This is a genomic window from Rhodanobacter sp. C03 (genome assembly GCF_002001175.1).
Taxonomy (GTDB): domain Bacteria; phylum Pseudomonadota; class Gammaproteobacteria; order Xanthomonadales; family Rhodanobacteraceae; genus Rhodanobacter.
Genome location: NZ_MUNT01000010.1, coordinates 169231 through 218089 on the forward strand (window position 1 = coordinate 169231; position 48859 = coordinate 218089).

General features: G+C 64.1%; 52 protein-coding genes and 1 pseudogene (1 of these 53 cut by a window edge). 25 read left to right on the forward strand and 28 right to left on the reverse strand.

Annotated features, from left to right (window positions below; translation table 11 throughout):
* Together B0E48_RS14395 and B0E48_RS14400 are read left to right on the forward strand one after the other, a co-directional pair.
* Window positions 1–1592, forward strand: the 3' portion of a protein-coding gene (locus tag B0E48_RS14395; protein WP_077518836.1) for a Gldg family protein. Its footprint begins 328 nt before the window's first position; 1592 of the gene's 1920 nt are visible here — the last part of the coding sequence; its start codon lies off the left edge, out of view; its stop codon occupies window positions 1590–1592.
* Between the two features lie 116 nt (window positions 1593–1708).
* Window positions 1709–2587 carry a cytochrome c oxidase assembly protein gene (locus B0E48_RS14400; RefSeq protein WP_077518837.1) on the forward strand — a complete coding sequence of 293 codons (879 nt, stop codon included), beginning with the start codon at window positions 1709–1711 and terminating at the stop codon, window positions 2585–2587.
* Window positions 2588–2605: 18 nt separating this feature from the next.
* Here B0E48_RS14400 and B0E48_RS14405 read toward each other — a convergent pair whose 3' ends face one another.
* On the reverse strand, window positions 2606–3058 hold the full coding sequence (locus B0E48_RS14405) for a copper chaperone PCu(A)C (RefSeq protein ID WP_077518838.1): 453 nt from the start codon (window positions 3056–3058) through the stop codon (window positions 2606–2608).
* A complete protein-coding gene (locus tag B0E48_RS14410) occupies window positions 3055–3672 on the reverse strand; it encodes an SCO family protein (RefSeq protein WP_077518839.1) in 618 nt (205 codons plus the stop codon). Before B0E48_RS14410 ends, B0E48_RS14405 begins: the two co-directional genes overlap by 4 nt.
* Before the next feature lie 82 nt (window positions 3673–3754).
* On the opposite strand from B0E48_RS14410, the gene B0E48_RS14415 reads away from it, so the two are divergent.
* Window positions 3755–4132, forward strand: coding sequence for a DUF423 domain-containing protein (locus B0E48_RS14415; RefSeq protein WP_077518903.1), 378 nt, complete (start codon window positions 3755–3757; stop codon window positions 4130–4132).
* 51 nt (window positions 4133–4183) lie between these two features.
* A complete protein-coding gene (locus B0E48_RS14420) occupies window positions 4184–4546 on the forward strand; it encodes a hypothetical protein (protein WP_077518840.1) in 363 nt (120 codons plus the stop codon).
* Between the two features lie 27 nt (window positions 4547–4573).
* On the opposite strand, the gene B0E48_RS14425 is transcribed toward B0E48_RS14420, so the two are convergent.
* The 4 genes from B0E48_RS14425 to B0E48_RS14440 form a co-directional block, all read right to left on the reverse strand.
* A complete protein-coding gene (locus tag B0E48_RS14425; RefSeq protein WP_168170369.1) occupies window positions 4574–4963 on the reverse strand; it encodes a DUF3887 domain-containing protein in 390 nt (129 codons plus the stop codon).
* A gap of 25 nt (window positions 4964–4988) precedes the next feature.
* On the reverse strand, window positions 4989–5183 hold the full coding sequence (locus tag B0E48_RS14430; RefSeq protein ID WP_077518842.1) for a DUF4177 domain-containing protein: 195 nt from the start codon (window positions 5181–5183) through the stop codon (window positions 4989–4991).
* A gap of 20 nt (window positions 5184–5203) precedes the next feature.
* Window positions 5204–5395 (reverse strand): Arc family DNA binding domain-containing protein, encoded by a 192-nt coding sequence (locus tag B0E48_RS14435; RefSeq protein WP_077518843.1) that lies wholly within the window; start codon window positions 5393–5395, stop codon window positions 5204–5206.
* An 88-nt stretch (window positions 5396–5483) separates the two neighbouring features.
* Complete coding sequence (locus tag B0E48_RS14440; RefSeq protein WP_077518844.1) at window positions 5484–6353, reverse strand: SPFH domain-containing protein; 870 nt, start codon at window positions 6351–6353, stop codon at window positions 5484–5486.
* Between the two features lie 160 nt (window positions 6354–6513).
* On the opposite strand from B0E48_RS14440, the gene purT reads away from it, so the two are divergent.
* The 3 genes from purT to B0E48_RS14455 are packed head-to-tail and all read left to right on the forward strand — an operon-like array spanning window position 6514 to window position 9843.
* The gene (gene purT / locus B0E48_RS14445; RefSeq protein ID WP_077518904.1) at window positions 6514–7695 is read left to right on the forward strand and encodes a formate-dependent phosphoribosylglycinamide formyltransferase; all 1182 of its coding nucleotides are present in this window, start codon (window positions 6514–6516) and stop codon (window positions 7693–7695) included.
* A 57-nt stretch (window positions 7696–7752) separates the two neighbouring features.
* Window positions 7753–9276 carry an FMN-binding glutamate synthase family protein gene (locus B0E48_RS14450; RefSeq protein ID WP_077518845.1) on the forward strand — a complete coding sequence of 508 codons (1524 nt, stop codon included), beginning with the start codon at window positions 7753–7755 and terminating at the stop codon, window positions 9274–9276.
* 3 nt (window positions 9277–9279) lie between these two features.
* The gene (locus tag B0E48_RS14455) at window positions 9280–9843 is read left to right on the forward strand and encodes a hypothetical protein (RefSeq protein ID WP_217318065.1); all 564 of its coding nucleotides are present in this window, start codon (window positions 9280–9282) and stop codon (window positions 9841–9843) included.
* Between the two features lie 62 nt (window positions 9844–9905).
* On the opposite strand, the gene B0E48_RS14460 is transcribed toward B0E48_RS14455, so the two are convergent.
* The 4 genes from B0E48_RS14460 to B0E48_RS14475 all read right to left on the reverse strand — a co-directional run bounded on the left by B0E48_RS14460 (window position 9906) and on the right by B0E48_RS14475 (window position 12674).
* Window positions 9906–10613: an arginyltransferase gene (locus B0E48_RS14460; protein ID WP_077518847.1), complete on the reverse strand. Its 708-nt coding sequence runs from the start codon at window positions 10611–10613 to the stop codon at window positions 9906–9908.
* 53 nt (window positions 10614–10666) lie between these two features.
* Entirely contained in the window at window positions 10667–11059 is a 393-nt protein-coding gene (locus tag B0E48_RS14465; RefSeq protein WP_077518848.1) for a hypothetical protein, read from the reverse strand.
* Window positions 11060–11118: 59 nt separating this feature from the next.
* Window positions 11119–11985, reverse strand: coding sequence for an acyl-CoA thioesterase II (locus B0E48_RS14470; RefSeq protein WP_077518849.1), 867 nt, complete (start codon window positions 11983–11985; stop codon window positions 11119–11121).
* A 77-nt stretch (window positions 11986–12062) separates the two neighbouring features.
* The gene (locus B0E48_RS14475; protein ID WP_077518850.1) at window positions 12063–12674 is read right to left on the reverse strand and encodes an N-acetylmuramoyl-L-alanine amidase; all 612 of its coding nucleotides are present in this window, start codon (window positions 12672–12674) and stop codon (window positions 12063–12065) included.
* Window positions 12675–12764: 90 nt separating this feature from the next.
* On the opposite strand from B0E48_RS14475, the gene B0E48_RS14480 reads away from it, so the two are divergent.
* The 5 genes from B0E48_RS14480 (at window position 12765) to egtD (ending at window position 18416) form a co-directional block, all read left to right on the forward strand.
* Complete coding sequence (locus tag B0E48_RS14480) at window positions 12765–13292, forward strand: alpha/beta hydrolase (RefSeq protein WP_077518905.1); 528 nt, start codon at window positions 12765–12767, stop codon at window positions 13290–13292.
* Window positions 13289–15475, forward strand: coding sequence for a bifunctional 23S rRNA (guanine(2069)-N(7))-methyltransferase RlmK/23S rRNA (guanine(2445)-N(2))-methyltransferase RlmL (rlmKL, locus tag B0E48_RS14485; protein WP_077518851.1), 2187 nt, complete (start codon window positions 13289–13291; stop codon window positions 15473–15475). Before B0E48_RS14480 ends, rlmKL begins: the two co-directional genes overlap by 4 nt.
* Window positions 15476–15539: 64 nt before the next feature.
* Window positions 15540–15950 (forward strand): hypothetical protein, encoded by a 411-nt coding sequence (locus tag B0E48_RS14490; protein ID WP_077518852.1) that lies wholly within the window; start codon window positions 15540–15542, stop codon window positions 15948–15950.
* A 256-nt stretch (window positions 15951–16206) separates the two neighbouring features.
* Window positions 16207–17430, forward strand: a complete 1224-nt coding sequence (egtB, locus tag B0E48_RS14495; RefSeq protein WP_254423982.1) for an ergothioneine biosynthesis protein EgtB — start codon at window positions 16207–16209, stop codon at window positions 17428–17430.
* Window positions 17427–18416: an L-histidine N(alpha)-methyltransferase gene (gene egtD, locus B0E48_RS14500; RefSeq protein ID WP_077518854.1), complete on the forward strand. Its 990-nt coding sequence runs from the start codon at window positions 17427–17429 to the stop codon at window positions 18414–18416. The genes egtB and egtD overlap by 4 nt, the downstream gene beginning before the upstream one ends.
* 124 nt (window positions 18417–18540) lie before the next feature.
* On the opposite strand, the gene B0E48_RS14505 is transcribed toward egtD, so the two are convergent.
* Window positions 18541–20046 (reverse strand): peptidase S10, encoded by a 1506-nt coding sequence (locus tag B0E48_RS14505; protein ID WP_077518855.1) that lies wholly within the window; start codon window positions 20044–20046, stop codon window positions 18541–18543.
* Between the two features lie 84 nt (window positions 20047–20130).
* On the reverse strand, window positions 20131–20574 hold the full coding sequence (trxC, locus tag B0E48_RS14510; protein WP_077518856.1) for a thioredoxin TrxC: 444 nt from the start codon (window positions 20572–20574) through the stop codon (window positions 20131–20133).
* Window positions 20575–20675: 101 nt separating this feature from the next.
* On the opposite strand from trxC, the gene B0E48_RS14515 reads away from it, so the two are divergent.
* Window positions 20676–21158: a hypothetical protein gene (locus B0E48_RS14515; protein ID WP_077518857.1), complete on the forward strand. Its 483-nt coding sequence runs from the start codon at window positions 20676–20678 to the stop codon at window positions 21156–21158.
* Between the two features lie 89 nt (window positions 21159–21247).
* Here B0E48_RS14515 and B0E48_RS14520 read toward each other — a convergent pair whose 3' ends face one another.
* The 6 genes from B0E48_RS14520 to B0E48_RS14545 all read right to left on the reverse strand — a co-directional run bounded on the left by B0E48_RS14520 (window position 21248) and on the right by B0E48_RS14545 (window position 27319).
* Window positions 21248–22075: an SH3 domain-containing protein gene (locus B0E48_RS14520; protein WP_077518858.1), complete on the reverse strand. Its 828-nt coding sequence runs from the start codon at window positions 22073–22075 to the stop codon at window positions 21248–21250.
* Between the two features lie 176 nt (window positions 22076–22251).
* On the reverse strand, window positions 22252–23331 hold the full coding sequence (locus B0E48_RS14525; protein WP_077518859.1) for an SRPBCC family protein: 1080 nt from the start codon (window positions 23329–23331) through the stop codon (window positions 22252–22254).
* Window positions 23332–23407: 76 nt separating this feature from the next.
* Complete coding sequence (locus tag B0E48_RS14530) at window positions 23408–23836, reverse strand: FKBP-type peptidyl-prolyl cis-trans isomerase (protein WP_343124611.1); 429 nt, start codon at window positions 23834–23836, stop codon at window positions 23408–23410.
* A 99-nt stretch (window positions 23837–23935) separates the two neighbouring features.
* Entirely contained in the window at window positions 23936–24766 is an 831-nt protein-coding gene (locus tag B0E48_RS14535; protein ID WP_168170370.1) for an SH3 domain-containing protein, read from the reverse strand.
* 121 nt (window positions 24767–24887) lie between these two features.
* Window positions 24888–25490, reverse strand: a complete 603-nt coding sequence (msrB, locus tag B0E48_RS14540) for a peptide-methionine (R)-S-oxide reductase MsrB (RefSeq protein WP_077518861.1) — start codon at window positions 25488–25490, stop codon at window positions 24888–24890.
* A 107-nt stretch (window positions 25491–25597) separates the two neighbouring features.
* Window positions 25598–27319, reverse strand: coding sequence for a cytochrome c biogenesis protein DipZ (locus B0E48_RS14545; protein WP_077518862.1), 1722 nt, complete (start codon window positions 27317–27319; stop codon window positions 25598–25600).
* 187 nt (window positions 27320–27506) lie between these two features.
* On the opposite strand from B0E48_RS14545, the gene B0E48_RS14550 reads away from it, so the two are divergent.
* Together B0E48_RS14550 and B0E48_RS14555 are read left to right on the forward strand one after the other, a co-directional pair.
* On the forward strand, window positions 27507–28112 hold the full coding sequence (locus B0E48_RS14550) for a sigma-70 family RNA polymerase sigma factor (protein ID WP_168170371.1): 606 nt from the start codon (window positions 27507–27509) through the stop codon (window positions 28110–28112).
* Between the two features lie 4 nt (window positions 28113–28116).
* Window positions 28117–28770: an NrsF family protein gene (locus tag B0E48_RS14555; protein WP_077518864.1), complete on the forward strand. Its 654-nt coding sequence runs from the start codon at window positions 28117–28119 to the stop codon at window positions 28768–28770.
* A 104-nt stretch (window positions 28771–28874) separates the two neighbouring features.
* Here B0E48_RS14555 and B0E48_RS14560 read toward each other — a convergent pair whose 3' ends face one another.
* On the reverse strand, window positions 28875–29357 hold the full coding sequence (locus tag B0E48_RS14560; RefSeq protein ID WP_077518865.1) for a YajQ family cyclic di-GMP-binding protein: 483 nt from the start codon (window positions 29355–29357) through the stop codon (window positions 28875–28877).
* Between the two features lie 134 nt (window positions 29358–29491).
* On the opposite strand from B0E48_RS14560, the gene B0E48_RS14565 reads away from it, so the two are divergent.
* Window positions 29492–30670 (forward strand): NAD(P)/FAD-dependent oxidoreductase, encoded by a 1179-nt coding sequence (locus tag B0E48_RS14565; RefSeq protein ID WP_077518866.1) that lies wholly within the window; start codon window positions 29492–29494, stop codon window positions 30668–30670.
* Between the two features lie 70 nt (window positions 30671–30740).
* A complete protein-coding gene (locus tag B0E48_RS14570) occupies window positions 30741–31625 on the forward strand; it encodes an NAD(P)-dependent oxidoreductase (protein WP_077518907.1) in 885 nt (294 codons plus the stop codon).
* Between the two features lie 27 nt (window positions 31626–31652).
* Here B0E48_RS14570 and B0E48_RS14575 read toward each other — a convergent pair whose 3' ends face one another.
* Window positions 31653–32540 (reverse strand): PhzF family phenazine biosynthesis protein, encoded by an 888-nt coding sequence (locus tag B0E48_RS14575; protein ID WP_077518867.1) that lies wholly within the window; start codon window positions 32538–32540, stop codon window positions 31653–31655.
* 135 nt (window positions 32541–32675) lie between these two features.
* Between B0E48_RS14575 and B0E48_RS14580 the strand changes: the two genes are divergently transcribed.
* From B0E48_RS14580 to B0E48_RS14595, 4 genes are all read left to right on the forward strand, one after another.
* Complete coding sequence (locus B0E48_RS14580; protein ID WP_077518868.1) at window positions 32676–33281, forward strand: rhomboid family intramembrane serine protease; 606 nt, start codon at window positions 32676–32678, stop codon at window positions 33279–33281.
* 142 nt (window positions 33282–33423) lie between these two features.
* Window positions 33424–34158, forward strand: a complete 735-nt coding sequence (locus B0E48_RS14585; protein WP_168170372.1) for a histone H1-like repetitive region-containing protein — start codon at window positions 33424–33426, stop codon at window positions 34156–34158.
* Between the two features lie 127 nt (window positions 34159–34285).
* A complete protein-coding gene (locus B0E48_RS18105; protein ID WP_254423980.1) occupies window positions 34286–34660 on the forward strand; it encodes a hypothetical protein in 375 nt (124 codons plus the stop codon).
* Window positions 34661–34769: 109 nt separating this feature from the next.
* Entirely contained in the window at window positions 34770–35801 is a 1032-nt protein-coding gene (locus tag B0E48_RS14595) for an aminopeptidase (protein ID WP_077518908.1), read from the forward strand.
* 97 nt (window positions 35802–35898) lie between these two features.
* On the opposite strand, the gene B0E48_RS14600 is transcribed toward B0E48_RS14595, so the two are convergent.
* Together B0E48_RS14600 and B0E48_RS14605 are read right to left on the reverse strand one after the other, a co-directional pair.
* Complete coding sequence (locus B0E48_RS14600) at window positions 35899–38250, reverse strand: protease pro-enzyme activation domain-containing protein (protein WP_077518870.1); 2352 nt, start codon at window positions 38248–38250, stop codon at window positions 35899–35901.
* Between the two features lie 165 nt (window positions 38251–38415).
* The gene (locus B0E48_RS14605) at window positions 38416–39225 is read right to left on the reverse strand and encodes a cytochrome c (RefSeq protein WP_077518871.1); all 810 of its coding nucleotides are present in this window, start codon (window positions 39223–39225) and stop codon (window positions 38416–38418) included.
* 374 nt (window positions 39226–39599) lie between these two features.
* On the opposite strand from B0E48_RS14605, the gene pncB reads away from it, so the two are divergent.
* A complete protein-coding gene (gene pncB / locus B0E48_RS14610; RefSeq protein WP_077518872.1) occupies window positions 39600–40784 on the forward strand; it encodes a nicotinate phosphoribosyltransferase in 1185 nt (394 codons plus the stop codon).
* 4 nt (window positions 40785–40788) lie between these two features.
* Here pncB and B0E48_RS14615 read toward each other — a convergent pair whose 3' ends face one another.
* The 3 genes from B0E48_RS14615 to B0E48_RS14625 all read right to left on the reverse strand — a co-directional run bounded on the left by B0E48_RS14615 (window position 40789) and on the right by B0E48_RS14625 (window position 43335).
* Window positions 40789–41586, reverse strand: coding sequence for a MetQ/NlpA family ABC transporter substrate-binding protein (locus B0E48_RS14615; RefSeq protein ID WP_077518873.1), 798 nt, complete (start codon window positions 41584–41586; stop codon window positions 40789–40791).
* 64 nt (window positions 41587–41650) lie between these two features.
* Entirely contained in the window at window positions 41651–42328 is a 678-nt protein-coding gene (locus B0E48_RS14620; protein WP_077518874.1) for a methionine ABC transporter permease, read from the reverse strand.
* Entirely contained in the window at window positions 42325–43335 is a 1011-nt protein-coding gene (locus B0E48_RS14625) for a methionine ABC transporter ATP-binding protein (protein WP_077518875.1), read from the reverse strand. The genes B0E48_RS14620 and B0E48_RS14625 overlap by 4 nt, the downstream gene beginning before the upstream one ends.
* A gap of 103 nt (window positions 43336–43438) precedes the next feature.
* Here B0E48_RS14625 and B0E48_RS14630 point away from each other — a divergent pair, with 103 nt between their 5' ends.
* The gene (locus B0E48_RS14630; protein ID WP_077518876.1) at window positions 43439–43924 is read left to right on the forward strand and encodes a glutathione peroxidase; all 486 of its coding nucleotides are present in this window, start codon (window positions 43439–43441) and stop codon (window positions 43922–43924) included.
* A 19-nt stretch (window positions 43925–43943) separates the two neighbouring features.
* Here B0E48_RS14630 and dacB read toward each other — a convergent pair whose 3' ends face one another.
* A complete protein-coding gene (dacB, locus tag B0E48_RS14635; RefSeq protein WP_077518877.1) occupies window positions 43944–45494 on the reverse strand; it encodes a D-alanyl-D-alanine carboxypeptidase/D-alanyl-D-alanine-endopeptidase in 1551 nt (516 codons plus the stop codon).
* Window positions 45495–45614: 120 nt separating this feature from the next.
* On the opposite strand from dacB, the gene B0E48_RS14640 reads away from it, so the two are divergent.
* A complete protein-coding gene (locus B0E48_RS14640) occupies window positions 45615–46097 on the forward strand; it encodes a peptidylprolyl isomerase (protein ID WP_077518878.1) in 483 nt (160 codons plus the stop codon).
* Entirely contained in the window at window positions 46042–47292 is a 1251-nt protein-coding gene (locus B0E48_RS14645) for an NAD(P)/FAD-dependent oxidoreductase (protein ID WP_139350304.1), read from the forward strand. The genes B0E48_RS14640 and B0E48_RS14645 overlap by 56 nt, the downstream gene beginning before the upstream one ends.
* A gap of 11 nt (window positions 47293–47303) precedes the next feature.
* On the opposite strand, the gene B0E48_RS14650 is transcribed toward B0E48_RS14645, so the two are convergent.
* The gene (locus B0E48_RS14650) at window positions 47304–48344 is read right to left on the reverse strand and encodes a phospholipase A (RefSeq protein WP_254423983.1); all 1041 of its coding nucleotides are present in this window, start codon (window positions 48342–48344) and stop codon (window positions 47304–47306) included.
* Window positions 48345–48548: 204 nt separating this feature from the next.
* A pseudogene (locus tag B0E48_RS17605) lies at window positions 48549–48859 on the reverse strand (hypothetical protein); the annotation flags it as partial.

Here is a 48859-nt window from a genome sequence, read left to right on the forward strand (position 1 = left end):
ATGGACGCATCCGCTTGCAGGTCATCGACCCGGTGCCGTATTCCGATGACGAAGCGAGCGCCCAAGGTAGCGGCCTGACCGCCGCCAATGGCGGCAGCAACGGCGAACGGGTGTTCTTCGGACTGGCCGGCGGGGCCATGGCGGTCACGGCCGATACCGACGCGGCAGAGGATCGTGCGCCGGAGAAGACGCTGGCGATTCCATTCTTCGACCCGGCGCGCGAGGCGTTTCTCGAATTCGACATCGCCAAACTGTTGTACGAACTGAACCAGACCAGCAGGCCGCCGATCGGCGTGATCAGTTCGCTGCCGGTCGCGGGCAATCCGGCGCTCGATCAGCCAGCGTGGACAGCCGTGCAGCAGCTCGATCAGCTGTTCGACGTGAAGCTGCTGGACGCGGCCACGCTGAAGCACGTCGACGACAGTATCAAGGTGCTGCTGCTGATCCATCCCAAGCAGCTGCCGCCCGATGCGCAGTATGCGATCGACCAGTACGTGCTGCATGGTGGCCATCTGGCGGTATTCGTCGATCCGGATGCGGAGCTCGACACCACACAGTACAGCGCCGACAGTGCGACCTTTCCCGACCACAGCTCGAACCTGCCGCGCTTGTTCGCCGCATGGGGTGTGTTGTATGACCCGGGCAAGGTGGTGCTGGACCGCTCCCGCGCGTTGCAGATCGAACTGGCCGGCAGCAGCCTCAATCATCCGGCGATGCTCGGTCTCGGTGCGCAGGAGCTCAATCGCGACGATGCGATCACCGCCAGCCTGCAGCGCATCAATGTGTCCAGCATCGGCCACTTCGATCTGGCTCCGGATGCGCATACGCGACTGCTTCCGCTGCTGCAGAGCAGCGCCGAGGCCGAGGTGGTACCGGTTCAGCGGGTGCTGGACGCGAGCAACGATCCTGCCGCACTGCTGCAGGGCTACCAGCCGGACAACGCCCACTATGTGCTGGCGGCGCGCTTGCGCGGCACGCTCAACAGCGCGTTTCCGGAGCGTGCCGGTCAGCCCGGATTCCTGGCCCATTCCGCGCCAAATGCCGAAGTGATCCTGGTCGCCGATACCGATCTGCTCAGCGACCGGCTGTGGGTGGAGCCGCAGACCATGCTCGGCCAGACGATGATGCAGGCGTTTGCCAACAACGGCGATTTCGTCACCAACCTGGTCGACAACCTCAGCGGCTCCTCGGCGCTGCTGTCGATACGCGGCCGTTCCACCTCGCAGCGCCCGTTCACCCGGGTGGATGCGCTGCGCAACGTGGCGGACCAGAAATTCCTGCAGAAGGAACACGAGCTGGAGCTGGAACTGGCCGAGACCCGACGCCGACTCGACGAGCTGCAGTCGTCCAGGGGCAATCACGGCAGCACCGTCACCGCCGAGCAGCGCCAGGAAATCGAACAGTTCCGTCAGCGCCAGCTGGCGATCAACAAGGAGCTGCGCGACGTGCAGCACCAGCTCAACGCCGAGATCGACGCGCTTGGCCTGCGCGTGAAGGTCATCAACATCGTGCTGGTGCCGGCACTGGTGGTGTTGCTCGGCCTGCTCTACGGCTGGCGGCGCAGCCGGCACAGCCGTCAGCGCACGCAGTGATGGCTGGCGCGTTACACGCCGAGCGGCAATCTGCCGCAACGCAGGCGGCGTGCGCGGCACTATGCTGACCGGTCGCAGAAGGATTTCGGATTGAATCGTGGCGCTGGTGCACTGACGTGATGGCAACCCTGTTGAAATGGGTGGTGCCGTGGGAGTTCTCGTGGGTGTTTCTCGCGATCTTCCTGTCGACCTGCGTGCTGTACCTGCGCGGCAGTCGCCGCCTGTCGGTGAGCTTCGGCCGCCAGCTGGCGTTCTGGATCGGCATGGCGATCATCTACCTGTCGCTGCAGACCTATCTGGACTACTACGCCGAGCATGAGTTCTTCATGCACCGCATCCAGCAGGTGCTGCTACATCACCTGACTCCGCTGCTGATCGTGGCCACCTATCCGGCTACGGTATTGCGCGCGGGCCTGCCGCTGGCGTGGCGTGTGCGCGTGCTGCGGCCACTGCAGCGCTCATGGCCGTGGCGACTGCTCAGCGCGGTGATCCTGAACCCGTTGGTGGCGACGCTGCTGTTCGTGGTGTTCGTGCTGATCTGGCTGATCCCGTCACTGCAGACGCTGGCGATGCTGGACTGGCGGATCTATCGCTTCATGAACTGGACGATGCTGATCAGCGGGTTCGCCTACTGGTCGCTGGTGCTCGATCACCGGCCGCATCCGCCGGGACGGATGACCGCCGGCCTGCGCGTGCTGTCGCCGGCAGTCACCATGACGCCGCAGATCCTTGCCGGCGCCATCGTCACGTTTTCCAAGACGGATCTCTATCCGATCTTCGAGATCTGCGGTCGCGCGTTCACCTTCAACGTGCTGACCGGGCAGCTGATCGGCGGCGTGATCACCTGGGTGCCGGCGGCCCTGATCGAGTCGATCGGCGGGCTGCTGGCGCTACGCCAGTGGTTGCGGCTGTCGCGCAATGGACGCTTGCCGCGTCGCCCATTGCGTCAACCGACGGTGCGCTCGTCCGCGACGACCACCCCGTCTGTGGAATGAAGTAAAGCTTGCGTGCTTTCAGTGATTCTCGTCCACGGCATTGGCCGGACGGGCGATGAAATCAGTGGCCAAGGTGCTGCCATCGGTGAACTCGAGCGTCAGCTTGACCGTGTCGCCCGGCTTCACCAGTGCGGATGCCTTCATCAGCATCAGGTGATAACCGGCCGGTGCCAGCAGCGCCGTGCCGTGGGCCGGCACTGGCAGCGCATCGACCATCGTCATCCGACTCATGCCGCCTTCGCTGGAACTGTGATGCAGCATCACCTCGGCGTATACCGTGCTGCTGGCACCGCTCAACGCGACTGGCTGGTCGCCGTCGTTCTGCAGCGTGACGTAGGCGCCGGCCGGCAGGTCGCCGGGCAGTACGCGGATCCAGGCGTGACTGGCGTGCACATGATCGGCGGCCGTGGCGTGGACGCCGCCGGCCAGCAACAGGCCGGCGAGCAGGAACGACAAGCGGCACGGCTTCATGGCGTGGCTCCGCTGCTGAGCAGCAGGTGCAGGTCGTGGACGATGTCATCCTGCGCGGCGGACGGGGTGGCCAGCACGCGTGCGTGGCCATCGCGGTCGAACAGATAGATCGCCGAGCTGTGGCTGACTTCGTAGCTGCCATCGGTGTTGCCCGGCTCGCGGGTGAACGCGGAGCGGTAGCGCTTGCTCAACGCCTCGATCGCGTGCGCATCGCCGGTGAGGCCGACCGCACGCGGGTCGAACGCATTGACGTAGGCATGCATCACCGCCGGCGTGTCGCGGCTCGGGTCGACGCTGACGAACAGGATGCGTGCGCCATCGGCCAGCGGCCCCAGTCGCTGCATCACCACGTGCAGGTGCGCCAGGGTCAACGGACAGACGTCCGGGCAATGGGTATAACCGAAATACAGCAGCACCACCTTGCCGCGATAGTCGGCGCCGGTGACCGCCTTGCCATGATCGTCGGTGAGCTTGAAATCCAGATCCGGCATGTGACCGGTAACATTGGTCAAGCGCAGCGGCAGCGGCTCGCTACGCTGGCAACCGCCCAGCAGCAGGCCGATGGCGAGCAGCAGCAAGAGCAGGGCGACACGCGGTAGATGGCGGGGCTTCATGCGAGAATCCGGAGTCTTCAACCGATCAAGCATACGACAGCGGCTGCGGTACCGGGCTCGGCTGCCAGAGAATTCACGCATGCTGCGACAACCTGTCAGTACCCGCGCCGGCTTGCTGATCGGAGTTGCCGGCGCCAGCGCGGTGTTGCTGGGTGCGTTTGGCGTGCACGCCCTGCGTGGTGTACTCGACGAGCACCACAGTGAGCTGTGGCGTACCGCGGTGAACTATCACGTCTGGCACGCACTGGCGCTGACCCTCGCCGTGGGGCTGGGGCGTGGCCGCAGCGGGCGTGTCGCGGTGACGGCCTTCGCGTTCGGCATCGTGCTGTTCAGCGGCAGCCTGTATGCGCTGGCGCTCGGCGCACCCCGCTGGACCGGCATCATCACCCCGTTCGGCGGCGTGGCCTTCATCAGCGGCTGGATCGCGCTGGGCCTGTCGTTGCGCACGCGCGAAGATTGAAGCCGGTACCTACGTCATTCGCCTGTCATGCCGCCGCATCAAGATGCGGGCATGAACCTCGCCACGATCCTGCGCACCCATCCATGGTTGCTCGCCACTGGCATGTTGGCGGGGTTGCTGCTGATCGTGCTGAACGGCTTCGGTCTGGTGCGGCCGCCGCCGGGTTCCGGTTCATTGATGCGCTGGCATGACGCCAATCACGACTGGCTGCTGGTCGCCGATGATCAGGCCAACCAGCTGACCGTCTACGACGCCACCGATGGGCGACCGCTGCAACGACTCGGTCCGAGCGCAGTGGGCGACGTCGCGGTACTGGCGCAGCGCGATGGCCGCCTGTTTGTGATCGACGATGACGGTACGCGGAATGAGCTCAAGTTGCCGCAACTGCAGACCGTCGCCGCCAACGTTCATTGAGATATCGCGGTCAGAGGCTCGTCGGTGTCATGGCGTCGCTGATTGCTGCGGCTTGATGTAGAAACCGCCGATCCTGCCGTCGGAATCACAGGACACCCGCGCATTGATCAGACGCTGGCCGTAGTGCAGTGGGGTGATCACCAGGGTGCGGCCGTCCCTCTGGCTGAGCTGGGGCTGTTCGCGCGCACCACGTGCGCCGAACTGTTGCGATAGGGCCGGCCATATCCTGGCTAGTCGATCGGCACCGAGGTCGGCTTTCATAGTGTCATCGAAGTCGGCAGCGGCACCGGCGTAGTCGCCCTTGTCCAGATGGTCGAGCAATCGGGTGGAGGTGGCCTGGCAGTCGGTGCCGGCGGCGTGTGTCACGCCGACAGTGAGGCCGAGTGCGAGGCAGGCAGCATAGGCAAGTTTCATCATGGTGCTTTTCCTTGGAGGAAGCTGCTCAGCGCGGGCGCTTGAAGTACAGCACGGTCGGTTGTCCCGGGCCGACGCAGAGGGCATTGACCAGTTCCCAGCCAAGCGCGCCCTCGCGGTTGAGTTCAGCGATGGCCTCGTCGTCGGTTGGCGTCACGATGAACTTGAGGCCACCGCCGCCGTGCTTCAGCGTCACGACCTTGTATTCCCATGTGGCAGTCATCGCATGCTCCCTGGATACCTTCAGTGGTTGTCGTCATCGGCCGACGGTGCGGCCTTGTCGGGTTTCAATCGGCCGTTCTTGCGCAGTGCCTCGCGCAGCACGTACTCGATCTGTGCGTTGACGCTGCGCAGCTCGTCGTCGGACCAGCGCTGCATCGCATCGAGTACGGCAGCGCTGATGCGCAGTGGGTAGGCTTTTTTCTCGGCGGCCATGCGTGCTCAGTGCTGCCGGCGATGCCGGGCGGCACTGGCGATGACGGCAATCGCGGTGATGATGAGAACGGTGGTCATGCGGTGCTCCTCAGCCGCTGTACAAGGTGCCGGTGTTCACCACCGGCTGGGTGCCGCGCTCGCCGCACAACACCACCAGCAGGTTGCTGACCATCGCCGCCTTGCGCTCTTCGTCGAGCTGTACCACGCCACGCTTGCTGAGTTGGTCCAGCGCCATCTCGACCATGCTCACGGCGCCTTCGACGATCCGGGTGCGCGCCGCGATGATGGCGCCGGCCTGCTGTCGCTGCAGCATCGCCTGGGCGATTTCCTGGGCGTAGGCGAGATGGCTGATGCGCGCTTCGACCACTTGTACGCCGGCCTTGCCGAGACGGGTCTGGATCTCGTCGCGCAGATGCGTATTGATCACGTCGCCGTGGCTGCGCAGCGACGGGATGCTGTCATCATGCGAATCGTACGGATAGCTCTGCGCCATCTGCCGTAGCGCCGATTCGCTCTGGATGTGCACATAGTTCTCGTAGTCGTCCACGCAGAACACCGCCTCGGCGGTATCCACCACCTGCCATACCACCACGGCGGCGATCTCGATCGGGTTGCCGTCGCTGTCGTTGACCTTCAGCTTGCTGCTCTCGAAGTTGCGCACACGCAGCGACAGGCGCTGCTTGGTATAGAACGGATTGGTCCAGCGCAGGCCCGCATCACGCACGGTGCCGGCGTACTTGCCGAACAGCTGCAGCACCTGGCCCTCATTCGGAGCGACCTGGAAGAAGCCCTTGAGCATGAAGGCCTCGATGAACATCGAGGCGACGGCGCCAATCACATGTCCTGCGGGCGCACCCGAGTCGGCCGTGAACAGCAGCGCGACGCCAATGCCGGCCAGCACGACGCATAGACCGATGACGGGGATGCCTGCGACGGAAAAGCCATTGCGTTCGTTCATGGTGTTGTCTCCACTGAGATAGACAAAGTAGATATCAAATAGATATCAGATACAAGTACCGATCTGGAACTGCCTGGCAGGCAACGGACAACCTGGCTTGGGCGGCCTGATCGGCATCAGGGCCGCATACAATGCCGCTTTGCCTGCGCCGGAGAACCCGATGAAGCCGTTTGGTACGCCACATTCCAATCACGCCCTGCGTGTCCTGCTGCTCGGTGCCGGCGAGCTGGGCAAGGAGGTGGCGATCGAACTGCAGCGTTACGCGGTCGAGGTGATCGCGGTGGATCGCTACGCCAACGCGCCGGCGATGCAGATCGCCCACCGCAGCCACGTGATCGACATGCTTGATGGCCAGGCGTTGCGTGCGGTGATCGAACTAGAAAAGCCCGACCTGGTGGTGCCCGAGATCGAGGCGATCCACACACCGACCCTGATCGAGCTGGAGAAGGAAGGACAGCGGGTGATCCCGACTGCCCGCGCGGCGTGGCTGACGATGGACCGCGAAGGCATCCGTCGACTCGCCGCGGAGGAACTGAAACTGCCGACCTCGCCGTACCGCTTCTGCGATAGCGAAGCGCAGTATCGCGAAGCGGCGGCCGCAATCGGTTATCCGTTCGTGATCAAGCCGGTGATGAGTTCATCCGGCAAGGGTCAAAGCGTGGTGCGTGGCGCAGATGAATTACAGCATGCGTGGGATTACGCGCAGTCTGGCGGCCGTGCCGGCAAGGGCCGAGTGATCGTCGAAGGCTTCGTCGATTTCGATTACGAGATCACCATGCTCACCGTGCGACATACGAATGGCGTCAGCTTCTGCGCGCCGATCGGTCATCGTCAGGAAGAGGGCGATTACCGCGAATCGTGGCAACCACAACCGATGAGTGAAGTGGCGCTGGCCGAAGCGCAGCGGCAGGCCACCGCGGTGACCGGCGCGCTCGGCGGCTGGGGTGTGTTCGGCGTGGAGTTCTTCATCAAGGGCGATGCGGTGATCTTCTCCGAGGTCAGTCCGCGCCCGCACGATACCGGCCTGGTTACGCTGATCTCGCAGGAACTGTCCGAGTTCGCGCTGCATGCGCGTGCGATCCTCGGCCTGCCGATTCCAGTGATCCATCAATACGGTCCGTCGGCCTCATGCGCGGTGCTGGTCGAAGGTGATGGCGCCGCACCACGCTACCACGGTGTCGGCGCGGCGCTGACCGAGCCGGATACGCAGCTGCGCATCTTCGGCAAACCGACCGTTAGTGGTCGCCGGCGCATGGCGGTGACGCTGGCGCGCGCCGAGTCGCTGGAGGCGGCGGTGGGCAAGGCGGTGCGTGCGGCGGGGCATTTGCGTATCGAGTTGTAAGCGTGGGTGATGCGCTACGCTTGATCGATACGGCAGCAGATTGAAAGAATGGCAGATATGGAATCGAGCGGATTTGCGCACTGGCTGGTCGTCGTGGTGGAACTCTGCACGGCTTTCGCATTGTTGCTGCTGGCACTGGCGGTGATGGTGGTACTGGTGACCTGGGTGGTCGATCGCAACCAGACCGGCAACGCGGTGCTGCGCAACTTCCCGGTGATCGGCCACTTCCGCTACTGGTTCCTGCATCTGGGCGAATTCTTCCGCCAGTACCTGTATTCCAGCGATCGCGAGGAGATGCCGTTCAATCGTGCCGAGCGTACCTGGGTCTACCGCGCCGCGAAGAATGTGGACAACACCAACGCGTTCGGCTCCAGCCGTGACCTGCGTGGCGAAGGCGTACCGTTCTTCGTCAACGCGCCGTTTCCGGATCTTGGCGTGGATCACGTCAAGCCGGTGCCCGTGACGATCGGTCCGTATGCGCGCGAGCCGTACAGCCATGCGCCGTTCTTCAACATCTCGGCGATGAGTTTCGGTGCGCTGTCGGCACCGGCGGTGCGCGCGCTGTCGCGCGGCGCGGCCAAGGCCGGGATCTGGATGGACACCGGCGAAGGCGGCCTGGCGCCGTATCACCTTGAAGGCGGCTGCGACATCGTGTTCGAGATCGGCACCGCCAAGTACGGCGTGCGCACGCCCGACGGCAAGCTCGACGACGACAAGCTGCTGGCGATCTGTGCGCACAAGCAGGTGAAGATGGTCAGCATCAAGCTGGGGCAGGGCGCCAAGCCCGGCATGGGTGGTCTGTTGCCCGGCGCCAAGGTGACCGCCGAGATCGCCGCGATCCGCGGTATCCCGGTCGGCGAAGATTCGCAGAGTCCGAACCGCCATCTCGACATCGGCAACGTGCCCGAACTGATGAACGCGATCCGGCACATCCGCGAACTCACCGGCAAGCCGGTCGGTTTCAAGGCGGTGCTCGGTGGGGTGGAATGGATCGGCGAACTGTGCGACGAGATCCATCGGCGCGGCGTCGAGAGCGCGCCGGATTTCATCATCGTCGACGGCTCCGAGGGCGGTACCGGCGCCGCGCCGCAAACGCTGATGGAAGGTGTCGGCCTGCCGTTGCGCGAGGCGTTGCCGGCGCTACTCGACATGCTGATCGTCAAGGGTCTGCGCGAGCGCATCAAGGTGATCTGTTCGGGCAAATGCATCACCGCCTACGACGTGGCATGGGCGCTGTCGATCGGCGCGGACTTCGTCAACTCCGCGCGCGGCTTCATGCTGGCACTGGGGTGCATCCAGTCACTGCAGTGCAACCGCAACACCTGCCCCACCGGCATCACCACGCAGGATCCGAAGCTGCAGCGTGGCCTGGTGGTGATGGACAAGAGCGAGCGTGTCTACCACTACGCCACGAACGTGATGAAGGAGGTCGGCATCATCGCGCACAGCTGCGGCGTCAGCGAGCCGCGCCAGCTCAATCGCGGGCATTGCCGCGTGGTGGGCGATGATGGGTTGTCGATTCCGCTGGAGAAGTTGTTTCCGTATCCGCAGGTGGCCAAGGTGACGGTTACGGCCAAGTGATAGGTGCTCAAAGCCATGTGCCACTTTGTTAGTGCTGTATTGCCTGCTGAGGCAGCTCACGCTGAGCTTGATGCCATCGCCCACAAATACGGCAGGCAGTTCAAGCCGCAGTTGAACGCAAGCATCAAGGAGCAGATCAACCTCGCCGAACGCTATTTCATGACCACTACTGCGCAGTGTGACTGCGGCACCCCGTTGGGAGCTCATCTCCGCGGCAGATCCTTACGCCGCGGCGATAGTATGGATCAAAGGAAGCGCCTTCGACTTAAAGGTTGGAGTGAAGCAAAGATCGATAGATCACTGCAGCAGAAGCAGGAACATCTCAGCCTGCACGAACAGGCGAATGCCACCGCCAATTCGGAAGCAATGGAGTCTTGGGTGGCCTTTATCTGTGAAGTACTGAATTCTGGAAAGACTTCTAGCGTTGCACTGCTTTTGCACATGTATGACGGATCAGTTGAAGATCACATTCAGCTGATGGGTCGAGAGATTGTGCACACACGCGATGTCAGTGCCGAAATTCTCGGCAATATGAAAGAAGATGTTCTGTATGAGTTCCAAGCGTAACTCGTAGGCTTGCTCGCAAACCAGATGCTGCAAGTGGCAGGTGCTGAGCATGGCAACCCGACCTACGCCATCGTCACCCAGCCATCGGCCGTACGAATCTGCAACGGCCTGAAGCGCCGCTTGTAATCCATCTTCGGATGGCCGTCGATCCAGAAGCCGAGATACAGCCACGGCACGCCACGGCGGCGGGCGAGTTCGACCTGTTGCAGGATCGCGTAGGTGCCGAGGCTGCGTGAAGTTTCGCCGGGATCGTAGAACGTATAGACGGCTGAAATGCCGTTGTGGCAAATGTCGGTGACTGCCACCGCGAGCAGGCGTTCGCCCTGGCGCAGTTCCATGAACAACGTGGGACTCCACGGCGCGGTGAGGAAGCGGCGGAAGTCGCTGGCTTCGGCATCGTCCATGCCGCCGCCGGGGTGGCGGCTTTGCAGATAGCGTTCGTACAGGCCGTGCCGTTCGCGGTTGTAACCGGGGATCGATTCGCTGACGACGAGGTCGGCATTGCGTTTCAGGCAGCGGCGTTGCGTGCGGTCCGGCGCGAAGTTCGCCACGTCGATGCGGCATGGCGTACAGGCGCGGCACTGCGGGCAGTGTGGAAAATACAGATGGCCGCCGGCACGGCGGAAGCCGCGTTCCAGCGCCGGTCCGTACAGCTGGTCAAGCTGGGGCGCGGCCGGGTCGATCACCAGGTTCTGCGCCGTACGCTCGGCGTAGTAGCCGCACGCATGGGGCAGCGTCTGGAACAGGCGGACTTGGTCGGTGCGGCGCATGTCCCGATTCTATGCCTGCCGCACGGCCCGGCACCATCGGGTGCTGGAACGTCTTAGACGACGTGGACGTAGCGTAGTACCACCATCGCAAACGCGGCCAGCACGAGCAGCAGCACGATGCGGCGCACACGGGCCACGGTGTGCTCGCGCCGTGCAATGGGCGAGGGATTGCGCGCATCAGCCAGCTCCTCGCCATGGCGGATCACCGGCTCGATACCGAGCTCGCGCAGCAGCGCACGCGCCTTGGTGTAGTCGTCGGCGCTGGTGATCCACACCTGCGCCCAGCTGTCACGGTTGTCCTGCCGCTGCGAGTAGCTGAAGCGTTGCCAGGTCGGGCGGTTGTAGTTGGATCGATTGGCCACGGAGGCCTCGATGCCGTGTTCGGCCATCAGGGCGACCACACGATCGATGTTTTCTTGGCGGGGGGAGGTATAGATCTGGCGCATGTGCGCAGTTTACCCGGCTTGACAGGGCTTGATCCGCTGCACGCCGATTTGTTGGGCGATCAGGGTTGGCGAACGCGGATCAGCCCTTCCTGCGCGGTGGAAGCCACCAGCCGGCCGTCACGGCTGAAGATCTGCCCGCGTGCCAGCCCGCGGGCACCCTGCGCGGTGGGACTGTCGAACGAGTACAGCAGCCATTCGTCGACGCGGAACGGGCGATGGAACCACAGCGCATGATCAAGGCTGGCCATCTGCACGTTGTGGGTCATGTATGAGATGCCATGCGGCAGCGTGGCGGTGCCGATCAGATGGAAGTCCGACGCATAGGCAAGCAGGGCGCGATGCAGGATCGCCGAGTCGCTGATCGGCGAGGTCAGCTTGAACCAGATGTGCTGGATCGGCGGGCGCTTGGCCGGATGGCGCTCGTCGCGTGGCCACACCTGGCGGAATTCGAACGGGCCGTCGATGCCGAGCCAGCGTTGCAGCTTGACCGGCAACCGCGCCAGTTCGTCCGGCGGCAGCGGATGCAGCGGCTCGATGTCTTCCGGCGCCGGCACTTCGGGCATCGAGGTCTGGTGTTCTACACCGTGCTCGGGCACCTGGAACGAGACCGATCCATTCAGGATCGGCTGGCCGTGCTGGATCGCCAGCACCCGCCGGGACGAGAACGTGCCGCCATCGCGGGCGCGCTCCACGCTGTACACGATCGGCGCATCGATATCACCGGCACGCAGGAAGTAGGCATGCAGCGAATGCGCCTCGCGCAGCGGATCCACCGTTTCCTGGGCCGCCGCCAGCGCCTGTCCCAGCACCTGGCCGCCGAATACGAAGCGTGTGCCGATGTCGCGACTCTGGCCGCGGAACAGGTTGTCCTCCAGCCGCTCAAGCTGCAGCAGATCGACCAGTTCGGTGACGTGGTTTGGCGACATGGAGAAAGCTCGTGGCGTTGGCGAAGGCGCGATTATAGGGCGCCTCGAAAGACTTTCGGCTTTCTGTGGGAGCGGCTTCAGCCGCGATGCCCTGCATGATTCGTCGGATCGTAGTTATCGCGACTGAAGTCGCTACCACCGATCCGCTTCAGCCCGCTGCCGTCAAGCACCTCGGCCCATGGGAACAGCGGGCCGGGATCGAGCTTGCGATGGATTTCCTGCGCGGGGTCGTCGCTGGCCGGCATCATCGCGGTATCCAGATCCTCATGGCCGGCAACCTGCCGCAGGTTCGGGAAATCGTGGCGCAGCTGGGCCAGCAGGGCACGCAGCGCGCTGATCTGGGCGGCAGTGTATGGCTCGGTCATCTGCTGATGCCGTGAATCCCACCAGTGCGGGTAGCGCCCCAGGTTGACCAGCTCGATGCCGATCGAATTCGGGTTGTGCCCGCGTACGTGGTTCGCCACGCGGGTGCCGGGAACGTAGCGGTAAACCGCACCGTCGCGGTCGATGTAGTAGTGGCCGCTGTTGCCGCTGCCGTTGTCATACAAGGCTTTCTCGCCGTATTCGCGGGCGGTGGCAAGATCCGGCAGTTCGGTGCAGTGAATCACCACCATTTCGACGGCGTTGGCGGGGCGCTCGGGCAGGTGGGCGACGTAGGGCAGCGGCTGGTCATGGATGGTCATCGGCATCGGCCAAGTCTCGCATGCGGCAAGGCTCGGCGGAAACGCCGCCTGTTACCATGCCGCCTTGGCTTTTCGAAGTTTTCATTGGAGACCGCCATGCGCGGCCAGATCATTCTCTCGCACGGCTCGGATTCCGGCCCGGACGCCACCAAGGTCAGCGCGCTGGCTGCCCTGGCCGAATCGCTGGGCTGGCGCACGCAGCGTCCGGATTACCGTGCCGATGACGCGCGCGGTCATGCCGGTTCGGTGGCGCCACGGATTGCCCGCCTGCGCGCCACCATCGAGGCACTCGATGCACCACCACTGCTGGTTGGTTCCAGCATGGGCGCATTCGTGTCCGGGCTGGTCTCGCTGGATGTGCCGGTGGCGGGCGCGCTGCTGCTGGCCACGCCGAGCGGGATTCCCGGTTATGCGCGTGCGTTCGACCTGCGCCGCGACGTGCCGACGATGCTGATTCACGGCTGGCGCGACGACGTGTGTCCACTGGCGGGTGTGCACGCCTTCGCTGCCCAGCGTCGGCTGCCGCTGCTGGTGCTGGACGACGACCATCGGCTGAGCGCGAGCATGGAGATGATCGCTGCGCAGTTTCGGCACATGCTCGATCGACTGGTGGCCAGCTCATGAGCCACTACTTCGCGACCTGCCCGAAGGGGCTGGAGTACCTGCTGCGCGACGAACTGATCGCGATCGGCGCCGGCGACGTGCGCGAGGCACTGGCCGGCGCGCATTTCTCCGGGACATTGGAAACCGCGTACCGCGCCTGCCTGTGGTCGCGCCTGGCCAGCCGCATCCTGTTGCCGCTGGCCGAGTTCGACGCGGCCGATGACGATGCGCTGTATCGCGGCGTGCAGGAGATCGACTGGAGCCAGCATCTGGCCGCGCACGCCACTTTCGCGGTGGATGCCGGCACCGCGATGAGCAAGCTCACCCACAGCCAGTTCATCGGCCTGCGTACCAAGGATGCGGTAGTCGACCAGTTCCGCCAGCGTGACGGCAACCGGCCGGGTATCGATACCGACGAACCGGACATCCGCATCAACCTGCGCCTGCGCCGCGACCGTGCGACCGTGTCGCTTGACCTCGCCGGTTCGCCGCTGCACCGCCGCGGCTGGCGCGAAGTGCAGGGCGAAGCGCCGCTGAAGGAAAACCTCGCCGCCGCGATGCTGCTGCGTGCACGCTGGCCGGAGGTATATGCCGCCGGCGGCGCCTTGCTCGATCCGATGTGCGGGTCGGGCACGCTGCTGATCGAAGGCGCGCTGATGGCGGCCGACGTGGCGCCGGGCCTGCGCCGCGAATATTTCGGCTTTCTCGGCTGGCAGCAACACGACATCGTGCTGTGGCGCGGCCTGCTGGACGAAGCGAAGCAGCGCGCCGAAACCGGCCAGCGCGGCTTGCGCAGTGTGTTTTTCGGTAGCGACGCCGACCCGCGTATGGTGCAGACGGCCATCCGCAATGCGCAGGAAGCCGGTGTAGCTGGCTTCTTCACGCTGGACCGACAGGATATGACGCACGCCGCCCCGCCAACGGGCGTCGACTACGGCCTGGTCATCACCAATCCGCCGTACGGCGAGCGCTTGGGCGAACGCGCCGAGATGCCGAAGTTGTATCGCGCACTGGGCGACACGCTGCGTACGCGTTTCACCGGCTGGCGTGCTGCCGTGCTGGCCGGCGACGTGGAGCTCGGTCGCGCGATGCAGCTCCACGCGGACAAGCGTTATGCGTTGTACAACGGTGCGCTGGAAACCGTGCTGCTGACGTTCGACCTGAGCAAGCGGGACGAAGCGCCGCGCGAACCGAAGCCGCTGTCGGCCGGCGCGCAGATGCTGAAGAACCGGCTGGAGAAAAACCTCAAGCACCTGCGCAAGCGGCTGACCCGCGAAGGTATCCACTGCTGGCGTGCCTACGATCAGGATCTGCCCGAGTACGCTGCGGCGATCGACGTTTACGGCGACACGAACGGCGACGATCACCTGCATATCCAGGAATACCGCGCGCCAGCCGACGTACCCGCCGACATTGCCCGGCTGCGCCTGCGCGAGATCGCCCGCGTCGCTGGCGAAGTGCTCGGCGTGCCGCGTGAACGTATCGCGATCAAGACGCGCGAGCGTGGCAAGGGCGGCTCCAAGTACGGCCAGCTCGATCAGCGCAATGAGTTCATCGAGGTGGACGAGGACGGCCTGAAGTTCCTGGTCAACCTCACCGATTATCTCGATACCGGACTGTTCCTCGATCACCGGCTGGTGCGAGCGAAGGTGCGCGAGCTGGCGGATGGAAAGTGCTTCCTCAATCTGTTTGCCTACACCGCCACCGCCAGCGTGCATGCAGCGGCCGGCGGTGCGCTGGAAACCACCAGTGTGGATCTGTCGGCCACGTATCTGGAATGGGCGTCGCGCAATCTCGCGCTGAACGGCTTCAGCGGTTCCAGTCACCGCTTGATGCAGTTCGATGCACTCGACTTCCTGCAGCGCGACCGCGGGCATTACGGGTTGATCTTTGTCGATCCGCCGACGTTCTCCAACTCCAAGCGCGCCGACGACTTCGACGTGCAGCGCGATCACGTGAAGCTGCTCGACGCCTGCAGCGAACGGCTGACCCGCGATGGCGTGATCGTGTTCTCCAACAACTTCCGGCGCTTCAAACTCGATCGCGCGGAGCTTGAACCACGCTTCGAGATCGAGGACTGGACCGCACCCAGCATCCCGTTCGACTTCGCCCGCCGCGCCGACATCCACGGTTGCTGGCTGCTCCGGCGGCGCAAACCTGACGCCGGGATTAACCCGTGGGATAGCGCCCGCATCAAAAAGTGAACCCTTCAGTCCACATTAAGCGCGGCGAGCCGAGCATAGGCATCGTCATTAACGGAGAGGTGTCATGACCAAGCGTTTCATGAGTGCGAGCAAGCTGGCAGTCATCAGTCTGGCAGTCGCGGCAACGGTGGCTATGCCACTAAGCGCGTCGGCTCGTGGCTGGGGCGGTCATGGCTACGGTGGTTACCGTGGTGGTTACCACGGTTATTACCATGGTGGTGGGTACTGGAGCGGCGGTCGCTGGATTGCCGGTGCGCTGGTTACTGGCGCGGTGGTCGGTCTGGTGGCCAGTGCCCTGAGTCCGCCGCCGGTGTATTACGGAGCGCCGCCAGTCGTTTACGGCCAGCCAGGTGTGGTTTACGCCCAGCCGGGTGTGGTTTATCAGGACGGTCCGCCGGTGGCGAGTCGCACGGTGATCTACAACAATCCACCGCCGGCGCAGTACGTTCGCGATGACGGCTATTACAGCAACTGAGTCCGTCTGAACCAGCATGAACAGAGCCCGGCGCAAGCCGGGCTCATTCGTTTCAGGACCGCCATGCCGAAGGTCGATACGCTCGCGTGAGCTGCCATCAAACAGCCATCTCGGTATCACGGGATTTGAACGATGGGCACGGCATGCTGGCGGCCATGTTTCTGAAGCCTCCATGCCACTGGCCCCATTTTGCAGCGCTCACGCGGATGATCGCGTCGAGGCACCGCTAATGCCGATCGGCTCGCTGGGCGTACAGATGTCGGTGGCGGCACGCTTCCGGCAGGTGCGACAGCAGACGCTGGCGCTTTGCGTGGGCCTGAGCGCCGAGGATCTGCTGGTGCAGTCGATGCCGGACGCCAGTCCCGGCAAGTGGCATCTGGCGCACACCAGCTGGTTCTTCGAGCAGTTCGTACTCGGGCGTGATCGCGCCTATCGGCCGCGCGATCCGGCGTGGCACTACCTGTTCAACTCCTACTACCAGTCGGTCGGTCCGATGCATGCGCGACCGCAGCGTGGCGTTTTGTCACGTCCGTCGCTGGACGAGGTGCGTGGCTATCGGCACTACATCGACGATGCGGTGAGCGAGCTGTTGGCCGGCAATGACGATGCGGAACTGATCACCCTGGTCGAGCTGGGTCTGCAGCACGAGCAACAGCACCAGGAGCTGTTGCTGACCGACATCAAGCATGCGTTCTGGTGCAATCCGCTGCAGCCTGCCTATCGAGCCATCCCGGCTGTCGTGACAAAGATGAAGCCGGTACCACTGCGTTTTGTCGATGGTCGCGAAGGCATCGTCGAGATCGGTCATCGCGGCGAGAGTTTTGCGTTTGACAACGAGACGCCGCGTCACCGCACCTTGCTGCAGCCGCATGCACTGGCCAACCGGCTGGTGACGAACGCCGAATACCTGGCGTTCGTGCGCGAGGGCGGCTACCGCGAACCCGGTCTGTGGCTTTCCGAGGGCTGGGCCACGGTGCAGCGCGAAGACTGGCAGCATCCGCTGTACTGGCAGGCCGACCTAGCCAGCGAGTTCACCCTGGCCGGCGTGCGTGCGCTCGATCCGCATGAGCCGGTGTGCCACCTGAGCTATTACGAAGCCGAGGCATTCGCACGCTGGGCTGGTGCGCGGTTGCCGACCGAGGCCGAGTGGGAATCGGCGGCGCAGGGTATCGAGATCAGCGGCAATCTGCAGAACGAGCAGCGTTTCCAGCCGCGTGTGGCGGCCGGTAGTGAAAATCTTCTGCAGCTGTACGGCGATGTGTGGGAATGGACCGCTTCGCCCTACGTCAGCTATCCGGGCTTTCGCCCGCTGCCCGGTTCGCTGGGCGAATACAACGGCAAATTCATGTGCGGTCAATGGGTGTTGCGCGGTGGTTCCTGCGTCACCCCGCGCGATCACATCCGCGCCAGTTACCGCAATTTCTTTCCACCCCATGCCCGCTGGCAATTTGCCGGGCTGCGACTGGGACAGGACCGATGAGCAGTGTGCAACCCTGTGGCGTCAGCGACGACGATCGTCGCCCGCCGGTAAACGATTTGCTGGAAATCGCCCAGCGTGGACTCGCGCTCAAGCCGAAGCGGCTGCCGTCGTGGCTGTTCTACGACGAGCGCGGCTCCGCCCTGTTCGACGAAATCTGCGAGCAGCCGGAGTACTACCTCACCCGCTGCGAAATCGCGCTGATGGACGCACATGCACAAAGGATTGCCGACATCCTCGGCAGTGAGGTGCGGCTGGTTGAATACGGCAGCGGCAACGCACGCAAGACCCGCATGCTGCTGGAACATCTGCATTCACCGGTTGCCTATGTGCCGGTGGAAATTTCTTCCGAGCCGTTGCGGCAGAGTGTGGAGCGGCTGACGAAGGAGTTTCCGCGATTGCCGATGCAGCCACTGTGCGCCGACTTCAGTAAGCCGCTGCGCCTGCCGATTCCGCCGCGTGCGCCACGGCGCACGGTGGTGTATTTCCCCGGCTCCACTATCGGCAATTTCGAGAACCGTGAAGCGGCCGTGCTGCTGCGAAAGATGCGCAACGAAATGGGCGACGCCGGCGGTATCTTGATCGGGGTGGATCTGAAGAAGGATCCAGCCGTGATTGAAGCGGCCTACAACGACCGCGCCGGAGTCACCGCCGAGTTCACCCTCAACATGCTGGCCCGGTTGAATCGCGAGATCGGCAGCAACTTCGAGCTGTCGGCGTTCGCGCATCGGGCGCACTACAACCCGATGGCCGGGCGCATCGAGACGCATATCGTCAGTCGTCGCGAACAGCAGGTAAAAATCGGACGCGTGAATGTGGCGTTCCGCGAGGACGAAGCCATGCAGGTCGAATACAGCTGCAAGTATTCGCTGGCTGACTTCGCTGCTTTGGCCGCGCGGGCCGGATTGGCCGTGCAGCAGGTGTGGACCGATCCGGAGCAGATGTTCAGCCTGCAGTATCTGGTACGTGCCAGCGCGCTGACGCGCTGACACCGCGACTGCTGGTTGCCGGTTCTTCGCAGGGCGGGCACGCGCCCCGCCGGCTTTTGAGTCCGTGACGAAACAGCGGCGGACACTGTCCGCCCTACGAAGCTGCGCGATTCTTCAGGCCGTCTTATTTCACGCCGTACAGCGCACGCACGTCACTGGTCAGCGCCGCCTGGCTGTCAGCGCGCGCATAGAACATGTGGCCACCGGGATACTCCTTTACCTGTACGCGGGTCGGATCGCCCATCGCCGGGATCTGGTCGACGATCAGTACCGAGGCCATGAACGGGCAGGACAGGTCGTCCCAGCCGTGTGCGATCAGCACACGCAGACCGGGATCGTTGGCGACCGCTTCGCGCAGTTGCGACACCGAACCCTTGTTCGCGTCGTCGTCCTCATGCCACAGCTGGTTCACCTCGTAGCTCAACGCGTTGTAGCGGCCGTCGACTTTCCAGCCGACCGTCTGTGTGACGAAGTTGACCATCGCGCTGGTGGTCGGCGCGATGATGCCGTTGAGGATCGGGTCGCCGGTGCGCTGGTGCGGTGCGTACGGGAACGGATCCCACGCGGTGACGTTGGAGTCGTAACGGCTGCCCAGTTTGCCTTCGGCGCGGTACACCTCGCGCAGGTAGGCCTGGGTCTCCAGCCGGCCGCCGGAGCGTTTCACGAACAGCGGATCGAGCCCGGTCAGCGCGGTCACCTTGTTCACCACGCGATCGGTGGCCTGCGGATCGGAACGCCCCTTCATCAGATCGCTGGCATATTCGCCGCGGGTGTACTCGATGATCGAGGCCATCGACTCCGGGGACAGCTTGTGTTCGCGTTCCAGGTGCGCGGCAGCGATCGAGGGCAGCGTGAGCATCCACGGCAGCGGCGACACATCCTGGTCGTCCGACGCGGCCGGATCGAGATACGGCGACAGCAGAACCACGCCGTTCATCGCCACGCCGAGCTGGGTCTGCAGGTAGTCGGTGATGCGCGGGCCACGGAAGCCGCCGTAGCTCTCGCCGACCAGGTATTTGCGCGACGTCATGCGCCCGCTCTTGACCAGCCAGTCGTAGACGATGCGCGAGAGGTATTTGATGTCGTTGTCGGTGCTGTAGAACTGCTTGGTCGCTTCCTTGTCGTCCACCAGCGCGCGGCTGAAGCCAGTGCCAACGGGATCGATGAACACCAGATCGGTGAAGCCCAGCCAGGTGCCGGGATTGTCGTGCAGGGTCGCCGGGTCGGACGGGTTGTCGCCCTCGACGCCGAAGTTCACTTTCTTCGGCCCGATCGCACCGAGATTCAGATACACCGACGAGGCGCCCGGGCCGCCATTGAGCGCGAACGTCACCGGGCGGTCCTTGCCGGCCATGGTGTAGGCGGTGAACACCACCTGGCCGATGGTGGTGCCCTTCTCGTCGAATACCGGCAGCGCGCCCACGGTCACGGTGTACTTGAGGGTCTTGCCGTCCACCGTGGTGGACTGTGTTACATGCGCATCGGCTGGAAACGGCGGCAGATGGAAGCCGTTGCTACTGGCCGCATCCGGCGTCGCTGCTGGCTTGTGGGCGTCGACGGCCAGCGCCGATGTGTTGAATCCGGCAACGATCAGGGCCGCCAGTACGGCGGTTTGCAGGGACTTGCGCACGGATCCGTTCCTCATGGGGAAAGAATCCAGCCTAACCGTCCGCGCCGCGGTCGGAGTGTGCATAAAGGCATGGGTGGTGGTGCTTCAAGCCTGCACCAGCGCCGCTTCAATGAACTGCTGCAGTTGCGTCGCGTTGAGCGCGCTGGACTGCCGCGCGATTTCGCGTCCATGGCGGAACAGGATCAGGGTGGGAATGCTGCGGATGTTGAAGCGCTGAGCCAGCTGCTGCTCTGCCTCGGTGTCGAGCTTGGCCAGTCGCAGGCGTGGCTCGAACTGGCGTGCCGCCTGCACGAACACAGGTGCAAAGCCGACGCAGGGTCCGCACCAGGGCGCCCAGAAATCCACCAGCACGGGCAGATCGCCGCGGCCGGTGATCGCGTCGAAGTTCGTGGCGGTCAGTTCGACCGGATGGCCGTCGAACAATGCCAGTTTGCAGCGGCCGCACGTCGGTTGCTCGCCGATGCGTTCGGCAGGCACGCGATTGAGTGCGCTGCAATGCGGGCAGGGGATGTTCAGTGGCGTACTCATGGCAGACTCCGGGAATGGGTGGCGCGCAGCGCCATGGCCGTCAAGATGGCGCCGCGAGCAGGCAAATCCAAGCTGGCAACAGGTAACCGAAACCGTTGAGCATGCAGAAGCAAGTCCATGAATCCAATGTGCCCATGCCGCGCCGGTTGTTGCGCGGCGTAGTCGCACTCGGCATATGCTGGACCTTGCCGAACACCTTGCTCGGTGTGCTGGCAGCGCTCATCGGCTTCGCGTTCGGCGCGCGCATGCGCTGGCAGCGGGGCGAACTGGCGCTGGTGGTGCGTCGCTGGCCGTGGGGAGCGGGTGGTGCGCTGACCCTCGGCAACGTGATAGTGCATACCGGTGAGCGACTGGATACGCCGTGTCTTACTTATGCGCATCGCGCCGGCCGCGGCGCCGAGCCACCAGTGTCACTGGCCGATCACGAACGTGCGCATGTGTATCAATACCTGTTGCTCGGCCCCTTGTTCCTGCCGCTGTATCTGCTGTGTGGCGGCATCAGCGTGCGCAATCCGTTCGAGCGTGCGGCGGATCGTTACGCGCAAAGTGGACAGGGCTGGTGGCCATGGGGCGGACGCGGTTGAGCAAGCGCCGCAGATGCTGATCCAGCCATGCTGGGATCGGTCACAGTGAAACGCCGCGGCGTTTCAGGTGGCAGTTTCGCGGGAATCCGTCAGTTGCCGTTGTTGCTCTTGTCGGCAGGTGCCGGCCGCGCCTGTGGCTTGGTCCGCTGGCCCTGATTCGGCGGCGGCCGGTTGCCCTGGCTTGGTGACGGACGATTGCCCTGATTCGGCGGTGGCCGATTGCTCTGACTTGGCGAAGGGCGATTGCCCTGATTCGGCGGTGGCCGGTTGCCCTGACCTGGCGAGGGGCGATTGCCCGGGTTCGGCGGTGGCCGGTTGCCCTGACCAGGCGAAGGGCGATTGCCCTGATTCGGTGGCGGCCGATTGCCTTGACCTGGCGAGGGACGATTACCCTGCCCAGGCGATGGCCGGTGGCCATTGCCGGGATTGCCGATACCGGGGCGCGGTGGCCTGTTTCCGTTGCCCGGCTGCGGGCGTGGCGGTGGTCGATGGGGCGGCCGCGGCGGTGGGCGGCTGATGATTGGCCGGCGATACCAGACATTGCGCTGACGATAAAACGGGCGGTTGCTGTAATAGTTGCTCCAGTAGGTGCCGATCACGAAGCTGACGATCGGGATACCGATGTTCGCGCCGTATTCCTGCACCAGCACGGGCTGGTTCTGGTACTGGTACTGGATGAAGGTGCCGGCGACCCAGCCGCGCGTACCCATGGTGATCACATCGCACCATTCCCAACCGGTGGTGCAACCCTGGATGTTGACCGGAGTGCCGACCGGAACGGTAAGAATGAGTGGATATTCCGAGTCGGGTCCGGCGCGCAGATTGACATTGCCGGTGACAAAGCCGTCGGCGGCCTGAGCCAGGGCGGGTATAGCCAAGGCGAGAGAAGAAAGAACCAACCATGCAAGACGTTTCATTGATGACACCTCCTGAGTTGTCGTCCGATAACCATCTTCCCCAAGACCCTCATGTCTGGCGATGTATGCCGGGCCACTTTGAGCCGGTTGCAGTTGTCGTGCAAGCGGCGTGGCCGGCTCGAGTTTCCTTGCGCGGATGAGCGTTGATGCGTTGCCTATCAGGTATGGGCCGGCGCTCAGACGTGCTCGCGGTAGGCGCGCCGCAGCAACTCATGGAAGTGATGCACCGCGTTTTCGCGCAGCGGATTGAGCCGACCCGCCTCGTACGAACCGGAGGCGAGGCCACGCTGCACGTCCTGGCAGATCGTCACGTCCTCGTCCTGTACTTCGTCGCTGAACGCGATGTCCCTGGCGCGGCGTGCCAGCGCCTCGGGTGTGGTCGCCGGCGCGTAATAGAAATCGAATTCGACCAGGCAGCGATCGACGCCCAGCGGCAGCACGCGGTTGGTCTGCAGGCGGCCGGGCAGGATGTTGAGCATCGCGTTCGGATACAGGAAGTAGTACAGCGCCTCGCCGCTGCCGTATAGATCGTCGCCGCTGTCCAGTGGACTGAACTGGAACGAATACCACTCGGCCGTCTCGGTGATGTAGCTGCGGTAGTCGAGCACGCTGTTGAGGCCCGGATGGATGTGCGGCACGTGGTAACCCTCCAGGTAGTTGTCCACGTACACCTTCCAGTTGCATGCCACTTCCCAGCTGGCGCGGTGATGGAATTCAAAACCGGCCAGCGAGCGATCGGGTCCCAGTCGTGCGTCGATGCCCGCAACGAATTCGTCGAATGGCGGGGCTTCGCCGGTGGCGACGAACACCAGTCCCTGCCATACCTGCACAGGTACTTCCGGCAGGCGGATCGTGGCCGGATCGAAGTCCGGCGTGCGACCCATTTCCGGTGCGCCGCGCAGCACGCCATCCAGTCCATAGGTCCAGCCGTGGTAGCGGCAGCGCAGCGCGGTCGCGCCGCGGCCATCGCAACTGGCGATCGGCCCGGCGCGATGCCGGCAGACGTTGTGGAACGCGCGAATCGTGGACTCGTCGCTGCGCACGATCAGCAGGGGCAGCCCGGCAATCGCGGTCACCACATGATCGCCCACGCCACTCAACTGCGATTGATGGCATACCAGCTGCCAGCTCCGCGCGAACACCACCGTGGCATCCAGGGCCGGCATGCGTGAGTCGGTGTAGTAGCGCGCCGGTAGCGCCAGCGCGTGGGTCAACGGTTGCGCGGCGAGCACGTCGGGAGCGAACAGGTCAGTCATGGGCTACGCGCCGGTCAGATGCGATGCCGGAGTATTGACCGTCGCGAGCGCCACGGGAAGGGTGCGATGGTGCCCCCTAGTGCACGCTGACCAGCTCGATATCGAAGATCAGCGTGGCGTTCGGCGGTACCACGTTGCCGACGCTGCGGCCGCCATAGCCAAGTTTCGGCGGAATCAGCAAGGTGCGCTTACCGCCCGCGCGCATGCCCTTGATACCCCGATCCCAGCCGGGAATGACCTTGCCGTCGCCGAGGGTGAAGCTGATCGTCTGGCCGTGATCGTACGAGCTGTCGACTTTCGCGCCGTGGTGGTCCTTCGCGTTCTCGTCGTACAGCCAGCCGGTGTAGTTGAGTTCGACCTCGCTGCCATTGCGGGCGACCGCGCCGGTACCGACCTGCTGGTCGATCACGCTCAGTTGGGTGGGCTCGGCGGCGGAGGCAGCGTGCGACAGCATGAGCACGGTGGCGAACAGCAGGGTGACGAACGGCAACAGGGATCGGCGCACCGGAAGATCCTGGTTCAAGTGAGTCATCAGTCTAACTAAAGCAGCGGGGCCGGATGATGGAAAATCATCCGACCCCGCTGACGTCTGCGCGATCAGTTCTCAATGACCGCCGTTATCACCATGATCGTCCTTGTGCTCGACGGGTTTGGCCTCGGGACGCGCATGCGCTTGCGGTTGACCGCGACCCTGGGTGGCCTGCTCCGGACGGGGCCCGGGATTTGGTCCACGCTGCGGCTGACCACCGGCCTGCTGCGGGCGCTGATATTGCGGCTCGGGGCGTGCATGTGCTGCAGGCTGCGTTTCTGCAGGAGCTGCCGGACGATTACCACCCGGACGCATGTCACGCTCCGGTGACCTGCCACCCTGATCGGTATGCGCGGGATACCCTGGACTCACCGGCCCCAGATGCCCTAGCCGCTGGTCAGGACGATTTCCATTGGATCCATGCCACTGTCCCGGGCCACCACCCTGATACGGGCGGTTCATCGGCCGCGGCGGTGCACGGTGTGGCATGGGGCGGCTGTACCAGGTGGCACGATCGCGATAGAACGGCCGTCCACGGTAGTAGTTGTCCCAGTAGCTGCCGATCACGAAGCTCACGATCGGAATGCCGATCTGCGCACCGTACTCAGGCAGCAGCACCGGCTGGTCCTGGTATTCGTACTGGATGAAATTACCGGCGATCCAGCCGCGACTGCCGTCGTTGGCGTTGATTACATCGCACCACTCCCAGCCATCGGTACAGCCCTGTACGTCGACTTCGGTGCCGGCGGGGAGCTGGTCTACCAGCGGATAACTCGGGTCGGGGCCGGCACGCAGATTGACGTTGCCTGTGACATAGCCATCCGCTGCCTGTGCGAGCGCGGGGAAGGCCAGTGAAAGTGACGCCAATGACAGTGATGCAAGAGCAAGACGTGTCAGCCGATTCATGCGTGCGATCTCCCGCGGGTGGATGTCGCCTGCAGTATATGCGCGTGTCGGCATACCGGTGTCGAGGGCTGATCGGAGGCGGGTTATATCCGGTACATCGCCGGTATATCGACGGTACAGCTCAGCCTGTTGTCCGTGCCACGAAGCGCAGTGCCACCGAGTTCATGCAGTAACGCAGGCCGGTCGGTCGCGGCCCATCGTCGAAGACATGGCCGAGATGGCTGTCGCAGCCGGCGCAGCTGATCGCGGTGCGGTCCATGCCGAAGCTGTTGTCGCCACGCTGGATAACATTGCGCGCCGCGATCGGCTGCCAGAAGCTGGGCCAGCCGGTGCCGGAGTCGAATTCGGTCGCCGCGTCGTACAGTGCGGTGGCACAGGCGGCACAGCGGAACAGGCCCGCGGTGGCGGGTTTCTCATGCTCGCCGCTGAATGCCATCTCGGTACCGTCGTGGCGCATGATTTCGTACGCCGCCGGCGACAGCCGCTGCCGCCATTGCGCATCGGCCAGTACCAGCTTGGGTACCTGGCGCGGACCAAGGTCGCGACCATCGTCGCCGAAGATTTCCAGCAGCACGCTGTCGGGCTTGCCGATCGGAGTGTTGGCGGCGGCGAACAGGCGCGGGATGACCAGGCCGCCACCGGCTACCAGTAGCGCGCCGCCGGTGAATGCCGCGCGCAGGAAGCGGCGGCGATCCATCGCGAGGGTTTCATCGATGCGTGACATGGCAACCTCCGTGGGTGAGTTTCTGTGGGAGCGACTTCGGTCGCGATTGCTTTTCAAATCGCGCAAGGGCATCGCGACTGAAGTCGCTCCTACGAGAGCAAAAGCGATCAGCCGAACGTGAAGGCATACGCCTGCACACCCGGATCGAGGAAGGTGATCTGGAACAGCCGCTCGCCGCTGCCGTTGGCCTGACGCACCAGCTGGTACAGGCGCTGTGCGGTGATCGTGCCGTTACCGTCGGCGTCGGTATCCATGCCGTGGTCGGCACCAGGCGCGTTGCCGTCGATGGTGACGCGGAAGCGGATCGGCTTGCCGTCGCTGGCGGGGCCGAGCACCAGGTGCAGGTCACGGCCACGGAAGCGGTAGACGATGGCACCACCGGCCTGGTCGAGCTGGGCGCTTTCGCCGTGCACATTCCAGTGACCGTCGAGCGACCATTGATCCGCGGCGAGTGCGTCAGGCGCGTGGTATTCCGCAGCGTCGTCATGCGCCGCCTTGCCGCCAACGAAGTTCTGCGCACGGGCGTAGCCGACGTAGGTTTCCGGCGAGCGGGTGGGGTCGTTCGACGCGGCGGCTTCGACGCCGTGATGGTCATCGCTGACGTAGCCGCCGGGCAGATCCTTCTGGCCCGCCGAGGTGAGCAGCTGGCGGATCACGTCCTCGCTTTCCTGGTAGCCGCCTTCGCCGAAATGGTGATGGCGGATCTGCCCCTGCGCGTCGATGAAGTAATGCGCCGGCCAGTATTCGTTGTTGAAGCCTTTCCAGATTGCATAGTCGTTGTCGAGCGCGACCGGGTAATCGACGCCGAGATCCTTGACCGCCTTGGCCACGTTGGCCGGATCCTTCTCAAACGCGAACTCCGGCGCATGCACGCCGATCACCACCAGGCCGTGATCCTTGTACTTGTCGGCCCAGCCGCGCACATACGGCAGCGAGCGGATGCAGTTGATGCAGGAGTAGGTCCAGAAGTCGACCAGCACCACCTTGCCACGCAGCGATTCAGTGGCCAGTGGCGGACTGTTGAGCCATTGCGTGGCGCCGGCCAGCGACGGCATCTGGCCTTCCACCGGCAGTGGGTCGCCGGCTTTCAACACGGGTTCGGGCGCGGGTGCCGGGCGCACCGCATTGATCAGCTTCTGTTCGATGCCACCGGTGCTGGCCAGCGAGACGCGGGTGAGCAGGCCGGTATCCAGCCCCAGCGCGATCGCGGCGACGCCGCACAGCACCAGCACGCCGAGTGCGCGACGCACCCACTCACCAGCGCCGAGCGAGCGTTTCATCAAGCCGAAAACCTTGCCGCCGATCAGCAGCGCCAGGCCGAGCGATGTCGCCGCGCCGGCGGCATAGGTGAGCAGCAGCAAGGTGGTCTGCACACTGGCGCCATTCAGCGCCGCACCGGTCAGCAGCAGGCCGAGGATCGGCCCCGCGCAGGGTGCCCATAGCAGGCCGGTGGCTACACCAAGGCCGGCCGCGCCCCAAATCGAATCGCTACCGCCGGCTGAGCGCTGCGACAGCCGGTTGCCCAGCGCCACGAACGGGCGGCTGATCCACTCGGCCAGATGGGTCGACAGCAGGGTCAGGCCGAGGAAGGCCAGTACCACCATTGCCACGTAGCGGCCGAACTGGTTGGCGTGGACTGCCCAGCCACCGCCCAGGGCGGCCAGGGTGGCCACCGCGGAAAACGTGATCGCCATGCCCAGCAGCATCGGCAGGCCGTTGCGCATGAAGGGCTTGTCGGAACGGGCGAACACGAACGGCAGCACCGGCAGGATGCAAGGGCTGAGGATGGTCAGTACGCCGCCGAGGTAGGCGAGGATCAACACGAGCATGGAGCGTCATCCGTGGGAGGTTGTCTGGTTATTCGCCGGCAGTCTGGCAGCGGTTACCTGCAGGTACGAAGTAACGCTGGCCGTAGATGCAGCGAAGACCTGATAGACGTTCCGTCGTGGACCGAGCATGTCGCAAACCTTGACCGCCACCGGCTTCATGGGTCTAGATAGTGGACTTTCCCGTGGGATGAGTCTCGTCCGGACCGTGCCAGTCGAATCCGCCGCCGCCAGCACCAGCGAAACGCCCGACCAGCGTCGGGCGGCGTGGATGGCTGCCGCGCAGGCCGGCGACCGACGCGCCTACGAGAAACTGCTGGCCGATTCGGTGGCGCTGATCAAGGCGGCGGCGCGACGCCAGGGTGTGGCGCAGGACCATCTGGATGACGTGGTGCAGGAGACTTTGATCACCGTACATCGCGTGCGGCACACCTACGATCCAAGCCGTTCGTACGATGCGTGGCTCACCGCGATCGCCAACCGCCGCGCGATCGACGCGCTGCGCAGCCGCGGTCGGCGCGACAGCCGCGAGCTGCACGACGAATTCGCACTCGACAGTCATCCCGATACTGACGATGCCAGTGCCGCCACCGAAAGCGGGCAGCGTGCGCAGCGCCTGCGCGAGGCGATCGCCGAATTGCCGCCGGGTCAGCGCGAGGCGGTGGAGCAACTGGGCCTGCGCGAGCGCTCGCTGAGCGAGGCGGCCGAAATCACTGGGCGCAACACGGGTGCGCTGAAAGTGAACCTGCATCGCGCGCTGAAGGCGCTGCGTGAACGTTTCCATGGAGAACCCTGAGGCCATGTCCGACCCGCGACCCCATGAGGCACTGATCGACCGCCTTGGTACCGACCTGGTGCCGGTGCGGCGTCTGCTGCCGCCATGGCTGCGCACCGCCGGTTGGATGCTGGCGGTGGCAGCCATCGCCGCCGTGCTTCTGATGCATTACGGTGCGGATCCGATGCTGCGGCGCTGGGCCGTTACGCCGGATCTCGGCTGGGCCGGCATGGGGGCGGTGATCACCGCGATCACCGCCGCGTGGGCTGCGTTTGCCTTGGGTGTGCCGGGACGGCGCGCAGCCTGGGCCTGGCTGCCGTTGCCGGGTGCCTTGCTGTGGATCGGCGCCAGCGGAATGGGCTGCCTGCGCACGTGGATTGCTCCGGGTACGCATATCGCCAACATGCATCAGTCCGCCGATTGCCTGGTCTTCATCATCAGCTTCTCGATCCCGCTGTCCGCGCTGCTGATCGTGCTGTTGCGTCGCGCCTTCCCGCTGCGGCCGGTGCTCACCGCGGTGCTGATCGGCCTCGCCAGCGCGGCAGCCTCGGCCAGCCTGCTGGAGATCTGCCATGCCTACGATGCCGCTGCGACCGATCTGCTGACGCACGCACTGGCGGTGGCCGTGGTGGTGGCGGTCAACGCCGCGATGGGTGGCCGGCTGCTGTCAAAAGCCTGATCGCAGGCTTTTTTGTAGGAGCGGCTTCAGCCGCGATGCTTCTCGGGATCGACCAAGATCAGATCAAGAGCATCGCGGCTGAAGACGCTCCTACAGGGATTTCGTCAATCGCGGAAGTTGTCGAACTGCAGCGGCAACTCGACATCCGCCTTGCGCAGCACCGCCATCGCATCCTGCAGGTCGTCGCGCTTCTTGCCGGTGACGCGCAGCTTGTCGCCGTTGATCTGCGCCTCGACCTTGAGCTTGGCGGCCTTCAGCGCAGCCACCAGCTTCTTCGCGACCGGCTGTTCGATGCCCTGCTTGACGGTGATCTTCTGCCGCGAGCCACCCAGGTTGGTTTCCGGGTCGCCGACGTCGAGCGCGCGGACGTCGATCTTCCGTGCGATCAGCCGGGCGCGCAGGATGTCCAGCATCTGCTGCAGCTGGAACTCGCTGGGGGCGCTCTGCGTGATGACGAACTCGTCCAGTGCGTACGACGCGTCCTGACCCTTGAAATCGAAACGGGTGGACAGCTCGCGGTTGGCCTGGTCGACCGCATTGGTCAACTCGTGCTTGTCGACTTCGGAAATCACGTCAAAGGAGGGCATGGCGGCGGCTCGCTGGAAACAGAGTCAAAGTGTAAGCGATGCGGCTGGGCGATAATGCGCGAATTCCCTCTTCGTCATTCCGGCTTGCGCCGGAATGACGAGCAAAAGCAAAGCGGCGTAACCATGGTGAGTTCTTGAAAACAGACGTGCTGATCGTTGGTGCCGGCGCCGCCGGGCTGATGTGCGCGATCGCCGCCGGCCAGCGCTGCCGCCGCGTGCTGGTGGTCGATCACGCCAACAAGGTCGGCAAGAAGATCCTGATGTCCGGCGGCGGCCGCTGCAATTTCACCAATACCGGCGCGACCCCGGCGAACTACCTGTCGGCCAATCCGCATTTCGCCAAGTCCGCGCTGGCGCGTTACACCCCGCGGGACTTCATCGCGTTGGTCGAGAAACACCGCATCGCGTACCACGAGAAAGAACTGGGCCAGCTGTTCTGCGACGACTCGTCCAAGCAGATCGTGCGCATGCTGCTGGACGAATGCGCCGTCGCCGGCGTCACGGTGGAGGCGAACTGCGGCGTGCAGCGCGTGCGCAAGACGCCGGAAGGTTTCAGCGTGCTCACCGCACGCGGCGAGGTGCATGCCGAATCGCTGGTGTTGGCCAGCGGTGGCCTGTCGATTCCCAGCATGGGTGCCAGCGGCTTTGGTTACGAACTGGCCCGCCAGTTCGGTCATACCGTGCTGCCCAAGCGCGCCGGGCTGGTGCCGCTGACCTTGAGCGGCAAGCATCAGGAGCATTATCAGGACCTGGCCGGCGTGGCGTTGCCCGCGGTGGAAACGCGCGTGGGCAAGCAACGCTTCCGCGCCGGCCTGCTGTTTACCCATCGTGGTATCAGCGGTCCCTCTATCCTGCAGATCTCCTCGTACTGGAAACCCGGCGACGACCTGCGCATCGACCTGCTGCCGGATCAAAATGTTGGCGTATGGCTGATTGAACAGCGCACGGCCCGGCCACTGGCGGAGCTGAAAACCGTGCTCGGCGAGGTGCTGCCGAAACGGCTGGCGCAGCGGCTGTGCGAGCAATGGTTCGAAAGCCGGCCGATGCGCCAGTACCGCGAGGCTGAGCTGGAGCAGATCGGCGCGCAGCTCAACGCCTGGCCGATCACCGCCAGCGGCACCGAAGGCTATCGCACCGCCGAGGTGACGCTTGGCGGCGTCGATACCGATGGACTGTCCTCCAGCACGATGCAGTCGAAGCTGGTGCCGGGGCTGTATTTCATCGGCGAAGTAGTCGACGTCACCGGCTGGCTCGGTGGCTACAACTTCCAGTGGGCGTGGGCATCGGGGCAGGCGGCGGGCGAGGTGGTTTAGCTTGCGGCTTCGCACGTCATGAACACGGCACATGCTTCACTGCGCCGGAGTCGACGATGAGGAAACCAGCATGAAAGTCGGATTTATCGGCCTCGGCGCGATGGGCAGCGCGATGGCCAGCAACCTGCTGGCGGCCGGGCACACACTGACCGTGTGGAACCGCTCCGCCGCAGCCACCGAACCTCTGGCATCGCTTGGTGCCAAGGTGGCACGTACGGCCGATCGGGCCGCGCAGGGTGACGTGCTGTGCAGCATGCTGGCCAACGATCAGGCCGTGCGTGAGGTATTCCTCGACGGCGGCCTGCTCGATGCGATGGACCGCGGCACTGTGCACGTGAACCACGCCACGATTTCGGTGGCACTGGCCAAGCAACTCGTCGAGGAACACGCGAGGCGCGGCCTGTCGTATGTCGCTGCGCCGGTGTTTGGACGTCCGGACATGGCCGCTGCGGCGAAGCTGAATATCCTCGTCGCCGGCCCATCTGCCGTGATCGAGCGCGTGCGACCTCTGCTGGATGCGATGGGCAGCAGGCTATGGCCGCTGGGCGAAGCGCCCGAGCGCGCGAACGTGGCGAAGATCGCCGGTAACTTCATGTTGGCCGCGGCGATCGAGAGCATGGCCGAGGCGACAGCGCTCACCCGTGCGCACGGCATCAGTGCCGCGGATTTCCTCGAGGTGATGACAAACACCCTGTTTGCCGCACCGGCCTATCAGGGTTATGGCAAGCTGATCGCCGAGCAGCGCTTCAAGCCGGCCGGGTTCGCGCTGCCGCTGGGCCTGAAGGATGTCGAGCTGGCCCTGACGGCGGGTTCGGCGGCGCGCGTGCCGCTGCCGTTCGCCGGTGTGCTGCGCGACAGCCTGCTGGAGGCGCTGGCTGCCGGCGATGCGGAACTGGACTGGTCGGCGCTGGCGCTGGTCGCTGCGCGTCGCGCGCACCTGGACGAACGCGGGTAAGTTTTATCCGTGCGCGGTGGATGGATATCACGCCACGCGCGGGTCCCAGTCCAGCGTGCCGTCGATGACAGTGTGGCTGCGTCCGCCCACCCAGATCGAGGTGCCGTCGATCTGCACGAGCAGTCGCGCGTCATGGCCGATCTCGCGCCCCTGGCTGACCTGATAACCGCGAGCCAGCGTGCCGCGCGGTTCGGCGTGGGCGATATAGGCGGCGATCAGCCCATTGGCAGCGCCGGAGGCGGGATCCTCGACGATGCCGACGCCAGCCGGGAACGCGCGCACGACCAGCTGGTAGTCGGGACGGTGGCTTCGTGCGAACGCACACAGGCCCATGCTGTCGCTGGCCCGGGCCAATGCACCGACCGCTGCATGATCGGGCTGCCACGCACGCAGGCTGGCCTCGTCGGCGACCTCGGCCAGCCACCAGCGCCGGCCGCCGTCGACCAGTGCCGGTGGCAATACGCCGAGTTCGATGCCGGCCAGCGCCGCGGGCAGCAGCGGATGTGCCGCGCGGCCGGTTTCCAGTACGCGCTCGCCGGGTGATTGCAGCAAGAGTTCGCGGCTGGCACCGCTGCCCTCGACACGAATCGGCAGCACGCCCGCGCCGCATTCCTGCCATAGCAGGCCATCGCGCGGCTCGGCCATTCCGCAGGCCAGCGCCGCATGGGCGCTGCCGATGCTGGGATGGCCGGCGAACGGGATTTCCTTGTGCGGGGTGAAGATGCGCACACGGTAACTCGCCTTCGGAGCGGTCGGCGGCAGCAGGAAGGTGGTCTCGACCAGCGCCGTCCAGCGCGCGAAACGCTGCATCGCCTCGTCGCTCCAGTCACCCGCGCCGATCACCACGCCGAGATGGTTGCCACCGCCGAGGGTGGCGGCAAAGACGTCCAGGTGCAGGTAACGAAGCAAAGTCATGATTCCGTGATGCGACAGGAAGCCGCATAAGGCGGCGGATGATAGCCGTGCCGCCGTGTTCTGGGCAGGGGCGGTCGACAAGACCGCGCCGGGACGCCAAGATGCCAAGCTTTGTCACCTGCTGCGGGAACGTTCATGCCTATCACCCTGGTCATCATCGCGATCACCTGCATCGTTTCGTTCATGGCGTTCAAGAACAGCCGGCTGATGAACGACCTGATCCTGTGGCCGCCGGCGATCACCCGCCAGCGCGAATATCACCGGCTGGTGACCTACGGCTTGGTGCATGCGGATTTCAACCACCTGCTGTTCAACATGTTCACGCTGTTCTTCTTCGGCCGCGCGATGGAGGGATTCTTCACCGATCGACTGGGCATGCTTGGTTTCGCGCTGTTCTATATCGGCGGCCTGGTGCTCTCGATCCTGCCGACCTATCTGAAGAACCGCGGCAACCCGAATTACCGCAGCCTCGGCGCCTCGGGCGCGGTGTCGGCGGTGCTGTTCGCGTATATCCTGATAGCGCCGTGGTCGCGCATCATCGTGCTGGTGATCCCGATGCCGGCGATCGTCTATGCGGTGTTGTACACCGGCTACTCGATCTACATGGACCGACGCGGCCAGGGCAACATCAACCACAGTGCGCATTTGTGGGGCGCGGCTTACGGCGTGATCTTCACCTTGCTGGTGGATCAGCGCGTACTGCCGCATTTTCTCAATGCACTGATGCGTCCCAGCTTCTGACGCCTCGCGAACCGATCATCCGTGCGCCCACGGCGGTGCCCGGATAATGAACGGTTCTTGCACTGCGTGATGCCCGGTGCGGCCGAGGCGTGCATACTCGTGTCGGTTGCATTGATCCCCGCAGGAGAACGAACGCATGGCTATGACCCGCAAGTCGGCTGCGAAGAAGTCCGCGGCAAAGAAGACCACCAAGAAAACGGCTACCAGGAAGGCACCTGCGAAAAAGGCATCTTCCCGCAGCACCGCTAAGGCGGCACCGCGCAAGACGGCGGTGAAGAAACTCGCCGCCAAAAAAACAGCGACGAAGAAGCCGGCATTGAAGAAGCCCGCGACGAAGAAGGTTGCTGCGAAGAAGGTAGCGACAAAGAAAGTCGCGACAAGGAAGCCGGCAGCAAAGAAGGCCGTCGCCCGGAAAGTGATCGTCCGGAAAGCCGGTCCGCAGAAGTCTGCTGCGAAGAAACCGGTTGCGAAGAAGCCCGCCGCCCGAAAGGTGGCCACGCGCCCGCCCAGCAAGGCAGTGGCCAAGCCGGCATCGGGCAAACTGCTGGCGCCAGCCGTGGCGAAGCGCCAGCCGACGGCCAAGCCAGTAAGCAAGCCAGCTGTCGCCGTGAAGAAGCCAGTCGCGCGCAAGCTTCCGGTGATCGAGGCGCCAATCAAGCACATCAGCCCGGAAGAAGCGGTGGCGCATATCCAGGCATTGCTCGAAGCCAAGCAGGAACGGGTACGGCAAGGGCCGAGCTGGCCAGATGCCAATCCGGTACCGGGTGGCTCGAATGGTGCCGAGATGCATCCGCCTGTCCCGGCTGCAGGTGGTGAGGGCGGCGATGGCCGTGTACTGGCACCCCAGCGTGGCGATCAGAGCAAGCGCAAGGGCTGAGCCAGGTGACGGCCCTTCCAGGGCACATGGCTGGCAGCTAAATGCCGTCCAGCCATGTGCCGAAAACTCAGTACGCGTTCAAGCATTACGGTCCAGTATGGCGTTGTCACTCCGGTGGAGACGGATCATGAAACGCCTGTTAGCCAGTCTTGCCCTGATTGCCGCTGCGGCGACGTTGTCAGGCTGCTATTACGATCCGGGCTACGTGCGTAGCTCCGGTTACGGCGGCGCCTACTACACCCAGGTGGCGCCGGCTTATTACAACGGCTACTACGCGGGACCGGGCTATTACGACGGCGGTTATTACGGTTACTACGGCTGCTGCTACGGACCGAGCGTGAACCTCTGGTATGGCGGCTCGGGCTATTACCGTGGCGGGTATGGTTACCGCGGCTACCGTGGTTACCCGGGCGGTAACTGGCATGGCGCGCGGGCGTCGGGTGCCGCACGTGGTGCCTCCCATGGCAGTGCGCATAGCAGCGGCAGTACCCACCATCACTAGGTCCATCAGCACCAGGCAGTCCTGACACTTCAGGCACAATGGCGGCATGTCCCGATTCCGGTTCGTGCCGCAGCCCGTCCGCTTTCCAAGGCTCATCGTCATCGCGACGGTGGGCCTTGTGCTTTGTGCCTGCAGCAGCCTGCGTTATTACACGCAGGCTGCACATGGGCAGGGCGAGCTGGTCATCCATCGGCGTGCGGTGAGCGCCGTCGTCAGCGATCCGGCCACCGATCCGAAACTCGCCGCGCGCCTGCAGTTGGCGCAGCAGGCGCGCCGATTCGCTTCAGAGCGGCTGGGTTTGCCGGACAATCGCAGCTATACCGGCTACGTCGAGCTGCATCGGCCGTACGTGGTGTGGAATGTGTTTGCCACGCCGCGCTTCTCGGTGGAAGCCGTACCGCAATGTTTTCCGGTCACGGGTTGCGTCGCCTATCGCGGCTGGTTCAGCGAAGTCGATGCGAAGGCCGATGCGGCGAAGTTGCAGGCGCGCGGCGACGATGTCTGGATCGGCGGCGTGCCTGCGTATTCCACGCTGGGCTGGTTCGCCGACCCGATCCTCTCCAGCATGCTGCGCTGGGACGACGATGAACTCGACAGTACGATCTTCCATGAGTTGGCGCACCAGCTGATCTACGTGAAGGACGACACCGCGTTCAACGAATCCTTCGCCAGCTTCGTGCAGACTGAGGGTCTGCGCGAATGGCGGCAGTCACGCGGCCTGCAACCGCAGGACGATCGTGCGCAGGCGATGGATGATGGTTTCACCGGACTCGTGCTGGATCTGCGCGAACGTCTGAAGACTCTCTATGCCAGTGGCGTGGACCAGCCGACGATGACGGCTGGCAAGCAACGCGAGATCGCGGCGTTTCGCGTGCGTTACGCGCAATGGCGCGACCACGACTGGCCGAACGACCACCGTTACGACGACTGGGTGGCTTCACCCATCAACAACGCCCGACTGTTGCCATTCGGTTTGTACGACCAGTGGACGCCGGCATTCGCCGTATTGTTCCAGCGCGCCGAACGCAGCTGGCCGGCGTTCTATGCCGAGGTGCGGCAACTGGCGAGGATGCCGGAGCAGCAGCGGCACGCAGAACTAGAACGCGACCAGCGCGCCCGTGGTGCAGCGCTGTCAAAGTGATTAGGCCACTCATGATTCGCAGATCGGCTGCGATTCGCTCGACCCGGCACCACTCGGGTACCGGGTCGCTGCCTGCGCGATGCAGAGAAGTGTGCGTTTAGTACGCCAGGCTGATCCTGTTCGCGGTGTTGTAGGCGCGCCATGCGATCAGCAGATTTTTTGCATTCACCGAACCCAGGCCTGACGCAAAGCTCCAACCAGCACTCGCCGTATACGCCTTGTTCGAGACGTCATAGCCGGTTGGCGATGCGTCGCTGGTGGTCATGCCAACCAGCAAGGGAATTGACGTGGGCGTTCCAGCACCCATGTATTCAACCGTCCAGGTATTGAAGATGTAGCAGTTCGGGATGCTGGTTCCCCATGAGGCGGGTATGACGCAATTGGTGGACGTTGACCCACGGGTGATGTTGTGAAAGATGCAATTCGCAGCAGTGCTGGTACTGCTGTCCGCGCTGCAGGCTGCCAGCGTCGCCGGTGCAGTGCCGGTTGCGCCGCCATATTCTCCAGCTGCCAATGCATAGAGTGTCGGCGCGGCATTGCCCTGATCCTTGCCGAGGTTGCGATCGTTCAGCCCCTGATCCATGACGGCCTGGATGCCGGCAAACATTGCCGATGACATGGCCGTGCCGGCAGTGGGTCCGAACGAGTAACTGAAGTCGGGCGAACACGGGTAGGCCTGCGAGCACACCGTGAGCCAGGTGTAATCGGCGCTTGAGCCTGCGAACAGGGCGACGTCCGGGACATCGCGCCAGCCGTCGTTGGCCGCATCGTTCACGATACCCTGCCACGCAGGCTTGGCTTCCACCGAGGAGGGGCCGCCGGCGCTCGCGCGAAAGGTCAGGAAGACCCCGTTGTCGGCCCAGTCGTCGGCGTTGGGAGAGGAGACGGTTGCGTTGGTGTCGTGCCGGATCATGTCGTTGCAGAAGCCGACGACCTTGTTGTAGCCATGATACTTTCCAAGAACACCGTTGCCACAGGACTCGTTCCACGGAATCTCGGGCACGTACGAAATGGCCGAACCACCGACGATGCTTGGCGTTGGCAAGAAGTATTGACTGGTCGTGCCATCGTAGACGTCAGAAAAGTCAGTGCCGCCCACCGCGGTGACATGAGTCGAGCTCGCGAAGGCATTGACGCCGATGCCCAGCCCCTGAGTCGGACTGAAGCTGCTAAAGCTTTCCGGCGTGGTTCCCTTGTCGCCGGTGGCGGCGAACACTGAAATGCCCTCGGCATCGGCTTGCTGCCACATCTGGTCAATCGTGGTCTTGTCGGCGGCATCCCACTGTTCGTCCTGGGTGACACCCACGCTGATGATATCGGGTCGGCCACTGCCGTTGATCAGATTTGTGGCGGCGATGATTGTTCCCAGCCAGGGTTTGCCAACGACATCGGCACAGCTGGCAACCACGATGTTTGCACCGGGGGCGAGGGCTGTGGCCCATTCGGCGGACTCCAGGGTTGTGGTGTCATCCGCACTGGGTGCCGGTATGCCGGGGTTGCTGATGGCGTCCGGGTCGGTGCAGTTGTTCGTTCCCGAAACCGGCGCCGGATGGAGCAGTGTGAATGTGCCACCAAACCGGGCGAGGTTGAAAACCTGGGTGAAGTTGTCCCAGTCTGCCGGCACCATGTCGGCATTTCCGACGATGGCTATGGTGACGCCGGTGCCGGTAACGCCGTTGGCCCGCAGAGGGGCAACGCCATAGATTGTCGCCAAGTCGTTGGGGACGAGCGCACGTTCGCCACCGTTGTAGGTGATGGCCTGTCCTCGAGGTGTTGTCGGTTCCGCGCGAGGCGCGAGTTTCTGGCGTGGCGCTACATGCAAGTCATTCAGTCCGGCGACGCCTGCCACGACGTCTTGCAGCGCCGTCGGAATGCTGATGTCGGTGGCGTTGGCGAAGTAGTCGCCATTGCCGAGCCGGTAATGGTTTTCCTGTGTATGGAATGTGTGATTTACCAAGCCAGCGGTACCGCTGAAATCAATCTGCATCCTGTTTGGATAGATTGTGTTGATAGTGAAACCCCGGGAGAGCAACCATGACTTCACCGCGGCGATATCGCTGTCGGCCACGCCGAAGTTCTCACCGTATTCTTCGGGGGTCTGCCATTGGTGGAATCGAGATGACTTGGGATCGTGCATCTGCACGATCAGGCCTTCGAGGGCCAGCTCGCGCTGGGCGGTGCGCTTGAGGACAAGTTGCAGGTGATCCAGAGGGGTCGAGTCCGGCAATGCTTCGTCGGGCCGAATCTGTTCAAGGAACTTGGGATGACTTTTACGTAGCGTCGACAATGTGTGGTCGTCGATGGTGCGCACGACTCGTGGTGCTTGCGCGACACTGATATCCGCTAGTCCCATGCCGGACGTCGCAACGGACTGTGCCTGTGTCAGGCCGGGCGCCGTCGCGAGCGCGACAGCAATGGACGCCCCGAGGGCAAAGAGTCCCCTTTCCATACTTGAATTTCCCCTGTGCTGTTCAGTGCAATTGGTCAATCACCCGGAAATTTATCGTCTGCATTGTTGGCAACTCGGCAAGCAATGGTAATTCAGTTTTTTGCTTGCAACCCGTGTCTGGCGATCGCTGCTGCCTCGGGTGTGTGGGGCGTACGTTCAATTGAATCAATGCAAAATCTTGCGTCCGGCCATATATCGAAGGTAGGCCAGCACGGCATCGAGGTCGGCATCGGACAGCGCCTGCACGTCGAAGCCCTGCATCTTCGCCTGTGGCCACTGCCGCAGTGACTGCGGGTTGCGGATGTAGGCGCGCAGCAGGTCGGCGCGCAGGTATTCGGTGGGGTTGTAGGGGAGGTTGAGATCGGGGCCGAGTTTTGCATCGCCCTCGCCGTTGAGTGTGTGGCAGGCGAAGCAGGTGTGCTGGAACACGATGAAGCCGCGCTGCACGTCGCTGCCCGCCGGCAGCGAGGGATCGGGCACGATCGCCGGGAAGCGCTCGGTCACGCTGTCCAGCCGGCGGATCGTCGCCAGCTGGTACGGCCATTGTTCCGGGCTGACATGGGCGGCCTGCGGCTGCGTCCACACCACGTAGAACGGTCCGGCATGACCGTGGTTCGCGTTCAACGCAGGCCAGGGTTGCACCGGATCCTCGATCGCCAGCCACGCTTCGCTGCCATGCTGGTTCAGGATGAGTGCGGCTGGAATCTCGACGGCAAAACCATCGCTGCCGACGAACTGCAGATGAGCGCGGGCGTCGATGCCCTTGAGCAACGCCGCCAGCGGTATCGCGCGGTAGTGCATGCTGCGATGGAACGCGACGTCGGCCGGCACGTTGATCGTGCGCACGTCAGTGCGCTTGAGCAGAACATCGGTTCGATAGACGGTGACGCCGTGGCCGAGGTCGACCTTCAATTCAGTGGCCTGCACGGGCAGGATCAGGCACAGCGCGAGCAGGCACAGGACGAGCGGCTTCATGACGGACTCCGGCAGAGACGTAAAGAAATTGTAAGGCCGGTCACGACGACGAGTGCTTGAACGGCTGTATCCGAGTGTTCGTGCAGCGAGCCTGTCGGAAAGCTGAACAAATTCCGGTGTGCACATTGAACTCACAACGCATGGGCCACACTAAGCACATGTATCGCCGTGATGGCGACAGGAAGTGGCACAGCACACCGTGTTACTGAGGGGCCGGTCTTTCCTCCCCTGGAGGCCGCCTGACAAACCCCATCAGTCCTCCCCTGGCTGATGGGGTTTATTTTTGCGCGGGATAAAAGCTCGGTTCGCGTGCAATATGTTTCGACTATGGATAATGGTTCAAGCGCGCACCTCTTCCCTTACTTGAGCGACTGATGATCATCGACTCGCTGCTCGATACCGATCTGTACAAGTTCTCGATGATGCAGGTCGTGCTGCATCATTATCCTGCCGCGCACGTCGAATACCGCTTCAAGTGCCGCAATGCCGGGATCGACCTGGTGCCGTACATCGACGAGATCCGCACCGAACTGGCGGCGCTGTGCCAGCTCCGTTTCACGGTGGAGGAACTCGACTACCTGCGCACGTGGCGCTTCATCAAGAGCGACTTCGTCGATTTCCTTGGGCTGTTCCAGCTCAACGAAAAATATGTGGAGATCACACCTGCCGTTGCCGGCAACGGCGAGATCGAGATCCGCATCTGCGGGCCATGGCTGCATACGATCCTGTTCGAGGTACCGCTGCTGGCGATCGTCAACGAGGTGTATTTTCGGCACACCAGCGCTGGCCTCGATCTTGCCGAAGGGCGTCGGCGGCTGCATGCGAAGATTGCCTTGCTGCGCGATACGCCGGACTACGCCGGCTGCAAGATCGCCGACTACGGCACGCGTCGACGTTACTCGCGGGCATGGCAGGAAGAAGTGGTGACTGCGCTGCGCGACGGACTCGGCCCGCAGCTGGCCGGCACCAGCAATGTATGGCTGGCGCGCAAACTCAATCTGGTTCCGCTGGGCACGCTGGCACACGAATACCTGCAGGCGCATCAGGCGCTGGGCCCGCGCCTGCGTGACTCGCAGGTGGCGGCGCTGGAGGCGTGGGCGAAGGAATATCGCGGCGATCTCGGCATCGCGCTGTCGGATGTCTACGGACTCAACGCATTCCTGCGCGATTTCGACATGTACTTCTGCAAGCTGTTCGACGGTACGCGGCACGATTCCGGCGACCCGTTCGAATGGGGCGAGAAGGTGCTGGCGCATTACCGGGCGAACCGGGTCGATCCGCGCAGCAAGGTACTGGTGTTCAGCGACGGCCTGGACATCCCGAAGGTGATGCAGCTGTACGCGCACTTCCGCGATCGCTGTCTGCTGGCGTTCGGCGTCGGCACCAACCTTACCAACGACGTGGGACCGACACCGCTCAACATCGTGATCAAGATGATCCGCTGCAACGGCCAGCCGGTGGCCAAGCTCAGCGACTCGCCGGGCAAGAACATGTGCGAGGACCCGGCGTATGTGGCCTACCTGCGCCAGGTATTCGAGATACCCGCGACGCAGGGGTGATTGGTCAGAACGCCGGCAGGATGGCGCCGTGGTATTTCTGTTCGATGAAGGCCTTGATCTCGGGGCTGGTCAGCGCCTTCGCCAGCTTCTGCACGCGCGGGTCGTTCTGGTTGTCCGGACGACCGACGAGGTAGTTCACGTAGGGTGAATTTCTGTCCTCGATCAGCAGCGCGTCTTTCGTCGGATTCAGGTCGGCAGCCAGCGCGTAGTTGGTATTGATCAGCGCGAGGTCCACCTCGTCCAATGTGCGCGGCAGCATCGCCGCCTCCAGTTCGCGGAACTTCAGGTGTTTCGGATTCGCGGTGATGTCCTTCTGCGTGGACAGCTCGTTGTTCGGATCCTTCAGGGTGATCAGGCCATGCTTCGCCAGCAGCAGCAAGGCGCGGCTGTTGTTGCTGGGGTCGTTCGGAAGGGTCACGCTGGCACCGTCCGGCAACTGATCGATGCTCTTGTACTTGTGCGAATACGCACCGAATGGCTCGATGTGCACACCGGTGATGATGGTGAGGTTGGTGCCGTGTTCGTGGTTGAACGCATCCAGATAGGGCTTGGTCTGGAAATAGTTCAGATCGATGTTCTTCTCGACGACCTGCGCGTTCGGTTGCACGTAGTCGGCGAATACCTTGATCTGCAGATCGACGCCTTCCTTCGCCAGCAGTGGCTTCACCTGCTTGAGGATCTCGGCGTGCGGAACCGCCGTGGCGGCCACGGTCAGCGTCTGCGTGTCTTTGCCAGCCTCATTCGAGGAAGAGCAGCCGACCAGCAGGAGCAGGGCGGCGAGGGGGGCAAGCAGCTTGTTCATGGGCGTATATTTTGTGCGGCGCACAAGAATAGCCGTCCATACCGCCAAATGCAAAGACGGCCATTCAGCGTCGGCTGTAGCGTGCCACGATGCGGTCCCCGATCATCTGCAGCAGTTGCACCAGCACGATCAGCAGCGCCACGGTGACCAGCATGTAGTCGGACTTGTAGCTGAGGTAGCCGTAGCGATAGGCCAGATCGCCGAGGCCGCCCGAACCGATCGCGCCACCCATCGCGGTGTAGCCGACCAGGGCGATCGCGGTGACGGTGATGCCGGCGAAGATGCCGCCGCGTGCCTCGGGCAGCAGCACGTGACGCACGATCTGCCACAGGCTGGCGCCCATCGCCTGGCTGGCCTCGATCACGCCCTGCTGCACTTCACGCAGCGCGGTCTCCACCAGCCGCGCGAAGAACGGCGCGGCGCCGATCACCAGCGGCGGGATAGCGCCGCGGATGCCGAGCTTGGTGCCGACCAGGAAGTAGGTGACCGGCATCAGCACGATCATCAGGATGATGAACGGCACCGAGCGCAGGATGTTCACCAGCAGCGAGGTGATCGCATACAGCTTGGGCATCGGCCGCAACTGGCCCTTGCTGGTGAGATAGAGCAACACACCCAGCGGCAGGCCGATCAACACGGTGAGCAACAGCGAGCCGCCGAGCATCAGCAGGGTGTCGATGCAGGCGCGGCCAAGTTCGCTCCAGTCGTCGATGTTCGGGAACAACTTCTGCAGCAGGTTCATCGATGCAGCTCCTCGATCTCGATGCCCGCGCCGCGCAGCGCGGCCAGTGCGGCTTCCACGTGTTCGCCCTGCATCGCCAGGGTGAGCTGGCCGTAGGGCAGGTCCTTGATGCGGTCGATGCGGCCGGCGAGGATGTTGAAGTCGATCCCGGTCTCACGCGCAACGCGCCCCAGCGCAGGGGTCAGCGTGGTATCGCCGCGGAAGCTCATCCGCAGGATGCGCCCAGGCACTTGCGCGAACGGCGTCAGTTCACTGGCTGCTTCTTCCGGCAACGCCTCGTTGACGAAGCGCCTGGTGGTGGCGTGCTGCGGATGCAGGAACACATCGGCTACCGCGCCACGCTCCACGATCACGCCGGCGTCAAGCACCGCCACCCGATCGCAGACGCGGCGCACCACGTCCATCTCGTGGGTGATCAGCACGATGGTGAGCTTCAACTCGCGGTTGATCTCGGCCAGCAGCTCCAGCACGGAGGCGGTGGTTTGCGGATCGAGCGCGCTGGTCGCCTCGTCGCACAGCAGGATCGACGGCCGATTGGCCAGCGCGCGGGCGATGCCGACACGTTGCTTCTGGCCGCCGGAAAGCTGTGACGGGTATTTGTCGGCGTGCGCGCTAAGTCCGACCCGCGCCAGGAGTTCGTCGACGCGGGCGCGCAGGGCCGCAGCATCGCGTTCGCCGGCCAGCCGCAGCGGAAACGCCACATTGTCGGCCACCGTTTGCGAGGCGAGCAGGTTGAAGTGCTGGAAGATCATGCCGATTTTGCGGCGCTGCGCACGCAGTGCAGGCTCGGCCAGCACGGTCATCTCGATGTCGTTGATGAAGATGTCACCGCCGCTGGGTCGTTCCAGCAAGTTGATCAGCCGTATAAGCGTCGATTTGCCAGCGCCGGACAGGCCGATGATGCCGAATACCTCGCCATCGGCAATGTCGAGGCTGAAGGGTTGCAGCGCGGGAATGTCCCGGCCGTCGACACGGTAGGACTTGTGGACATCGACAAAGCGGATCACGGCGGACCTTGGCCTGCGGGTGGGAGCGTCATTCTATCTATGCCACGAGCGTCACACGCAATGGCGTAGACTGCCAGATTGATCATTCGATCGGAGTCCGGCCATGTCCAGTGTTTACGATTTCACCGCCCGCGATATCGACGGCACCCCGCGCTCGCTGGCCGAGTGGCGCGGCAAGACCCTGCTGATCGTCAATGTCGCCTCCAAATGCGGCTTCACCCCGCAGTACAAGGGGTTGGAGACGCTGTGGCAGGATCAGCGCGATCGCGGGCTGGTGGTGCTGGGCTTCCCGTGCGACCAGTTCGGTCATCAGGAGCCGGGCGATGAGACCGAGATCAAGACTTTCTGCAGCACCCAGTACGACGTGACTTTCCCGATGTTCGCCAAGATCGAGGTGAACGGTGAACACGCTGATCCGCTGTACAAGTGGTTGAAGAGCGAGGGCAAGGGCATCCTCGGCAGCGAGTCGATCAAGTGGAACTTCACCAAGTTCCTGGTCGACGCAGAAGGCCAGGTGGTGAAGCGCTACGCATCCACCGATACGCCGGAGAAAATCGGCAAGGACATGCTGGCGCGACTGGCTAGCTGATGTCGGTTGGCGGCCGCGTTCAGTCGCGGCCGCGATAGTTTGCCAGCAGCACCGCGATCGCATCCACATCGCTGCTGGCGCGGAGGCCGTCCGGCGGCGCCTCGTAGTTGTTGAGCATGATCGCGAACGCCAGCCGTTCGCCGGCGGCTGTGGTGACATAGCCGGCCAGGCAATGCACGTAGTTCATGCTGCCGGTCTTGGCATGCACGTTGTTCTCGGCGGCGGTGTGGCGCATGCGCCCGATCAGGGTGCCGTCCACGCCGGCGATCGGCAGCGCATCATGCAAGGCCGCAGCATAGGGTTGCGCGGCCAGATAGCCGAGCAGACGCACCAGCGCATCCGGCGTGACCAGGTCGCGGCGCGACAACCCGGCGCCCTCGCCGATCAGGCTGGCTGACGCCGGAATCCCGATCTGCGGCAGCAGCTGTTGCAGCGCCTGGATGCCATAACCTTCGCTGCTGGTGAAGCCGGTGGGCGGCGTGGGTTCGCTGGCTTGCTGGTGCACGCCGACGCTCAGCAGCAGGTTCTGCAGATACAGATTCTGTGAACGCTTCAGGCCGCGCTGCAGGATCTCCAGCAGCGGTGGCGACAACACCTCGGCAACGGTTTCGGTGCGCGCCAGCAGGCTGGCATCGTCCTGCGGCCAGTGGCGTACCTGCAGTTTGCCGGTGAGGTGGATGCCTTGGCGTTCCAGCGCCTGGCGCAGTTGCTGGCCAGCCTGCAACGCCGGGTCGGTCATTGCCAGTTTGAAATGCTGCGGCGATGCGCGCGTCGGCACGCTGCCGAAAGCGTAGAGCGTGCCGGTGCCCGGTGCGCGATACAGGTTGATGTCGCTGGTGGAGCGCGGCAGGGCGGTGGTGATCTGGCCGAGCAGGGGTGGTGCGGCGTCGACTGGATCGAAGTTCAGGCTGGCCGGCAGACCGACCGCAGCGGCGGGGCTGACCGTGATGTCGATGGTGTTTTCCTGCACGCTTAGCGCGGAGGAAGGCACTGCAAACCAGCTCTGCAGGTCACCGGCTTCCCAGCCGGTGCCGAACGACGGACCCGTGAAGTAGCCGTCGTCGGCGATCAGATCGCCACGCACGTGTCGCACGCCGCGTGCAGCCAGCTGCGCAGCCAGCTGATCGGCCCAGTCGGTGCTGCCGGCGGTGCCCAGGGTGGGGTCGCCCATGCCATACAGGATCAGCGGGCCATCCAGGCGCCCGTCGTGTTGGCGCCCGCCGGCCAGCAGTCGGGTAGGAATGCGGTAATCCGTGCCCAGCGTGGCCAGACTCAAAGCGGCGGTGAACAACTTGGCGGTGGAGGCAGGTTGCAGCAGCTGATCGGCATGGTGCGCGTACAGCGTGCGGCCGCTGTCCAGCGACACCACGGCGATGCCCCAGCTGGCGGCGCTGAAACGGGGTTGCTCGATCTGCGCATCGATCTGGGCTGCCAGCATCGCCGTGGTGGTGGCATCGGTGATGGCAGGCGGCGCCGATGCTGCCGCCAGCGAGGCGGTGAGCCAGCAGATGCCGATCAACAACAGAGCGGGAACGAGGCGGTGGCGAAAACGGCTTGGCAGCTGGCTCATGGCCACAGTATCGCCAATCCGGCCGCTCCCTGCAGCCGGGCTGGTGGCCGCGGTTCTGGTAACCTTACAGGTTCGTGTCGGCATCTGGCCGGCGGACTTGAACCTATTCGCGAGACTCCCATGCAGATTGCCCCGAACTCCGTTGCCGCCTTCCACTACACGCTGACCGACGACCAGGGTCAGGTCATCGACAGCTCCGAAGGCCGCGAGCCGCTGACCTATCTGCACGGCAGTGGTCATATCGTGCCCGGCCTGGAAAAGCAGATGGAAGGCCGCGCGGTTGGCGACAAGTTCACGGCGGACGTGGCGCCGGAAGAGGGCTACGGCGTGCATCACGTCGAGTTGATGCAGGAAGTGCCGCGCGAGGCGTTCCAGGGCGTCGACGATATCCAGCCCGGCATGCAGTTCCAGGGCCGCGGCCCGCAGGGCGAGATCAACGTCACCGTGACCAAGGTCGAAGACGGCAAGGTGTTCATCGACGGCAACCACCCGCTGGCCGGCAAGACCCTGCATTTCGCGATCGAAGTGACCGACGTGCGCGCGGCGAGTGAAGAAGAGCTGGCGCACGGCCACGTGCACGGCGCCGGTGGTCACCACCACTGACGCTCACGCCATGCAGGGACGCTGGCATATTGCGATCGTGGGTTACGGCGCCGCCGGTCAGGCGGCGTCACTGTTTCTGGCGGAACAGGGCCATCAGCTGAGCGTGTTCGAGCAGGCCGCGGCGCCTGGTCCAGTCGGCGCCGGCTTCCTGCTGCAGCCGACCGGACTCGGCGTGCTGGCCCGGCTCGGTCTGCACGAGCAGGCGTTGGCACAGGGGCAGCGGATCGAGCGGCTGTATGGCTGCAATGTGCGTGGCCGCTGCGTGATGGACATGCGCTATGCCGACCACGCTCCCGACTGCTTCGGCCTCGGGTTGACTCGCGGCAGCCTGTTCACCCTGTTGCGGGATGCTTATCCGGATGCCGCGCAGATCCACACCGGCGTGTGCATCGAAGCCATCGAAGCGGATGGTCGCCATCTGCGCGACAGCACCGGCCAGCGACACGGCCCGTTCGACCTGATCGTGGTTGCCGACGGTGCACACTCGCGGCTGCGCGCATCGATGCCACAGCTGGTGCAACGCCAGCAGACGTATCCATGGGGCGCAATGTGGTGTCTGTTGCCGGCCGACGAATGGCCGCATCACGATGTACTTCAGCAGCGCTACGGCGGCACCCGCGAGATGATCGGACTGTTGCCGGTGGGACGCCGAGCCGATCGCGACGGCCGTTGGCTCACCTTCTATTTCAGCCTGCCGGGCGATCAGGTGGATGCGTTCGACGATGCCGCACTGACGAGCTTGCGCGAGCGCGTGACGGTGCTGTGGCCAGAGGCGGCGTCATTGCTTGCATCGATCCGCGCGCCTGAACAACTGCAACGGGCACGCTATCGCGACGTGGTACTGCACACGCCGGTGCACGGGCGTGTGCTATTCATTGGCGACGCGGCACATGCAATGAGTCCTCAACTGGGCCAGGGTGTGAACATGGCACTCCTGGATGCTCAGGCACTGGCCGATGCGGTGGCCGCCACTGACGACATCGAGGCGGCGCTCAAGCTGTACCCACGCGCACGACGGCAGCATGTGGCGGTGTACCAGCGGCTCAGTCGCTGGCTGACGCCGCTATTCCAGTCTGAGCGCGACGGCCTGGCACGGATGCGCGACCTCGGTTTCGGGCCGCTCGGACGGATGCCGTTGGCCAAGGGACAGATGCTGAAGATTCTCGCCGGCGTGAAAACCGGTTGGTGGTGCTGACCCCGTCGCGCTCAATACCAGTCGAGCAGCGAGATGCCGACGCCAAGGTAAGTGGCATTGTGGTTGTAGTCGATCATGCTTTCGCCGTAGCCCTTGAACGCTTCCATGTAGCCACGCAGGTTGCCAGCCAGCGGGAAGCTCCAGGTGAACTGGGCAGCGCCATGGCTTTCGCTGCCACCACGCAGCGAATGGCGCAGCATCAGCCCGAATTCCTGGCCATTCCATTCGTGGATGATCTGCATGTCGCCGCGACCCATGTAATTGCTGATGTCGGGATTGTTGTCGTCCGCGCGTGACTCGGGAATGCGCCACCACGGGCGCAGCATCACGGTCCAGCCATCACGTTCGAAGCCGATATCGGCCATCACCCGATTCCAGCTGCGCGAGAGCGGATCGGATTGGCCGTTCGACTGGTGATCCACGCCGATGCCCAGCAACCGTCCATCCCAGCCGAACACCTCGTAGTGGGTGTTGAACATCAGGATGGCTTCGGGCTCGTAGTTGGTTTCGCGGAACGGGCGCGAGGCCTGAGAGTTGTAGAGCTGCCAGTGCGAGTCCTGCGTGTAAGCCACCCAGAGGTCGCCGGCATCGCCGAACACACCCTGCCAGACCTTGGTCTTCAGACTGAGCTGGAACTTCGTCTCGACATTGTCCAGTGACTGCGGCGAAGTCACCGTGTTGACCGGGTTGGGACTGTGCGGCTCGTCGTTCTGATTGCTGGTGGCGAATACCGGCATGACATAGACCGGTTTGTAGCCGCGCACGTTGAAGGTGCCGAGCTTGCTCTCCGGCGACAGTTCCCAGCGGCTGTCGAGCAGGGACAGCGGCCGGGCTACTTCATCGTTGCCTTGCGTCGCTGTCGTCGAGGTACTGCTGCGTTCGCGACTGAAGATATTCGGGGTGGTTGTTTCCCGGTCGACCCGCTTCTGTGCGACGGGCAGGTTCACCCGACCTGTCGCGTGGTCGTAGCAGGCCAGTCGCTGTGCGTCGCTCTCGATCGCGGTGCAGGCGCGGATATCGGTCGGGTCCGGATTTTGCGCATGCCCTGGCATGGCCAGCAGGCTCGCTAGCCACGCCAGTGGCACGGCAAGATGACGAGGCTTCATCGAGCGAATGCTCCAGATAAGAACCATCCAAGACCGATCAATCGGGATTCCCGACGTCGGGGGTGCTGGGGACATCGGCGGAAGAATGCCTGTCCGCCCAAAGAAAGCCGGCCACCTCGACGGTGACCGGCTTGGTCTGGAGGTGACCTTTTACTGAAGCTGCTTGACCCAGTTGTCGTACTGGGCCTTGCTGACGCGCTTGCCGTTGTGGCTGGCATTCAGGAAGTCATTGGCCAGCGGTGGATAGGCGGCCGCCTGCTCCTCGCTGATCGATTTGCCGCCACCGGACAGCTGCTCGAAGGAAGGTGCCGCCCCGATCATGGGAGCCGGTGCCGGGGCACTGTGCACAATGACCTGCTGGCTCGGGGAGGCCGCGTTTTCTGTCGGCGCCGAGCTGGGCATGGCTGCGGTCGACGCAGGTGCCGGAGGAGTGGGGGGCATCGGCGCCATCGGTGCGGGCG

What these genes read in the sequence shown, in the direction of transcription:
- B0E48_RS14405 (WP_077518838.1), bottom strand. Translation starts at nt 3,058, where the DNA reads ATGAAGCCGTGCCGCTTGTCGTTCCTGCTCGCCGGCCTGTTGCTGGCC.
- B0E48_RS14410 (WP_077518839.1), bottom strand. Translation starts at nt 3,672, where the DNA reads ATGAAGCCCCGCCATCTACCGCGTGTCGCCCTGCTCTTGCTGCTGCTC.
- B0E48_RS14420 (WP_077518840.1), top strand. Translation starts at nt 4,184, where the DNA reads ATGAACCTCGCCACGATCCTGCGCACCCATCCATGGTTGCTCGCCACT.
- B0E48_RS14425 (WP_168170369.1), bottom strand. Translation starts at nt 4,963, where the DNA reads ATGATGAAACTTGCCTATGCTGCCTGCCTCGCACTCGGCCTCACTGTC.
- B0E48_RS14430 (WP_077518842.1), bottom strand. Translation starts at nt 5,183, where the DNA reads ATGACTGCCACATGGGAATACAAGGTCGTGACGCTGAAGCACGGCGGC.
- B0E48_RS14435 (WP_077518843.1), bottom strand. Translation starts at nt 5,395, where the DNA reads ATGGCCGCCGAGAAAAAAGCCTACCCACTGCGCATCAGCGCTGCCGTA.
- B0E48_RS14440 (WP_077518844.1), bottom strand. Translation starts at nt 6,353, where the DNA reads ATGAACGAACGCAATGGCTTTTCCGTCGCAGGCATCCCCGTCATCGGT.
- purT (WP_077518904.1), top strand. Translation starts at nt 6,514, where the DNA reads ATGAAGCCGTTTGGTACGCCACATTCCAATCACGCCCTGCGTGTCCTG.
- B0E48_RS14450 (WP_077518845.1), top strand. Translation starts at nt 7,753, where the DNA reads ATGGAATCGAGCGGATTTGCGCACTGGCTGGTCGTCGTGGTGGAACTC.
- B0E48_RS14460 (WP_077518847.1), bottom strand. Translation starts at nt 10,613, where the DNA reads ATGCGCCGCACCGACCAAGTCCGCCTGTTCCAGACGCTGCCCCATGCG.
- B0E48_RS14465 (WP_077518848.1), bottom strand. Translation starts at nt 11,059, where the DNA reads ATGCGCCAGATCTATACCTCCCCCCGCCAAGAAAACATCGATCGTGTG.
- B0E48_RS14470 (WP_077518849.1), bottom strand. Translation starts at nt 11,985, where the DNA reads ATGTCGCCAAACCACGTCACCGAACTGGTCGATCTGCTGCAGCTTGAG.
- B0E48_RS14475 (WP_077518850.1), bottom strand. Translation starts at nt 12,674, where the DNA reads ATGCCGATGACCATCCATGACCAGCCGCTGCCCTACGTCGCCCACCTG.
- B0E48_RS14480 (WP_077518905.1), top strand. Translation starts at nt 12,765, where the DNA reads ATGCGCGGCCAGATCATTCTCTCGCACGGCTCGGATTCCGGCCCGGAC.
- rlmKL (WP_077518851.1), top strand. Translation starts at nt 13,289, where the DNA reads ATGAGCCACTACTTCGCGACCTGCCCGAAGGGGCTGGAGTACCTGCTG.
- B0E48_RS14490 (WP_077518852.1), top strand. Translation starts at nt 15,540, where the DNA reads ATGACCAAGCGTTTCATGAGTGCGAGCAAGCTGGCAGTCATCAGTCTG.
- egtB (WP_254423982.1), top strand. Translation starts at nt 16,207, where the DNA reads ATGTCGGTGGCGGCACGCTTCCGGCAGGTGCGACAGCAGACGCTGGCG.
- egtD (WP_077518854.1), top strand. Translation starts at nt 17,427, where the DNA reads ATGAGCAGTGTGCAACCCTGTGGCGTCAGCGACGACGATCGTCGCCCG.
- trxC (WP_077518856.1), bottom strand. Translation starts at nt 20,574, where the DNA reads ATGAGTACGCCACTGAACATCCCCTGCCCGCATTGCAGCGCACTCAAT.
- B0E48_RS14515 (WP_077518857.1), top strand. Translation starts at nt 20,676, where the DNA reads ATGCAGAAGCAAGTCCATGAATCCAATGTGCCCATGCCGCGCCGGTTG.
- B0E48_RS14520 (WP_077518858.1), bottom strand. Translation starts at nt 22,075, where the DNA reads ATGAAACGTCTTGCATGGTTGGTTCTTTCTTCTCTCGCCTTGGCTATA.
- B0E48_RS14525 (WP_077518859.1), bottom strand. Translation starts at nt 23,331, where the DNA reads ATGACTGACCTGTTCGCTCCCGACGTGCTCGCCGCGCAACCGTTGACC.
- B0E48_RS14535 (WP_168170370.1), bottom strand. Translation starts at nt 24,766, where the DNA reads ATGAATCGGCTGACACGTCTTGCTCTTGCATCACTGTCATTGGCGTCA.
- msrB (WP_077518861.1), bottom strand. Translation starts at nt 25,490, where the DNA reads ATGTCACGCATCGATGAAACCCTCGCGATGGATCGCCGCCGCTTCCTG.
- B0E48_RS14545 (WP_077518862.1), bottom strand. Translation starts at nt 27,319, where the DNA reads ATGCTCGTGTTGATCCTCGCCTACCTCGGCGGCGTACTGACCATCCTC.
- B0E48_RS14550 (WP_168170371.1), top strand. Translation starts at nt 27,507, where the DNA reads ATGAGTCTCGTCCGGACCGTGCCAGTCGAATCCGCCGCCGCCAGCACC.
- B0E48_RS14555 (WP_077518864.1), top strand. Translation starts at nt 28,117, where the DNA reads ATGTCCGACCCGCGACCCCATGAGGCACTGATCGACCGCCTTGGTACC.
- B0E48_RS14560 (WP_077518865.1), bottom strand. Translation starts at nt 29,357, where the DNA reads ATGCCCTCCTTTGACGTGATTTCCGAAGTCGACAAGCACGAGTTGACC.
- B0E48_RS14570 (WP_077518907.1), top strand. Translation starts at nt 30,741, where the DNA reads ATGAAAGTCGGATTTATCGGCCTCGGCGCGATGGGCAGCGCGATGGCC.
- B0E48_RS14575 (WP_077518867.1), bottom strand. Translation starts at nt 32,540, where the DNA reads ATGACTTTGCTTCGTTACCTGCACCTGGACGTCTTTGCCGCCACCCTC.
- B0E48_RS14580 (WP_077518868.1), top strand. Translation starts at nt 32,676, where the DNA reads ATGCCTATCACCCTGGTCATCATCGCGATCACCTGCATCGTTTCGTTC.
- B0E48_RS14585 (WP_168170372.1), top strand. Translation starts at nt 33,424, where the DNA reads ATGACCCGCAAGTCGGCTGCGAAGAAGTCCGCGGCAAAGAAGACCACC.
- B0E48_RS18105 (WP_254423980.1), top strand. Translation starts at nt 34,286, where the DNA reads ATGAAACGCCTGTTAGCCAGTCTTGCCCTGATTGCCGCTGCGGCGACG.
- B0E48_RS14600 (WP_077518870.1), bottom strand. Translation starts at nt 38,250, where the DNA reads ATGGAAAGGGGACTCTTTGCCCTCGGGGCGTCCATTGCTGTCGCGCTC.
- B0E48_RS14605 (WP_077518871.1), bottom strand. Translation starts at nt 39,225, where the DNA reads ATGAAGCCGCTCGTCCTGTGCCTGCTCGCGCTGTGCCTGATCCTGCCC.
- pncB (WP_077518872.1), top strand. Translation starts at nt 39,600, where the DNA reads ATGATCATCGACTCGCTGCTCGATACCGATCTGTACAAGTTCTCGATG.
- B0E48_RS14615 (WP_077518873.1), bottom strand. Translation starts at nt 41,586, where the DNA reads ATGAACAAGCTGCTTGCCCCCCTCGCCGCCCTGCTCCTGCTGGTCGGC.
- B0E48_RS14620 (WP_077518874.1), bottom strand. Translation starts at nt 42,328, where the DNA reads ATGAACCTGCTGCAGAAGTTGTTCCCGAACATCGACGACTGGAGCGAA.
- B0E48_RS14630 (WP_077518876.1), top strand. Translation starts at nt 43,439, where the DNA reads ATGTCCAGTGTTTACGATTTCACCGCCCGCGATATCGACGGCACCCCG.
- dacB (WP_077518877.1), bottom strand. Translation starts at nt 45,494, where the DNA reads ATGAGCCAGCTGCCAAGCCGTTTTCGCCACCGCCTCGTTCCCGCTCTG.
- B0E48_RS14640 (WP_077518878.1), top strand. Translation starts at nt 45,615, where the DNA reads ATGCAGATTGCCCCGAACTCCGTTGCCGCCTTCCACTACACGCTGACC.
- B0E48_RS14650 (WP_254423983.1), bottom strand. Translation starts at nt 48,344, where the DNA reads ATGCCAGGGCATGCGCAAAATCCGGACCCGACCGATATCCGCGCCTGC.